General features: G+C 60.7%; 57 protein-coding genes (2 of these 57 only partly in view). 32 read left to right on the top strand and 25 right to left on the bottom strand.

What is annotated here, in order from left to right; all coding sequences use genetic code 11:
* From rpsD to ACSSVY_RS07045, 7 genes are all read right to left on the bottom strand, one after another.
* Window positions 1-613 carry the 5' portion of a 30S ribosomal protein S4 gene (gene rpsD / locus ACSSVY_RS07015; protein WP_009817659.1) on the bottom strand. 8 nt of this gene lie to the left of the window's left edge, so the window shows 613 of its 621 coding nt (coding positions 1-613); it begins with the start codon at window positions 611-613; the stop codon falls past the left edge of the window.
* Window positions 614-817: 204 nt separating this feature from the next.
* Window positions 818-1,882 carry a Hint domain-containing protein gene (locus tag ACSSVY_RS07020; RefSeq protein ID WP_454268696.1) on the bottom strand — a complete coding sequence of 355 codons (1,065 nt, stop codon included), beginning with the start codon at window positions 1,880-1,882 and terminating at the stop codon, window positions 818-820.
* 102 nt (window positions 1,883-1,984) lie between these two features.
* On the bottom strand, window positions 1,985-2,914 hold the full coding sequence (locus ACSSVY_RS07025) for a lipid A-modifier LpxR family protein (RefSeq protein ID WP_454268697.1): 930 nt from the start codon (window positions 2,912-2,914) through the stop codon (window positions 1,985-1,987).
* Window positions 2,915-3,033: 119 nt separating this feature from the next.
* The gene (locus ACSSVY_RS07030) at window positions 3,034-3,618 is read right to left on the bottom strand and encodes a GNAT family N-acetyltransferase (protein ID WP_454268698.1); all 585 of its coding nucleotides are present in this window, start codon (window positions 3,616-3,618) and stop codon (window positions 3,034-3,036) included.
* Complete coding sequence (locus ACSSVY_RS07035) at window positions 3,615-4,010, bottom strand: ketosteroid isomerase-related protein (protein WP_454268699.1); 396 nt, start codon at window positions 4,008-4,010, stop codon at window positions 3,615-3,617. The genes ACSSVY_RS07030 and ACSSVY_RS07035 overlap by 4 nt, the downstream gene beginning before the upstream one ends.
* Complete coding sequence (locus tag ACSSVY_RS07040; RefSeq protein ID WP_454268700.1) at window positions 4,007-4,468, bottom strand: arsenate-mycothiol transferase ArsC; 462 nt, start codon at window positions 4,466-4,468, stop codon at window positions 4,007-4,009. Before ACSSVY_RS07040 ends, ACSSVY_RS07035 begins: the two co-directional genes overlap by 4 nt.
* Window positions 4,469-4,471: 3 nt before the next feature.
* Window positions 4,472-4,951: a UPF0262 family protein gene (locus tag ACSSVY_RS07045; RefSeq protein ID WP_454268701.1), complete on the bottom strand. Its 480-nt coding sequence runs from the start codon at window positions 4,949-4,951 to the stop codon at window positions 4,472-4,474.
* A gap of 273 nt (window positions 4,952-5,224) precedes the next feature.
* On the opposite strand from ACSSVY_RS07045, the gene ACSSVY_RS07050 reads away from it, so the two are divergent.
* From ACSSVY_RS07050 to ACSSVY_RS07065, 4 genes are read left to right on the top strand one after another with little or no spacing between them, the layout of a single operon-like run.
* Window positions 5,225-5,884, top strand: a complete 660-nt coding sequence (locus tag ACSSVY_RS07050) for an ABC transporter ATP-binding protein (protein ID WP_454268702.1) — start codon at window positions 5,225-5,227, stop codon at window positions 5,882-5,884.
* Window positions 5,862-7,514 (top strand): capsule biosynthesis protein, encoded by a 1,653-nt coding sequence (locus ACSSVY_RS07055; protein ID WP_454268703.1) that lies wholly within the window; start codon window positions 5,862-5,864, stop codon window positions 7,512-7,514. The genes ACSSVY_RS07050 and ACSSVY_RS07055 overlap by 23 nt, the downstream gene beginning before the upstream one ends.
* 1 nt (window position 7,515) lies before the next feature.
* On the top strand, window positions 7,516-8,349 hold the full coding sequence (kdsA, locus tag ACSSVY_RS07060; protein WP_454268704.1) for a 3-deoxy-8-phosphooctulonate synthase: 834 nt from the start codon (window positions 7,516-7,518) through the stop codon (window positions 8,347-8,349).
* 16 nt (window positions 8,350-8,365) lie between these two features.
* A complete protein-coding gene (locus tag ACSSVY_RS07065; protein ID WP_454268705.1) occupies window positions 8,366-9,862 on the top strand; it encodes a phosphomannomutase/phosphoglucomutase in 1,497 nt (498 codons plus the stop codon).
* 126 nt (window positions 9,863-9,988) lie between these two features.
* Here ACSSVY_RS07065 and ACSSVY_RS07070 read toward each other — a convergent pair whose 3' ends face one another.
* The 6 genes from ACSSVY_RS07070 to ACSSVY_RS07095 form a co-directional block, all read right to left on the bottom strand.
* Window positions 9,989-12,001 carry a M3 family metallopeptidase gene (locus tag ACSSVY_RS07070; protein WP_454268706.1) on the bottom strand — a complete coding sequence of 671 codons (2,013 nt, stop codon included), beginning with the start codon at window positions 11,999-12,001 and terminating at the stop codon, window positions 9,989-9,991.
* Complete coding sequence (locus tag ACSSVY_RS07075) at window positions 11,979-13,049, bottom strand: HesA/MoeB/ThiF family protein (protein ID WP_454268707.1); 1,071 nt, start codon at window positions 13,047-13,049, stop codon at window positions 11,979-11,981. The genes ACSSVY_RS07070 and ACSSVY_RS07075 overlap by 23 nt, the downstream gene beginning before the upstream one ends.
* Window positions 13,049-13,504 carry a dUTP diphosphatase gene (dut, locus tag ACSSVY_RS07080; RefSeq protein WP_454268708.1) on the bottom strand — a complete coding sequence of 152 codons (456 nt, stop codon included), beginning with the start codon at window positions 13,502-13,504 and terminating at the stop codon, window positions 13,049-13,051. Before dut ends, ACSSVY_RS07075 begins: the two co-directional genes overlap by 1 nt.
* Window positions 13,505-13,540: 36 nt before the next feature.
* The gene (gene coaBC, locus ACSSVY_RS07085; protein WP_454268709.1) at window positions 13,541-14,734 is read right to left on the bottom strand and encodes a bifunctional phosphopantothenoylcysteine decarboxylase/phosphopantothenate--cysteine ligase CoaBC; all 1,194 of its coding nucleotides are present in this window, start codon (window positions 14,732-14,734) and stop codon (window positions 13,541-13,543) included.
* Window positions 14,735-14,801: 67 nt separating this feature from the next.
* Window positions 14,802-15,572, bottom strand: coding sequence for a ChaN family lipoprotein (locus ACSSVY_RS07090; protein ID WP_454268710.1), 771 nt, complete (start codon window positions 15,570-15,572; stop codon window positions 14,802-14,804).
* On the bottom strand, window positions 15,569-16,447 hold the full coding sequence (locus tag ACSSVY_RS07095; protein WP_083781534.1) for an RNA polymerase factor sigma-32: 879 nt from the start codon (window positions 16,445-16,447) through the stop codon (window positions 15,569-15,571). Before ACSSVY_RS07095 ends, ACSSVY_RS07090 begins: the two co-directional genes overlap by 4 nt.
* A gap of 106 nt (window positions 16,448-16,553) precedes the next feature.
* On the opposite strand from ACSSVY_RS07095, the gene cobU reads away from it, so the two are divergent.
* The 3 genes from cobU to ACSSVY_RS07110 are packed head-to-tail and all read left to right on the top strand — an operon-like array spanning window position 16,554 to window position 18,590.
* Window positions 16,554-17,081: a bifunctional adenosylcobinamide kinase/adenosylcobinamide-phosphate guanylyltransferase gene (cobU, locus tag ACSSVY_RS07100; RefSeq protein WP_454268711.1), complete on the top strand. Its 528-nt coding sequence runs from the start codon at window positions 16,554-16,556 to the stop codon at window positions 17,079-17,081.
* Window positions 17,078-17,650, top strand: coding sequence for a histidine phosphatase family protein (locus ACSSVY_RS07105; protein ID WP_454268712.1), 573 nt, complete (start codon window positions 17,078-17,080; stop codon window positions 17,648-17,650). The genes cobU and ACSSVY_RS07105 overlap by 4 nt, the downstream gene beginning before the upstream one ends.
* A gap of 58 nt (window positions 17,651-17,708) precedes the next feature.
* Complete coding sequence (locus ACSSVY_RS07110) at window positions 17,709-18,590, top strand: glutathione S-transferase (protein WP_454268713.1); 882 nt, start codon at window positions 17,709-17,711, stop codon at window positions 18,588-18,590.
* A 1-nt stretch (window position 18,591) separates the two neighbouring features.
* Here ACSSVY_RS07110 and ACSSVY_RS07115 read toward each other — a convergent pair whose 3' ends face one another.
* Window positions 18,592-19,593, bottom strand: coding sequence for a DUF2125 domain-containing protein (locus ACSSVY_RS07115; RefSeq protein ID WP_454268714.1), 1,002 nt, complete (start codon window positions 19,591-19,593; stop codon window positions 18,592-18,594).
* Between the two features lie 72 nt (window positions 19,594-19,665).
* Between ACSSVY_RS07115 and ACSSVY_RS07120 the strand changes: the two genes are divergently transcribed.
* The 3 genes from ACSSVY_RS07120 to ACSSVY_RS07130 all read left to right on the top strand — a co-directional run bounded on the left by ACSSVY_RS07120 (window position 19,666) and on the right by ACSSVY_RS07130 (window position 23,247).
* A complete protein-coding gene (locus tag ACSSVY_RS07120; protein ID WP_454268715.1) occupies window positions 19,666-20,190 on the top strand; it encodes a gamma-glutamylcyclotransferase in 525 nt (174 codons plus the stop codon).
* A gap of 67 nt (window positions 20,191-20,257) precedes the next feature.
* Entirely contained in the window at window positions 20,258-21,487 is a 1,230-nt protein-coding gene (locus tag ACSSVY_RS07125; RefSeq protein ID WP_454268716.1) for a biopolymer transporter ExbB, read from the top strand.
* Between the two features lie 2 nt (window positions 21,488-21,489).
* The gene (locus ACSSVY_RS07130; RefSeq protein ID WP_454268717.1) at window positions 21,490-23,247 is read left to right on the top strand and encodes a peptidoglycan -binding protein; all 1,758 of its coding nucleotides are present in this window, start codon (window positions 21,490-21,492) and stop codon (window positions 23,245-23,247) included.
* 18 nt (window positions 23,248-23,265) lie between these two features.
* Here the strand turns inward: ACSSVY_RS07130 and ACSSVY_RS07135 are convergent, their stop codons facing one another.
* The 3 genes from ACSSVY_RS07135 to gloB all read right to left on the bottom strand — a co-directional run bounded on the left by ACSSVY_RS07135 (window position 23,266) and on the right by gloB (window position 27,498).
* The gene (locus ACSSVY_RS07135) at window positions 23,266-24,243 is read right to left on the bottom strand and encodes a M23 family metallopeptidase (RefSeq protein WP_454268718.1); all 978 of its coding nucleotides are present in this window, start codon (window positions 24,241-24,243) and stop codon (window positions 23,266-23,268) included.
* Window positions 24,240-26,576, bottom strand: a complete 2,337-nt coding sequence (gene clpA / locus ACSSVY_RS07140; RefSeq protein ID WP_454268719.1) for an ATP-dependent Clp protease ATP-binding subunit ClpA — start codon at window positions 26,574-26,576, stop codon at window positions 24,240-24,242. Before clpA ends, ACSSVY_RS07135 begins: the two co-directional genes overlap by 4 nt.
* A 154-nt stretch (window positions 26,577-26,730) precedes the next feature.
* Entirely contained in the window at window positions 26,731-27,498 is a 768-nt protein-coding gene (gloB, locus tag ACSSVY_RS07145) for a hydroxyacylglutathione hydrolase (RefSeq protein ID WP_454268720.1), read from the bottom strand.
* 63 nt (window positions 27,499-27,561) lie between these two features.
* Between gloB and ACSSVY_RS07150 the strand changes: the two genes are divergently transcribed.
* Window positions 27,562-28,302, top strand: a complete 741-nt coding sequence (locus ACSSVY_RS07150) for a methyltransferase domain-containing protein (protein ID WP_454268721.1) — start codon at window positions 27,562-27,564, stop codon at window positions 28,300-28,302.
* A 68-nt stretch (window positions 28,303-28,370) separates the two neighbouring features.
* Here ACSSVY_RS07150 and ACSSVY_RS07155 read toward each other — a convergent pair whose 3' ends face one another.
* Window positions 28,371-28,793, bottom strand: coding sequence for an Rrf2 family transcriptional regulator (locus ACSSVY_RS07155; RefSeq protein ID WP_454268722.1), 423 nt, complete (start codon window positions 28,791-28,793; stop codon window positions 28,371-28,373).
* Between the two features lie 116 nt (window positions 28,794-28,909).
* Between ACSSVY_RS07155 and ACSSVY_RS07160 the strand changes: the two genes are divergently transcribed.
* The 10 genes from ACSSVY_RS07160 to tsaA all read left to right on the top strand — a co-directional run bounded on the left by ACSSVY_RS07160 (window position 28,910) and on the right by tsaA (window position 37,775).
* The gene (locus ACSSVY_RS07160) at window positions 28,910-29,605 is read left to right on the top strand and encodes a 5-formyltetrahydrofolate cyclo-ligase (protein ID WP_454268723.1); all 696 of its coding nucleotides are present in this window, start codon (window positions 28,910-28,912) and stop codon (window positions 29,603-29,605) included.
* Window positions 29,602-30,816, top strand: a complete 1,215-nt coding sequence (locus ACSSVY_RS07165) for an NnrS family protein (protein ID WP_454268724.1) — start codon at window positions 29,602-29,604, stop codon at window positions 30,814-30,816. Before ACSSVY_RS07160 ends, ACSSVY_RS07165 begins: the two co-directional genes overlap by 4 nt.
* Window positions 30,816-31,478 (top strand): NnrU family protein, encoded by a 663-nt coding sequence (locus tag ACSSVY_RS07170; protein ID WP_454268725.1) that lies wholly within the window; start codon window positions 30,816-30,818, stop codon window positions 31,476-31,478. Before ACSSVY_RS07165 ends, ACSSVY_RS07170 begins: the two co-directional genes overlap by 1 nt.
* Window positions 31,479-31,864: 386 nt before the next feature.
* Window positions 31,865-32,431, top strand: coding sequence for a F0F1 ATP synthase subunit delta (locus ACSSVY_RS07175; protein ID WP_454268726.1), 567 nt, complete (start codon window positions 31,865-31,867; stop codon window positions 32,429-32,431).
* Window positions 32,432-33,970: a F0F1 ATP synthase subunit alpha gene (atpA, locus tag ACSSVY_RS07180; RefSeq protein WP_454268727.1), complete on the top strand. Its 1,539-nt coding sequence runs from the start codon at window positions 32,432-32,434 to the stop codon at window positions 33,968-33,970.
* 15 nt (window positions 33,971-33,985) lie between these two features.
* Entirely contained in the window at window positions 33,986-34,864 is an 879-nt protein-coding gene (locus ACSSVY_RS07185; RefSeq protein WP_454268728.1) for a F0F1 ATP synthase subunit gamma, read from the top strand.
* 18 nt (window positions 34,865-34,882) lie between these two features.
* A complete protein-coding gene (atpD, locus tag ACSSVY_RS07190; RefSeq protein ID WP_454268729.1) occupies window positions 34,883-36,307 on the top strand; it encodes a F0F1 ATP synthase subunit beta in 1,425 nt (474 codons plus the stop codon).
* Window positions 36,308-36,373: 66 nt separating this feature from the next.
* Window positions 36,374-36,799, top strand: a complete 426-nt coding sequence (locus ACSSVY_RS07195) for a F0F1 ATP synthase subunit epsilon (RefSeq protein WP_454268730.1) — start codon at window positions 36,374-36,376, stop codon at window positions 36,797-36,799.
* Between the two features lie 114 nt (window positions 36,800-36,913).
* Window positions 36,914-37,267 carry an H-type lectin domain-containing protein gene (locus ACSSVY_RS07200; RefSeq protein ID WP_454268731.1) on the top strand — a complete coding sequence of 118 codons (354 nt, stop codon included), beginning with the start codon at window positions 36,914-36,916 and terminating at the stop codon, window positions 37,265-37,267.
* Between the two features lie 25 nt (window positions 37,268-37,292).
* Window positions 37,293-37,775 carry a tRNA (N6-threonylcarbamoyladenosine(37)-N6)-methyltransferase TrmO gene (gene tsaA, locus ACSSVY_RS07205; protein ID WP_454268732.1) on the top strand — a complete coding sequence of 161 codons (483 nt, stop codon included), beginning with the start codon at window positions 37,293-37,295 and terminating at the stop codon, window positions 37,773-37,775.
* 138 nt (window positions 37,776-37,913) lie between these two features.
* On the opposite strand, the gene ACSSVY_RS07210 is transcribed toward tsaA, so the two are convergent.
* Entirely contained in the window at window positions 37,914-38,837 is a 924-nt protein-coding gene (locus tag ACSSVY_RS07210) for a fatty acid desaturase (protein ID WP_454268940.1), read from the bottom strand.
* Between the two features lie 135 nt (window positions 38,838-38,972).
* Here ACSSVY_RS07210 and ACSSVY_RS07215 point away from each other — a divergent pair, with 135 nt between their 5' ends.
* Window positions 38,973-39,836 carry a helix-turn-helix domain-containing protein gene (locus ACSSVY_RS07215; RefSeq protein WP_454268733.1) on the top strand — a complete coding sequence of 288 codons (864 nt, stop codon included), beginning with the start codon at window positions 38,973-38,975 and terminating at the stop codon, window positions 39,834-39,836.
* Between the two features lie 94 nt (window positions 39,837-39,930).
* Here ACSSVY_RS07215 and ACSSVY_RS07220 read toward each other — a convergent pair whose 3' ends face one another.
* Window positions 39,931-40,974 carry an aldo/keto reductase gene (locus tag ACSSVY_RS07220; protein WP_454268734.1) on the bottom strand — a complete coding sequence of 348 codons (1,044 nt, stop codon included), beginning with the start codon at window positions 40,972-40,974 and terminating at the stop codon, window positions 39,931-39,933.
* 351 nt (window positions 40,975-41,325) lie between these two features.
* Between ACSSVY_RS07220 and ACSSVY_RS07225 the strand changes: the two genes are divergently transcribed.
* Window positions 41,326-41,937, top strand: a complete 612-nt coding sequence (locus ACSSVY_RS07225; RefSeq protein WP_454268735.1) for a hypothetical protein — start codon at window positions 41,326-41,328, stop codon at window positions 41,935-41,937.
* A gap of 356 nt (window positions 41,938-42,293) precedes the next feature.
* Here the strand turns inward: ACSSVY_RS07225 and ACSSVY_RS07230 are convergent, their stop codons facing one another.
* From ACSSVY_RS07230 to ACSSVY_RS07245, 4 genes are read right to left on the bottom strand one after another with little or no spacing between them, the layout of a single operon-like run.
* Window positions 42,294-42,821 (bottom strand): DUF6505 family protein, encoded by a 528-nt coding sequence (locus ACSSVY_RS07230; protein WP_454268736.1) that lies wholly within the window; start codon window positions 42,819-42,821, stop codon window positions 42,294-42,296.
* Window positions 42,818-43,525, bottom strand: coding sequence for a DUF4444 domain-containing protein (locus ACSSVY_RS07235; protein WP_454268737.1), 708 nt, complete (start codon window positions 43,523-43,525; stop codon window positions 42,818-42,820). Before ACSSVY_RS07235 ends, ACSSVY_RS07230 begins: the two co-directional genes overlap by 4 nt.
* Complete coding sequence (gene apbC / locus ACSSVY_RS07240; RefSeq protein ID WP_454268738.1) at window positions 43,522-44,586, bottom strand: iron-sulfur cluster carrier protein ApbC; 1,065 nt, start codon at window positions 44,584-44,586, stop codon at window positions 43,522-43,524. Before apbC ends, ACSSVY_RS07235 begins: the two co-directional genes overlap by 4 nt.
* A 1-nt stretch (window position 44,587) precedes the next feature.
* Entirely contained in the window at window positions 44,588-44,782 is a 195-nt protein-coding gene (locus ACSSVY_RS07245; protein ID WP_009817707.1) for a DUF6494 family protein, read from the bottom strand.
* Window positions 44,783-44,845: 63 nt separating this feature from the next.
* On the opposite strand from ACSSVY_RS07245, the gene ACSSVY_RS07250 reads away from it, so the two are divergent.
* Window positions 44,846-45,625 (top strand): hypothetical protein, encoded by a 780-nt coding sequence (locus ACSSVY_RS07250; RefSeq protein ID WP_454268739.1) that lies wholly within the window; start codon window positions 44,846-44,848, stop codon window positions 45,623-45,625.
* On the opposite strand, the gene ACSSVY_RS07255 is transcribed toward ACSSVY_RS07250, so the two are convergent.
* Window positions 45,619-47,574, bottom strand: coding sequence for a 4Fe-4S binding protein (locus tag ACSSVY_RS07255; protein WP_454268740.1), 1,956 nt, complete (start codon window positions 47,572-47,574; stop codon window positions 45,619-45,621). The genes ACSSVY_RS07250 and ACSSVY_RS07255 overlap by 7 nt on opposite strands.
* 387 nt (window positions 47,575-47,961) lie before the next feature.
* Between ACSSVY_RS07255 and ACSSVY_RS07260 the strand changes: the two genes are divergently transcribed.
* From ACSSVY_RS07260 to ACSSVY_RS07295, 8 genes are all read left to right on the top strand, one after another.
* Window positions 47,962-48,516 carry a DUF3305 domain-containing protein gene (locus ACSSVY_RS07260; RefSeq protein WP_454268741.1) on the top strand — a complete coding sequence of 185 codons (555 nt, stop codon included), beginning with the start codon at window positions 47,962-47,964 and terminating at the stop codon, window positions 48,514-48,516.
* Window positions 48,513-49,124, top strand: a complete 612-nt coding sequence (locus tag ACSSVY_RS07265) for a DUF3306 domain-containing protein (protein WP_454268742.1) — start codon at window positions 48,513-48,515, stop codon at window positions 49,122-49,124. The genes ACSSVY_RS07260 and ACSSVY_RS07265 overlap by 4 nt, the downstream gene beginning before the upstream one ends.
* Complete coding sequence (locus ACSSVY_RS07270) at window positions 49,121-49,750, top strand: TorD/DmsD family molecular chaperone (protein ID WP_454268743.1); 630 nt, start codon at window positions 49,121-49,123, stop codon at window positions 49,748-49,750. Before ACSSVY_RS07265 ends, ACSSVY_RS07270 begins: the two co-directional genes overlap by 4 nt.
* Before the next feature lie 54 nt (window positions 49,751-49,804).
* Window positions 49,805-49,996, top strand: a complete 192-nt coding sequence (locus ACSSVY_RS07275; RefSeq protein WP_454268744.1) for a ubiquinol-cytochrome c reductase iron-sulfur subunit N-terminal domain-containing protein — start codon at window positions 49,805-49,807, stop codon at window positions 49,994-49,996.
* A gap of 104 nt (window positions 49,997-50,100) precedes the next feature.
* Window positions 50,101-53,070, top strand: a complete 2,970-nt coding sequence (locus ACSSVY_RS07280; protein WP_454268745.1) for a formate dehydrogenase subunit alpha — start codon at window positions 50,101-50,103, stop codon at window positions 53,068-53,070.
* Between the two features lie 12 nt (window positions 53,071-53,082).
* Entirely contained in the window at window positions 53,083-53,679 is a 597-nt protein-coding gene (gene fdh3B / locus ACSSVY_RS07285) for a formate dehydrogenase FDH3 subunit beta (RefSeq protein WP_008279844.1), read from the top strand.
* 131 nt (window positions 53,680-53,810) lie between these two features.
* Window positions 53,811-55,022, top strand: coding sequence for a formate dehydrogenase subunit gamma (locus ACSSVY_RS07290; protein WP_454268746.1), 1,212 nt, complete (start codon window positions 53,811-53,813; stop codon window positions 55,020-55,022).
* A 2-nt stretch (window positions 55,023-55,024) separates the two neighbouring features.
* A protein-coding gene (locus tag ACSSVY_RS07295; RefSeq protein WP_454268747.1) for a c-type cytochrome crosses the window boundary here: on the top strand, window positions 55,025-55,313 show its beginning. 1,022 nt of this gene lie beyond the right edge of the window; the window shows 289 of its 1,311 coding nt (coding positions 1-289); the start codon lies at window positions 55,025-55,027; its stop codon lies beyond the right edge, outside the window.

Consider the following 55,313-nt stretch of genomic DNA (forward strand, 5'->3'; position numbering starts at 1 on the left):
GCGCGTAGAATTCGATCACGAGGTTCGGTTCCATTATCACAGGATAGGGCACATCCGACAGGCCGGGCTGACGGACAAAGGTGGCCTTCATCTTCGAATGATCCGCGTCAATGTAATCGGGTACGTCCCGCTCGGCCAATTGCACGGCCTCGAGAAGAACTGCGATCTGCTTGGAACGGTCCCGCACTTCGATCACGTCACCCTCTTTGACACGGTAAGAGGGGATGTTCACGCGGTTGCCGTTCACGGTCACATGGCCATGGTTCACGAACTGACGGGCGGCGAACATGGTCGCCACGAACTTGGCGCGGTAAACGACCGCGTCCAACCGGCGCTCCAACAGACCGATCAACGTCTCGCCGGTATCACCCTTGATACGCTCGGCTTCGGCAAAGATGCGGCGGAATTGCTTTTCGGTCAAATCGCCGTAATAGCCCTTCAGCTTCTGCTTGGCGCGCAGCTGCAGACCAAAGTCAGAGACTTTGCCCTTGCGGCGCTGACCATGCTGGCCGGGGCCATATTCACGACGGTTGACGGGGGATTTCGGACGGCCCCAGATGTTTTCACCCATCCGGCGGTCAATTTTGTACTTGGCAGACGTGCGTTTTGTCACGGCTGATCTCCTTCATATATAGCGAAGGGCGTTGTCCTCTGCGTCCCGGCACGTTCCGGTCGGCCGACAGGCTTCCTCTTGCGAGGTCCACCAACACCAATGAAGCCGCGCTTATACAGGCTGCGGGCGCACTGTCAACCACCCGTCCGTGCCGTCATCTGGCCCGCATTGTGTCTGGGGCGTTCCCGATACGTCTCCCGCTTCTCAGGCGGCCTCATGCGCAAGTATCGCGGCCTCTGATCCATTCAGGCACCGTCGGGCAAAGCCGCCGTAGAGATTCGGCTCATATTCCAGATTGGGGTTGATCGCCAAGAGCCGCGCCCGGTCTGCATCGTCAAGTGTCGAAAGCGCCGCGCTTGCCGGATGAAAGCTCTCGGTTTCGACGCCATTCGCCCAGATGATCTGATGGTGCGGCAAGAGCAGGTGGATATAGGTCACCTCGCGTGATCCCAGATCGACGGTCACCGTGTCATTATTGACCAGATCACGTGCCATCACCAAAACCTCGGGCGTATTGAAGAGCGCGCGCGCGACGTCGCCCCGCACCAGCATTCGGTGCTCCGGGCTGACCAGCAGTTCCGCATCGGGACGCCCCATGCCAAGCGCGCCGGCTCGCAGCCGTATAGGTCTGAGGCGCGGCATCGCAAACAGGCGCGCGCCTGTCATCCGGCGACTGCCGATCCATTGGATCTGTTCGGCCCCGTTGTCGCGGGTCTGCACATGGTCGCCCTCGCGCAATTCCTCAACCAGACGCGGGCCTTCCGGGGTCTCGATCCGCGTGCCGGGGGTGAAACAGATAACGCCGCCAGAGGCCGGTCCGGTCGAGGCCCCGCGCATCCCCTCAAGCGAGTGATGCACGACCCACATTTCCCGATCGCGCGGCGGAATATCATCGTGGAACATCAACAAGGGCGGCGCCCCGATGCCTACTTCGATGATCGTCACGGTATAGCTGCGCGTGCCATCGGTGATGACAAAGCCCAGATCCATCAGCGGCTCGTCCATGTCCCATTGGCCCAAGTCGCGTGTGTTGCTCAACGCGGCGCCCACCAGGCGCCGCACCATCCGTGCCGCACGTTTGCGGTTCACGGTTTCCCCTTCCGCCATATCAAGCCGCAACAGCTCGTTCGGCCCATCGACACGCACCGCATCGCCCCGCCAAGACCACGTGTGTCCCACCGAAAGCGACTGCACTGGCGCAGCCGATACCCCATCCAATTCCGTTTGCGACCAGGAAATGACGAACGTGCCTCTAAAGCCCGTCCCCATAACTCTGACTGCCTGCCTCTTCGTTTCTTTTTTTTATCGCTTTTTATTGTCGTAAAGGTAGCAAAGGCGAATCAGTCTGAAAAGCCCTTGATTGTATTTTTGTCAGAACCGCAGCTTGAACTGCACAGCGCCCAGAAATTGCCCCTCGCGCTGCTCGTCGAATTCCTCGCTCAGCCATGTCAGACCGTAAAAGAGCGCAGCCCCGTTGCGGTTCTCCCAATGCAGGCCTGCCCGCACACGGGTGCGGTCCTCGGTCAATGTGACACCGCTGCGCGCAGGCAGGTAATCGCTGTCGTCGACATAGGCGATATCCGCCCCCAAAAGGAATGCCGTGCCCGCCTGTTCGGCCCGCACCACCCGGTAGCGATGGCCCGTGACCGCGTCGCGCACCAGCAATTCGCCCTGACCGATGCCACCGAATGTGATGTCCGCCCCCGCCCGGATCAGATCCTCGACCCCCAGCCGCGCTTCGGCAAAGGGCCGCAGGCGCGCAAAACCCAGCTCAAACTCACGGCTCGCTTCGAACACACCCGAGGGTCGGATCGCATCATCGATCTGGTTGCGCTTCACTTGTCGGCTGACGTCGCGCCCGCCTACAAACCCGTGTAAAAAGTCTTGGAAGTCATCGAGCTGTGTTTGTGATCCGGTCACGATCAGATCAGCCCCAAGCGCATAATCCACCTGCCGTTTCTGGAAATGCGTATGCAGACCAAAGCCGAGCGCGCCCACATAGGGCCGATCCAGCGGGGCGGGGCGGCTCAGGTTTTCGGGTGCGATGATCTCGCCGTGAAACCGGAATTCGAGCAATTGCCCAAACCGCTCCGGGGCGTGTCCCTGCCAATCAGGCCCCCAGACCCGGCTTGACGTGATTGACCCTGTGCGCCAGCGATCATCCGTGTCCCCCAGAACGTCGTTGGTAAACAAGAGACCGTAGCCCAGTCTATGACGTCCTTCGGACTGCGCCAAGGCGGCCGTGGTCACGCCGATCAGGCCCAGTATCGCCGAGAGGGCGATGGCGAAAATGCGTGTCATTTGTCACGTTCCCCATGGTGCGCCCCCCGGCAATGTCTGCTTAACAAACCCTCAGACAAATTGACCAGCGAAACTTTAGCATTCCGCGAAACCGTGGCGCAAATCCCATGGTAGGCCGTTCAGAGCGCACGCATCCAGACTTGCAGGTCATGCGCGCTCTCCTCCGCTGCCCCAATCTCGGTCCAGTCAAATGAGGCCACAGCACCGTCAAGGGGCGCATAGCCGCGCTTGCGCCAGAACCCATCTAGCGGCTGATAGCCCTCGGGTCGCGCCGGGTGATCCTTGGGGCGCACCACCGAACAAAAGGCGGCAAAGTCGCGGTTCAGCGCCCGCGCCTGCGCCTCGCGCAGATCGAAAAAGCGATGCCCAATGCCGCGCCCACGATAGGCGGGCAAGAGAACGCTCTCAGCGCAATAGAAAATCCGCTCCAATGCGATCCCACTCTCGGCAAAGGCCGCGCCGAAATCGCCCGCATGATCCTCCATCGGTGTGCCGGTCGCGGCCCCAATCAGGTCATCGCCGTCATAGGCCCCCACCAGAATGGCATCCGCGCTCTCGCGGTAAACCTGAAGATACCGCTCCTCATAGGCGGCATCGCCCTCGTAGAGATAGGGATAGGCGCGAAAGACCGCGATCCGGAGACGCGCCACATCGGGCAGGGCGCGTGCCAGCGCCACCCCCGTCAGCCGCTCGACACGGATCATGCAGAGACCTGTTTCACCCAATCCGCAAGGTTGTAATAGGTCACGACGCGCGTGATCAACCCATCCTTGAGCGTAAAGAACGATCCGGCGGGCAGGACATAGGTCTGCCCCTTCGCCTCTGGCAGCCCCTCATCCGTTTCCAGATAGGTGCCATTGACCACAAATTCCGCCGCCGCGCGCGTGCCGCCTTCGGCGTCAAAGATCACCATATCGGTCAATTCTTCGCGGTAGCTTCGGCTCATGTGATCGCAAAAGGCGCGGAACAGGTCTTTACCCTCGCGGACCTGTCCCTCGTTCACATGATGGCGCACATCGTCGCTCAGGCAGGCCAGCATGCCGGGGGTATCGCCCCGGTTGAAGGCATCGAAATAGGCTTTGACGGTCTCGTTCATAAATCCTCCCGGGGTGGTCCCCAACGGTCCTGCAAATGCCCGATGATCTGATCCCGGGTCTGACGATAGGCATCCAACCGCGCCTCGCGGGTCTGCGCAAGGCCGGTGGGGTCCATGATCGGCCAGTAAACGACATCGAGGTGAAAAAACCGTGTCAGTTCCAGCGCTCGCCGCTGGCTCGCCGGGCTCAGCGCCACGATCAGATCAAAAGACGACAGATCATCTCCCCAGTCTTCCATCTCGTCAAAGCTGCGGCTGCGGTGACGTTCCAGTTCGACACCCATCTCGCGACAAACCGCGATGCTAAAGCCGTCGATCTCCATGTCATTCTTGACGCCGACGGACTGGACATAGGTGTCAGCGCCGTAAAACTTCTTCATGATCCCCTCAGCCATCGGCGAGCGAACCGCATTGTGATCGCAACAGAACAGCACCGACTGCGGCAGTGGCTGCGGCATGCATCAGCCCCCGAAATGCAGCACGCAAATCAGCGTGAAGAGACGCCGCGCGGTGTCATTGTCGATCTCGGCCTTGCCCTCCAGCCGCTCGGCCAGCACCCGCGCCCCCTCGTTGTGAATGCCGCGCCGTGCCATATCAATAGTCTCGATCTGAGAGGGCGGCATATTCTTGACCGCATCGAAATAGCTCTCGCAGATGGCCCAGTAATCCTTCACCACCTGCCGGAACGGGCTCAGTGACAGATGAAATTCTGCCGCGGGTTGATCGGATTCGGTGCGGATGTCGAACACCAGCCGCTTCTCGCGGATCGCCAATCCGACGCGATAAGGGCCATCGGGAACCACCCGGTCGTCACGATTGGGCAGCGAGAAACTGTTTTCCTCGATGAGATCGTACATCGCCACCTTGCGCTCCTGCTCGATCTCGGGCGTGGGCGGGGGCAGGTTGGCATCATCCAACTCGATATGGCATATCCGGCTCATTGTTTTACTCGTGCTGCATCTTTTACCCGTCCCTAGCGCAGCGCGGCCTTTTGGGCAATCACCGCGGCCTTTTGCGGGACGCTTCTGCGCGTCGCGTCACCTGCCCGCCACGCTTGCCGGGAAATCGCCACGATTTCTGGTCAAATGATCACAATATCGCCTTGTTGCATTGGCATATTGTCCCCAAATCGGCAATAATATCAAAAAGCAGGCTAAGCCGACCTTAAGAGTGTCCCGTTATAATCGGGAAAGCAGGTATACCGAGGCGATTGAATGCTCGAGTTCGAGAATGTCAGCAAGTCCTTTTGGACAGGCACACAGCGCAAGGTCATTCTTGATCAGGTGTCGTTTCGGGTTGAACTTGGGCATAGCCTGGGCATCCTCGCGCCCAATGGTACCGGCAAGACGACCTTGATCAACATGATGGCCGGATTGGAAAAACCGGATGAGGGCGTGATCCGGCGCGGGTGCCGCATCTCCTTTCCGCTGGGATTCATGGGGGGGGTGATGAACCGCCTCTCGGCGCTGGACAACTCCCGTTATATCGCACGCCTCTACGGGCTTGATCCCGACTATATTGAATCCTATTGCCGCTGGCTCTGCGGATTGGGCGAATATTTCGACCAGCCGCTCGGCACCTACTCCTCGGGTATGCGTGCCCGCTTCAGCTTTGCGCTGATGCTGGCGCTTGATTTTGACATGTATCTGATTGATGAGGGGATGCCGGGCTCTACTGATGTAGAGTTCAACCGAAAGGCGGGCGATATTCTCAAAGAACGGCTACGCACCACCACCGTGATCATCGTGTCGCATGATCCAAAGGTGTTGGAAAAATTCGCCCGCTCGGCGGCTGTGCTGATGGGCGGCAAACTTTATATGTTCGACTCCTTGGAAGAGGCAAAAGAGCTTTATGATTACGAAACCCAAGGCTAGAAAATTCCGCATCCGCCGTAGCCCGGCGCCGCTAGCGCCGCGCGTGGCCACAAGCTCCGACGCGCAGTTGGCCCATGCGGCACCGCACGCCGTCGCGGCTGCCACGGCCGAGCCTCTTCCCCTCCAGGCGGGGCAGATCGCCTCGGCGCGCGAAACCTCGACCAGCCAGAATATCGACGATATCCGGCGCGAAGGGCTGACGGGGCGCGAATTGCGAATGGCCCGGCGACTGGCGCAGAAATACGGACTCGCCCCCACGTCGGATTTCGACGCCGTGCGCCTCTTGCGGGCGCGGGGCATCGACCCATTTCAGCGCGCCAATATCCTTGAACTGGTGGCCAGTGACGGCGGCACCCCGCCGCCGCCGCCCAACGCCCCCGGCGCGGCCCCCGCCTCGCCCTCCAATGGCCGCGTGCAACTGCCGCAGACCGTGCCCGCAGGACGCCAGACGCTGCCCTCCACCGACGTCAACCCCGCCGACCGCCGTGCTCAGGAAATCATGGCCATCCAACGCGACATTGGTCGCCGCCGCCGTCGCAAACTGATCCTGCTGTTCTCGCGGCTCGCGGCCTTCGTCCTGCTGCCGACCATCTTGGTGAGCTATTATTTCTATGCCATCGCCACTCCGATGTATGCCACCAAATCCGCCTTCCTCATTCTCTCGGCGGATGGTGGTGGCGCCAGTGGTGGCGGTCTTGGCGGTCTCATTCCCAGCCAATTCGCCACTGGTCAGGACGCCATCGCGACGCAGGAATACCTTGAGTCCAAGGATGCGATGCTGCGCCTCGACGAGGAACTCGGCTTTCTCGCGCATTTCAGTCAGCCTTGGATCGACCCGCTACAACGGCTCGACCCCGACGCCAGCCACGAGGTCGCCTACAAACTCTACCGCAAATACGTCAAACTGGGCTACGACCCCACCGAAGGCGTGATCCGGATGGAGGTTTCTACCGCCGATCCCGCCGTCAGCGCTAAATTCTCGGAGCGGCTGATCAAATATGCCGAGGAACGCGTCGATGACCTTAGCCGAGAGAAACGGCAGGATGCCGTCAGCACCGCCGCCGACAGCCTCGATCAGGCCAAGATCGAACGCCGCGCCGCCCAACAGATGCTGGTGACCCTGCAAGAGGACAGTATTCTTGACCCCGAGGGTGAGATTGCCAGCATCCGCAACCTGATCGGCACCGTTGAGTTGCAGCTTCAGGAAAAGGAACTGGCTCTCAACATCCAGATGAACAACGCACGCCCCAACGGCGCCCGAGTTGAGGCGTTGCAAAGCGAAATCATGATCCTCAGCGCCGAACTCGACAAGCAAAAGCGCCGCCTGACAGACGCCACGGCTGGCGAAAGCTCGCTCGCGTCCAAGACCGCTGCCATCCAGATGGCGCAAGCCGACCTCGCCACAGCCGATCTCGTGCTGCAATCCGCACTCGAGGCAAAACGCCAGTCCGAGATCGAGGCCAACAAGCAAGTGCGCTATCTCACCGTCAGCGTGCGCCCGCTCGCTTCGCAGGATTCCTCCTATCCGCGCGCCTTTGAGAATACGATACTGGCCTTCCTGATCTTTTCTGGTATCTACCTGCTCATCTCGCTTACAGCGTCCATTCTGCGTGAACAGGTGTCTTCCTGATATGAAACATATCGACCTCAACGGGTGGGCCATCGGCAATGACCGCCCCCTGACCTTCATCGCCGGGCCTTGCCAGCTCGAATCCGCCGATCACGCCCAGATGATCGCAGGCACCCTGCAAGAGGCCTGCGCCGCCTATGGCGCGGGGCTGATCTTCAAGGGCAGCTTTGACAAGGCCAACCGCACCTCGCTCTCGGGCAAGCGCGGTCTGGGGATCGACGAGGGGCTCAAGGTGCTGCAATCGGTCAAGGATACACTTGGCTTGCCCGTGCTCACCGATATCCACACCGCCGATCAATGCGCGCCGGTGGCCGAGGTGGTCGATGTGCTGCAAATCCCCGCCTTTCTCTGCCGCCAGACTGACCTTCTGATCGCAGCCGGTGAAACCGGCGCGGTGATAAACGTCAAGAAGGGTCAGTTTCTCGCCCCTTGGGACATGCCCAATGTCATCTCCAAGATCGAGAGCACCGGCAACACCCGCATCATGCTGACCGAACGCGGCACCTCCTTTGGCTACAACACCCTTGTTGCCGATATGCGCAGCCTGCCGCAGATGGCCGCCACCGGCTATCCGGTGGTCATGGACGCCACCCATTCCGTGCAACAGCCCGGCGGGCGCGGCGGTAGCAGCGGTGGGCAGCGTGAATTCGCCCCCGTCATGGCGCGCGCTGCGGTCTCCCTTGGGGTTGCTTCGGTCTTCATCGAAACGCATGAAGACCCCGACAACGCCCCCTCGGACGGCCCCAACATGATCCCGCTCACGCAGATGTCGGCCCTCATCGACACGCTGATGCAGTTTGACCGTCTGGCCAAGGCCAATCCGATCCACCTCTGACCGACAAAGAGCTTTCATGACCAAACCCCTGCCGACCGTCACCCCCAACACTTGGGAATTTCTGCGCGACCCGATGATCGCGCCCACGGGGTTCCGCGAATACGACGCCCGGTGGAAATATCCCGATCAGATCAATCTGCCGGGCATCACCGCCTTGGGTCTTGGTCTGGGCACGCAAATGCACGCGCGCGGCATCCCGCCTGTGATTGCGGTCGGCAATGATTATCGTGACTATTCGTTGTCGATCAAGAATGCCCTCATGCTGGGCCTCATGCAGGCGGGTATCACCGTCAAGGACATTGGCCCCTGCCTCTCTCCCATGGCGTATTTCGCACAGTTCCACCTTGACGTGCCTGCCGTCGCCATGGTCACGGCCTCGCACAATCCGAACGGCTGGACCGGGGTCAAGATGGGCTTTGAGCGCCCGCTCACCCACGGCCCCGATGAGATGGCGGAACTGCGCGACATCGTGCTTGAGGGCAGGGGCCAGCCTCGCTCCGGTGGCGCCTACGACTTCGTCCCCGGCGTGCGCGAGGCCTATCTCGATGATCTCGTCGGCGATTTCCGCATGACCCGCAAACTCCGCGTCGTCTGCGCCACCGGCAATGGCACCGCGTCGGCCTTCGCGCCCGAATTGTTCGAGCGGCTCGGCGTCGAGGTGGTCCCCTCGCATAACACGCTCGACTACACCTTCCCGCATTACAACCCAAATCCCGAAGCCATGGAAATGCTGCATGACATGGCCGAAACCGTGCGCGCCACAGGCGCCGATTTCGCGCTTGGCTTTGACGGCGACGGCGACCGCTGCGGCGTTGTCGATGACGAGGGCGAGGAGATCTTTGCCGACAAGGTGGGCGTCATCATGGCGCGCGACCTCTCCAAGATTTACCCCAACGCCACCTTCGTCGCTGATGTGAAATCGACCGGCCTCTTTGCCTCTGACCCTGAACTGATCAAAAACGGCGTGACCGCTGATTACTGGAAAACCGGCCACTCCCACATGAAACGCCGGGTCAAGGAATTGGGCGCGCTCGCAGGCTTCGAGAAATCGGGGCATTACTTCCTCGCCGAACCCATCGGGCGCGGTTACGACTGCGGCATGCGCGTCGCGGTCGAGATTTGCAAATTGATGGACCGCAATCCCGATATGTCGATGTCCGACCTGCGACGCGCGCTGCCCGTGACCTATGCGACCCCCACCATGTCGCCCTATTGCGCCGATACCGAGAAATACGCCGTGCTCGAGCGCATCGTCGCCAAACTCGTCGCGCGCCACGCCGCAGGCGAACCCCTCGCCGGGCGCGCGATCAAAGAGGTCGTGACCGTCAATGGTGCCCGCGTCATTCTCGACAACGGCTCTTGGGGCCTCGTGCGCGCCTCGTCGAACACTCCCAACCTCGTCGTCGTCTGCGAGAGCAGCGCAAGCGACGCCGAAATGCGCGCCATCTTCGCAGATCTCGATGCGGTCATCCGCACCGAACCGGGCGTTGGCGATTACGATCAGACGATCTGAACTGCACTACATCTAGTATGAACGACCTCGGGCGAGTCCCGGATTAAATCTGGAACGGGGGCCGCGCCCCCCTCCCCTCCAAACTTGTGTATAAAATCCGTGTACGTATTGCACATCCTGTACACATCAGACCGCCAATCCACGCCCCTTCAGAAGCGCCTCAACCCCCGGCATCCGGCCTCGGAATTGCAAGTATAGCGTTTCGGCATCTTCCGACCCGCCGCGCGAAAGAATGTGCGATTCCAAGGCCTTGGCCCGCTCCGCATCAAATGCCCCGCCAGCTTCCTCAAAACTGGCAAAGGCATCTGAATCCATCACCTCGGACCACATATAGCTGTAATAGCCGCTGGAATACCCATCCCCAGAAAACACATGCGCGAAATGTGGGCTGGCATGGCGCATGGTAATAGCCCTCGGCATGCCGAGATTATCCAATACTTCCAACTGCTTGGCCATGATGTCCTTGGGTGCTTCGCCTTCGTGGAACGCCAGATCGACGAGGGCAGAGGCCACATATTCCACCGTCTGAAACCCCTGATCGAAATTCGCGGCCTTCAGCAATTTCTCCAGCAATTCCCGTGGCATAGCCTCACCTGTCGTGACATGGGTGGCATAACGCTCCAGCACCTCGGGCACTTCCAGCCAATGCTCATAGAGCTGCGAAGGCAGTTCAACAAAGTCCCGCGCCACGGAAGTCCCTGAAATGCTTTCATAATTCACGTCAGATAGCATCTGGTGCAGGGCATGTCCAAACTCGTGAAAGAGCGTGCGCGCATCGTCATAACTCAGCAGCGCCGGATCGCCCTTGGCAAAATTGCAGACGTTGATCACCACCGGCCCCTGAACCTTTGGCCGCTTCGCCTGACCCCGCATAGCCGAGCACCAAGCCCCCGATCTCTTGGAGCCGCGTGCGAAATAATCCCCAATAAAAACAGCGACATGCGCGCCATCGCGCGTCACTTCCCAGGCCCGGCAATCAGGGTGGTAGAGCGGCATATCGAGGGGGTGAAACTCCAATCCAAACAGTCGGTTGGCACAGCCAAACGCCGCCGCGATCATCGCCTCCAGCGACAAATAGGGTTTCAGGGCCGTTTCATCCAGATCATGCTCCGCCTGCCGCCGCTTCTCTGCATAGTAACGCCAATCCCACGGCTCCAATTCTCCATTGATTCCATCGACTTGCATCATTTCCGTCAGCCGTGACGCATCCCGTTCCGCCTGCGCCTTGGCCGGCTCCCAGACTGCCATTAAGAGGTCGCGCACCGCCTCCGGCGTCTTGGCCATCTCGGTTTCGAGTTTGTAAGCGGCAAAGCTCTGATACCCCAGCAACGCCGCCCGCTCCGCGCGCAGGCGCAAAATCTCGGCGGCTACCTCGCGATTGTCGGTCTCACCGCCCATGGCCCCACGCGAAACCCATGATTTATATGCCTTTTTTCGCAAATCGCGACGGGGCGAGAATTGCAGGAACGGCACGATCAACGACCGCGAGAGGGTGATCACGGGCCGCTCCAGCCCCTTCTCGCGCCCCGCCGCGCGGGCGGTATCGACCAGAAAATCAGGCAACCCCTCCAAATCAGCCTCGGCCAGTTCCATATGCCACCCGGCCTCATCCGCCAGCAGGTTCTGCGTGAACGCCGTTCCCAATTCCGCCAACCGCGCCATGATCTCGCGCATCCGCGCCTCTTCCGCCCCGGTCAGAGCCGCGCCAGAGCGGCGGAACCCCCGGTGCGTCAACATCAATAGACGCGCCTCTTCCGGTGTCAGACCAAGCGTATCGCGCGCTGCCCACAGGGTTTCGATCCGCGAAAAAAGCGTTTTGTTTCCATAGAGTTCCGAAGAATATGCCGCCAGTTTAGGCGCAAATTCGCGCTGCAATTCCTGCCGCTTTGGATTGCTGTCCGCACCTGCAAGCGTGTAGAAAACCGACAGCACCTGGTCCAACCCTTTGCCCGAGGCCTCCAGGGCCTCGACCGTGTTGGCAAAGGTGGGCTGTTCCGGATTATCCGCAATCGCCGCAACTTCGGCGCGCGCTTGGGCAAGTGCTGCCTCGAACGCAGGCGCGAAATCCGCGTCCTTGATGGCGTCAAACGGGGCAAGGGCGAACGGTGTGTCCCACTCAGCCAGCAACATGTTGGTCATCACTCTCTCCTTTTCCCCCACATATAGGGCAATCTGCGCGTGGGCTCAGCCCGATCTTGCGGCTTTCGCCATAGAGCGCGTCATAGATCAGCATCTCGCCGCGCAGGGGCTGTCCCGCGCCGGTGATGAGTTTCACCGCTTCCGCCGCCATCATCGCACCGACCACGCCGGGCAGGGGCCCCAGAACGCCAGCTTCGGCGCAAGAGGGTGCAAGGCCCGCGGCAGGCGCTTGCGGAAAAATGCACTGATAGCAGGGGGTGCCATGGGCCGGATCAAACACGCTCACCTGCCCTTCCCATTGCGATAAAGCGCCGGAAATCAACGGTTTGCCTTGAGCGACGGAGGTGGCATTTGAAAGATAGCGTGTCTCGAAATTATCGGTGCCATCTAGGATCAGATCATAGTCGGCGAAGAGGTCGGTTGCGACCTCGGGCGTCAACCGCCTTTGATAGGGATGTACCACGACATGCGGATTTTGCGCCCGCATCGCCGCCATGGCCGATTGCACTTTGGGGAGACCGATATCGGCATCGCGGTGAATCACCTGTCGCTGCAGGTTGGAATTTTCAACGGTATCATCGTCGATCACCCCTATCGTCCCCACGCCCGCCGCCGCCAGATAAAGCAGCACCGGAGAGCCAAGACCACCCGCGCCAATCACCAGAACACGCGCCTCTTTCAGGGCTTTCTGTCCCGGTCCGCCGATCTCGCGCATGATGATATGACGGGCATAGCGGTTGAGCTCTGCTTGGGAAAACAAAGGCTTATGAGATGCAACTGTAACTGCCTCACGCTCAGAGCGAGCCCGTAAGCGGGTCAGTCCTGCGCGGTAAACCAGCACGATCACCGCCGCGCCGCCGACCATCAGCCAGAGCGCCGGGCTCTCGCCCGTGGCCATGCGGAGCGGATGGCCCTCCGGCAGGACCAAGTGCGTCAGCACCACCGCCGCCCAAAGGCCCGTGATCATCCCCCACCGCAGTCGCCGGGGCGTGCCCAAGGCCGCGCCAATGCTCCAGAGCACTGCCGCCATGACCAGCACCAGCAGCATCAGCCAATCCCCGTAGAGCCAAACCCACCCGCGCCGCGCGTGGTCTCGTCCAGCGTCTCGGCGAGAGCGAACCGCGCCTGCGCAACCGGCGCCACCACCATCTGCGCGATCCGCATTCCATGCGTGATTTCAAAGTCTTCGGTCCCGGCATTCATCACGATTACGCCCAAGGGTCCACGATAATCGCTGTCGATGGTGCCGGGGCTGTTGGGAAGGGTAATGCCGTGTTTCAGGGCGAGGCCAGAGCGCGGGCGCACCTGCACCTCATATCCCATCGGCACCGCCAGCCGCAGCCCCGTGGGCACAAGAACCCGCGCGCCCGGTGCCAGCATGACGCGGCCGCGATCTGGAAAGTTCGCGCGCAGATCGGCCCCGGCCGCGCCAGCGGTTTCATAGACGGGCAGGCCAAGGGCGCGGTCCGCCCCTTCCTCCCATTGAATCGCGACGGTCAGCATGCGCCCCTCTTCGTCATGTTGAAAATACGCATGATTTCAACTCAGCGCCGTGGCGATCCGTGCGGCCAGTTGCGCGGCCACCTGATCCTTGCCCATGCGCGGCCACTCCTCGGCGCCGTCTGCGGTGATCAGCGTGACGGCATTCTCGGTGCCGCCCATGATACCGGTCGCAGGGCGTACGTCATTGGCGATGATCCAGTCACAGCCCTTGCGCGCGCGCTTGGCGGTCGCGTTCGCGAGCACGTCATCGGTTTCGGCGGCAAAGCCTACGACAAGTTTGGGCCGACCAGACGTCATGCTTGCGACAGTCGCCAATATGTCGGGGTTCTCGGCAAAGGTTAATTGAGGCAGACCGTCCTTTGTTTTCTTGAGCTTTTGGCTACTTGCACTTGTGACATGCCAATCCGCCACGGCGGCGGCGCAGATTGCGACATCAACCGGCAGGACACTTTTGACCGCCTCCAGCATCTCGTGCGCAGTCTCGACGCGGATCACTTGCACCCCGTCGGGCGGCGGCACGGTGGCGGGGCCGGTGACAAAGACCACCTCAGCCCCAAGCGCGGCGAATGCGCGGGCAATCGCCGTACCCTGCGCGCCCGACGAGCGGTTGGCAATGTAGCGTACCGGATCAATGGGTTCGTGAGTTGGGCCGGAGGTCACCAGAATTCGGCGGCCCGTCAAAGGTCCTTCGGACAGCATTGTCCCGATCGCTGCCATGATTTCGGGTACTTCTGCCATGCGTCCGGGGCCATGCTCACCACAGGCCATATCGCCGTTATTGGGGCCAACAAAGGCTATACCGTCACCGTGTAGCAGAGCGACATTGCGCTGTGTGGCCGCGTGTTGCCACATCCGCACATTCATGGCAGGCGCGATTAAAACAGGCGTGTCGGTGGCCAAAAGCAGGGTGGAGGCCAGATCACTGGCGTGGCCATGTGCCATCTTGGCAATCAGATCGGCGGTTGCCGGAGCAACAACGATCAGGTCGGCCGAACGGCTGAGTTCGATATGCCCCATCTCTGCTTCGTCCGTTAGGTCGAAAAGATCTGAGAACACTTTACGCCCCGCGAGCGCCGACACGGACAGCGGTGTGACAAATTCAGCGCCCGCGCGGGTCAGCACCGGCGTTACCATGGCCCCACGCTCTCGCAGGCGTCGTATAAGCTCGAGCGCCTTATAGGCTGCGATTCCGCCTCCGATGATCAGAAGAATGCGTTTTGAGCTTAGCATTGGCGCTTCCTATGAGATGCGCCCTGACACTAGGCTGCGGGCTGGTGCCGCGCAAGGGTGCGAGACGCTACTGAAATTCCGCACACGGATCGGGTCGCTCGACGGCCGCTGACGATATGATCTCGTCAAAGCCGCCCTCAAGGTCTGCGTTGTCTTCGGTCTGGCCCACGACCCATACTTCTAGATCGGGGGCGACATGTGCTAAATAAGCGGGCACTCCCCAATCGCGGCGGGCATGGCCGTTGCCGGTGATCACTGCCACTGGCCCTCCAGTTTCCTCGATAGCCTGCACTATCGCCCGCGCCAGAACCGCGTCGCGCAGGCGTTGGATGGCCACCATTCCCGGCAAGAGGTTCGCTGGCAGGGCATTGCAATGGGCTTCTTTTTGCATCGCTTCGCGGATTGCTTGCTGATCTTCTGGTAAATCGCGATCAAGGCCGTAGCGTGTGGCATCCTCGCCGAAAACTTCTGAAAGCCCGTCTGTGAGAACCGCGCGAGACGCGTCACGCGTCACTTGTGCACCGAAAACCCTTGCATCAGGGGCGGCGCTAAAAATCGGGTAATACATTGAAAAATCGGGCCATCCACTGGCCTCCCACTGTAACAAATTTTCCAATCGAGCTTTGTCACCCACAAGGTCCGGCGTAACCAATGCAGCTTTGTCCTTGGTCAGCATTTCATAGACCATTGCCCTTGGCTTCAGGTCACTTACACGCTGAGTCTGCACGGCATGGTGCGCCGCGTTGTCATGCACCTCGCCAAGGATCAACACATCTTGGGCCGCTGCGGAAAACGCGACGGTCACGACAGATAGCAAAACAAGCAAACGCAGGATCATGCGAGCAGGTTTTGCACTTCTCCCCCATGCTTTTCAAGATGCTTGCGCATTTTCTGAAAGGCAGCTGCTTCAAGCTGCCGCACGCGCTCCTTGCTGAGGTTCAGCTCTTCGCCGAGGCTTTCAAGAGTGCGCGGATCGTCTCGGAGTTTGCGTTCACGCACGATGAAACGTTCGCGTTCGTTGAGGCGGGCTAAGGCATCAGCCAGCCAGTCGCGCAAAGCATGCATGTCGTGATGGCGCTCGACGATCTCGTCGCCGCGCGCGCCCTCGTCCTCAAGCGTGTCAATCCATTCGCGACCCTCGTCCTCTGCCGATTGTGTGGCATTAAGCGAAAAGTCCGAGCCTGAAAGGCGCCCCTCCATCATTTCGACATCGCGCAAAGGAACACCTACCTCATGCGCAATCATCTCGCGCAGTTGGTATCCGTCAAGCTGCTGCCCATTGGCCATTGCCTCACGTTCGAGGCGCGCTTGCACGCGCCGCATGTTGAAAAACAACGACTTTTGGCTAGATGTTGAGCCTGTTCGAACCATCGACCAGTTGCGCATAACATAGTCCTGAATGCTGGCCTTGATCCACCATACAGCATAGGTGGAAAACCGCACACCACGATCAGGATCAAACTTATCTGCAGCCTTCATGAGGCCTAACCCAGCCTCTTGAATGAGGTCATTCATCGGCGCCCCGTAGCGCCGGAATTTCGAAGCCATCGAAATTGCCAGCCGCATGTAAGCATTGATCAAACGATGCAGAGCTTCCTCATCGCGTTGGTCGCGCCAAGCATAAGCGAGTGCGAGTTCTGTTTCCGCATCCAGCATTTCTGCCTTCATGGCAGTGCGGGACATGGACCTTTGCTGCGGTGCGTCGAGTGGCATCGGATTTCCCCCTTATCGGCGGCGTGACTTCGTTGCGCCCTTTTTCCTCTTATCGCAAAGTGCTACGCACCATGGACGTCGCCGGATCAAAAAAGGAGAGGCCCATTTGTCTGACCTGCCAAGACTGAGCCTCGTTCTGGGCGGGGCTGCCTCAGGCAAATCGAGCTTTGCGGAGCGCCTCGTAACCAACTCAGGCAGACCGCGCATTTACCTCGCCACGGCGCAAGCCTTCGACGATGAGATGCGGGCAAAACTTGTGCGGCACCGTGAAATCCGGGGCCCGGACTGGCGCACCTGTGAGGCTCCGTTTGATCTGGCTCCCGTGCTCGCGCAAGCAAGCGCTCAGGAGGTGGTGTTGCTTGATTGTATCACGATGTGGCTCAGCAATCACCTGCTTGCGGATCACGATCTCGATGATGCCCAATCTACGCTGTTTTCCGCTCTCAATGCCTGTGCTGCGCCAGTGGTTATGGTTTCAAACGAAGTCGGGTTGTCAGTCGTGCCCGAGAACGCTCTTGCCCGGCGGTTTCGAGACGCGCAGGGGCGGCTCAATCAGGAATTGGCTGCACGGTCGGATTTTGTGGTCAATGTCGTCGCTGGTCTGCCTTTGTTTCTTAAGGGCAATTTGCCGTGAGCCGGTTCTTCTGGGTGCGCCACGGTCCGACGCATGCGAAGTCTATGGTCGGTTGGTCGGATATCCCAGCTGATTTAAGCGATGAGGCGCGACTGGCGCGACTTGCGGACCACCTGCCGGTCGACGCGTTGCTGATCTCATCGGACCTTAGCAGAGCTCGCGCCACCGCAGACGCCATCATAGGCGCGCGCGAGCGTTTACCAGATAACCGGGACCTGCGCGAAATTCATTTTGGTGCGTGGGAGATGCAAGACTTTGAAGCTGTCCCGGACCAGAAACTATTGCGCGCATTCTGGGAAATGCCCGGTGATATTCGCCCGCCCGGTGGCGAAAGCTGGCACGAGATAACGCTTCGTGTCGCCCTAGCGACCAACCGCCTGCGCAGTACGTATCCGGGACGAGACATCGTTTTAGTGGCCCATATGGGCGTAATCCTCACCCAAGTGCAGGCGGCGCTAGGAATATCAGCCTACGAGGCATTTGCGCACAGGATCGACAACCTGTCCGTCACCGAACTTCATTGGGCAGGACAGGGTTGGAAAATGCAGGCGATAAATCACCTTCCGTGATGCAAACTCCAACAAAAACTTGCTAGTCGGGTGCCCGTTCTGGCGCTAACATTCAGCAATGACATATGAACTTATCCTCGGCGATTACGGCTACTCTTCTTGGTCGCTGCGTGGCTGGCTCTTGCTCCACCGCTTTGGCTTGCCATACCGGGTGCGCATCCTCGATTTTAACGCCGATTATAGCGTGGCTGAGCAAATGGCCGATCTTGCCCCGGCCCGAACAGTGCCCACGTTGATCACGCCCGAGGCGGCGGTTGTCTCTGACAGTCTAGCGATGGCCGAAGAACTGGCCACCCGTCACCCCGAGGCGGGAATATGGCCCAGCGAGCCACGCGCACGCGCCACAGCGCGTACGCTCGCTGCTGAGATGCATTCGGGATTTGGCGCATTGCGGGGCGATTGCCCGATGAACCTGCGCACGGCCTATACTGGTGTGGTGCCGTCTGAGGCTGTTTTGAGTGATCTTGCTCGGATCGAGACCCTGTGGATGCATGCGCGTGCCACTTGCGCACCCGATGGCCCGTGGCTCTGTGGTGCGTATAGTGCGGCAGATGCTTTCTTTGCGCCGGTCGCCGCGCGGATCGCGGGCTATGATCTGCCCGTATCAGAGGTCGCGCGCGCTTATGTTGCAGCCCACCTCAATGATTTGGCTTTTCGTCGCTGGCGGGCCATGGGTCTTGTGCGCGGTGCGACCCTTTCGCGCTATGCCAAACCTTATGCCGCTGTGGCTTGGCCCGGTCCGATCCCGCGGCCGGCCCGCGCCGTTGAGAGCGGTACCCCCGAGAACGCCCTCTGTCCCTATTCGGGCGAAGCGGTCACGGACTTGATGGAAAGCGAGGGTCGGATTTTCGGATTCTGCAATCCATTCTGCCGAGACAAAACGGTCTCCGACCCGGATGCATGGCCCGCTTTTACCGCTCTGCGTGACGATGCCCCGTAAGCTATCTTAGACGGAGCACGGGTGCCGGACCGATGGGGATTGGCCCCAGAAAGATGCGCCCGTTGCGAAAGGTCAGTGGCACATCGAGCGTATTGGGGTTTCCTGACATTTGCGCCATCAGTGACAGCCCACTGTCCAACGTCCCCAGCATCGACTCGGGTATCACCCCCGTTTGCGCGGCGATTTGCAGCATTTCCCGCCAGTTGCGCGCCTTGAGCGTGATTTCTCCTTCTGGCAAGCCTTCGGGTGTAACGGTTACGTCACCGGCTGCTTGGAGATGCAATTGTCCCCATTTGGCATCTGCCAATCGCAGATTGATCGCGGTCGGCTGCGGGCGGGCTTGCTCGATCGCGCTGCGGTCCCAGAGTTTGTCAAAACTTACCGTCAAATCGGCGTGCAATCCGGAAATCTGCGTGGGCAGACGGCCCTGAGGGTCAAGTTGGGCACGCCATGGTGGCGACAGGGTCAATCCCTCGGCAGTCAGGCCAAGGCGGTACTCTGTCTCCATCTGGCGCTCTGCGGCGAGTGTGAGCGAGGTCAGTGCGGTGTTCTCATCCTGCCGCTCCAACGGTGTAATCTGCAGATACTCGGCGGTCAGTGTGGCGCGCTCTGGGGCGAGCCGCGTATCGGGCGCGATGCGGAGGCTGGCACGCATATCGCGGCTTTCGATGCGGAATTTTTCTTGCGGCGTGGAAATCAGTTGGCTGTTTGGCCATACGGCAATCACATGGTTTGGCTGGTAGCTAAGTGCGAGAATTTGAAAGAAGTCGGCCTCCCACGCCAATCCAGTTTCTGGATCGGCCAGCACCAGATCACTAAAGCCGGTGTCAAAGCGATTGGGAAATCCCTGAACCGTGATGTCCGAGGTTTCGGCCACCCATCCTTCTGCGCGCCGCAAATCGAACCATGTCTCAAACCCACGATTCAATCCGCTTTGCCCGAGGAACCAATATCCGGACCAACCCAATGCGGCGATCACGATCATGGCAAGCAGAAATCTCATGGTGCGCGCCCCTTTCATGCCCTTTGAGAGGTGTTTATAGGGGGTTGTGGGCGAGGAACAGGGGCAAAGGCTATGTGGGTATTCGGCTACGGGTCACTGGTGTGGAATCCCGGTTTCGAGGCCAAGGAACGGGTGATCGCACGCCTTCCGGATTATCATCGCAGTTTTTGTATGCGTAGTATCCACCATAGGGGCACAGAAGATGTTCCCGGTCTGGTTCTCGCGTTGGACGCATATCCCGGGGCTCTTTGCCAAGGGGTCGCGCTACGTGCCGACGCGGCGCAAGCTGATGACGTTCTGAGCTATCTGCGCGAACGCGAGTTGATATCTTCTGCCTATCTCGAGCGACTGCTGAAAATAGACCTTGCCGATGGTCGACGGGTGGAGGCGGTGACTTATGTGATTGATCCCGATCATGTGCAATACTGTGGCGGTCTTGATCTCGAAGAACAGGCTGCGATCATAGCGCGCGCCGTAGGTGGGCGCGGCCCGAACACCGAATATCTCTACAACACGGCTGACCATCTCGGACAGCTTGGCATTCACGACAAGGAACTGGACTGGCTGGTGCGGCGGGTGCGCCATATCTGTGGATAAATCCTTGGCTTAGCTGACCAAGCCGCGTAGGGTTGGCCCAAGAAATCCAAGTGTCGGGAGCGTCCAGATGGACCAGCCGGACCGTGAGGTCGAGCCGCAGTTTTCATATCCCTATCGCCAGATCATTCTGATGTTGGTGGTTCTTGGGCTGACCGCGTTTGGGGCGTTTCTCGCCTTGCCAAGCGTACTGCCGGTTTTTCAGGCCAATCTTTGGCTGAACGGATTTATTTTCTTTGTTTTCATCATCGGAGTGATCGCCACCTTCTGGCAGGTCCTTCAATTGATCGGATCTGCCCGCTGGATTGAGGGCTTTGCCGGACAAGTTCCGGGCCACGAGATGACCCAACCCCCTTCGATGTTGGCACCTTTGGCAACACTGCTGCGATCACGCGGAAAGCGGATGCAGATTGCGTCGACCTCAGCGCGCTCAATTCTTGATTCAGTGGCTCAGCGGATCGACGAAGCGCGTGAAATCACACGCTATATTGTCAGCCTATTGATTTTCTTGGGACTTTTGGGAACCTTTTATGGACTGGCCACGACGGTGCCGGCGGTCGTTGACACGATCCGAAGCCTTGCCCCGCAAGAAGGCGAAGAGGGGATCGAAGTCTTCAGCCGGCTGATGTCCGGGCTCGAAGCGCAGTTGGGCGGCATGGGCGTAGCGTTTTCGTCCTCATTGCTTGGGCTTGCGGGCTCCTTGGTGGTGGGTCTTCTGGAGCTTTTTGCCGGTCACGGCCAGAACCGATTTTATCGTGAGCTAGAAGAATGGATGTCTACGATCACGCGTGTGGGCTTTGCCACAGGTGATGGAGAGGGTGGCGGTGAGCAGGGGGCTGTCGCGCATGTACTCGATCACATGGCCGATCAGATGGACGCGCTCCAGGCCATGCTTGGTCAGTCGGACATGAGCCGCGCCATGGTCGATCAGAAACTAGGCGTGCTGGCGGATTCAATTGAGCGGTTGACCCATCGGATGAGCGACCAGAACCCCGTGCAAGTTGCATTGATGCGGCTCGCTGAAGGGCAGGAACGGCTGATCACGGCACTCGAGAGCCGCGAAGCTCCCCAAACTGAAGGGCTCGATGCGGAGAGCCGCATGCGGCTGCGTTCGATTGATGTGCAGATGCTGCGCATTCTCGAGGAAATCAGCGCCGGTCGACAGGAAACCATGACGGAATTGCGCACCGATTTGGCAGCGCTGACGCGGGTGATGGGACAGACGCGCCCGCCAGTGGCTCCTCGCACCGTGCGACAGGTTATGCCGCGCTCTGATCCGGACGGCAGTGAGGAGGGCTGATCATGGCGCTCTCTCGGCGGACCGGTTCACGGTTTCAGGCCTCAATCTGGCCCGGGTTTGTTGATGCGATGACCGGGCTCTTGCTGGTCTTAATGTTTGTGCTCACCATTTTCATGATGGTGCAGTTTGTGTTGCGCGAAGAAATTAGTGGACAGGCAACCCGGCTTGACTCGCTTTCCTCAGAAGTGGCCGCGCTATCGCGTGCGCTCGGACTCGAACAAGATCGCAGCGCAAGCCTGCAGGATCGCGTTGGCGCATTGACCGCAACTTTGAGTGACGCGCGCACCCGTGAGGCCGAACAAACCGCCTTGATCGACAGCCTGCGCGCCCAAAGTGACGCTCAGGCCGAGGCGCTGAGTGCCGCGCAGGGAAGGATTACCAGCTTTGAGGAACAGGTCGCAGGGCTTTTGTCAGAACGTGACACGGCGCAAGGGCGTATCGCGGATCTAGAAGAGGCGCGCGCTGCGCTGCTCAGTGAGCAGGAGCAGTTGCAACTTGCCTTGGCAGGGCTGCGTAGCGAGGTGGACGCACAGGCTGAAGCCGCCCGCCTTGCAGCGGCGCGACGCGAAGCGCTTGAAGCACTCGCGGCGGACCTGCGTCAGCGCAATGCCGAGGCGAGCGAGGCACAGGCAGCCTTGTCCGAGCAAGTGACAAACCTCGAGCGGCAATTGAGCCAAGAGGAGCAGGCCCGGTTGGCAGAGGCGGCCGCTGCTGAGGCGCTGCGCGGCCGGTTGGCGGATGCGGACGCCGAGCTGACATCTATGACACTCGCGCTGGAAGAGCAGCGCAAGCGGGCTGAGGAAACGCTGACACTTCTCGCCGCGACCAAGGATGCGCGTGACGATCTTGATCGTCGATTGGCGCAGGCCCTGACGGAGAACACTCAGTTGGGTGCTGCTGTTCTCGACGCAGAAGAGACCCGTCAGCAATTGGTGGCGGCTCTTGCTGCGCAGCGTGCTGCGGAGGCGCGCACCGAGGCTCAGATGACAGAGGCGGAGCAACGGGCTGCACTTTTGGCTGAGGCGCGCACGCGCCTTGCAGAAGAACAAGCGGCGGCCAGCGAAGCTCAAAAGCAGCAAGCGCTGCTCAATCAGCAGGTGGCTGCTTTGCGCCAACAGCTCTCTGGCCTTCAGGCTTTACTTGATGCCTCAGAGGAGCGTGAGGCTGAAGCTGAGGTTCAGTTGCAGTCGCTTGGCAATGAGTTGAATACGGCCTTGGCCCGCGTTGCGGCCGAAGAACGGCGTCGGCGCATTGCAGAAGAGGAACGCGCTCGTCTGTTGGAGGCGGAGAAAGAGGATCTGGAGAAGTATCGCTCAGAATTCTTTGGCCGTTTGCGGGATGTACTAGGTCAACAGCAGGGTGTTCAGATCGTCGGTGATCGGTTCGTCTTTTCGTCTGAGGTGCTCTTTGCTCCCGGCGAGGCGGAGTTGTCGCTCGCGGGAGAGGGCGAAATTGCCAAAGTGGCAGGCATCCTGCGCAATGTGATCGGGGATATTCCTGAGGGGATCGACTGGGTGCTCCAAGTTGATGGTCATACGGATGACGTGCCGATTGTAGAAGGCGCGCGATTTGCTGACAACTGGGCGCTCAGTCAGGCACGGGCTCTTTCCGTCGTGCGCTATCTCACGGGCGTCTTGGGATTTCCTGCTGAGCGCCTCTCGGCAAATGGCTACGGCGAATTCCAACCCGTCAATCCCGAGGACACGGCTGCGGCGCGGGCGCAGAACAGGCGTATTGAGCTCAAGCTGACCACGCGGTGATCGCCAATCTGTTCAGGGTCAACGGGTGACAGTGATATCCGCGTGACGCACGGCCAACACGGTATCCCCTCGGGTCAGACGTACGTAACCTCTGTACGCTCCGTCCGGCCATCCTCCGTCAGGGGACTTGCGGCCAAAGGCACGAAAGAGTTGTGCTTGGGGATTCTCAAGGATGACATCATGGCTGAAAATCTCACCTTCCGGCCCTTGGGCGGTGAGCGTTAGTTGGTCGCCTGGTTGGGCGTAAAAAACGTGACCATAGAGCACGAGCGGCTGATCTGATTGAGCGGTTCTGGCACGGGCTGATCCTGTTTGAACTGCATCAAACTCTGGCACCGAAGTGGAAAACCCGGCTGTAAATAAGCCGGAGGGATCGTAGGGTAGTGCGGTGTCCCACATGCTCTCATCCGGCGTGGCCCCGCAGGTATTCCGATTGTCCGGATTGAACGGATCGACGATTTGACCATCCTTGAGAACGCCCAGATGCACGTGCGGGGCATTGGTGAGCCCACTCAGTCCTACCTGACCTAGACTATCGCCTGCCGCAACGCGGTCCCCCTTTTGGACGGTCAGAGACGCTTGCTTCATATGGCAGTAGAGCGTCTGCCATCCGTCCCCGTGATCAATCCGCACGGCGTTGCCGCATTCCTGTCCCTTGATCGTCTCTCGGGTTTGTGCGGTCACGGGCGTGTCGGCCATGCCATCGCGGGTGGCGACCACGATGCCGGGGGCAGCGGCCAAGACATAAACCCCGGTGGCCATGGCGTCGAACGACAGAAGCATGAAATCAATACCACGGTGGTCATCGCGGCTTTTGATGCCACAGGTATAATCGCGTTGACCGGGGCCGGGATCAGTGTCGACATAATCCTCGATATAGCAGGTCTGCCCCAGCACACAGTCAAGCGGCAATCTCAGATCAGGTTGGTCAGCGGCGGCCCCTGTGGCCGCCGCGATCAGAAGTGGTGCAAGTGTCCTTACGACCCGTGCACTCATTCGGCTGTCAAGAGAGGCGGCTTCTTCTTGCCGGTCAGGCGTCGTGTGACTGGACCCTCGACCATCAGGTCGATCTTGTCATCCTTTACACCAACTTTGACAACGCCGCCTTTCAAGAGTTTGCCAAATAGCAACTCCTCGGCCAACGGTTTCTTGATGTGCTCCTGAATCACGCGGCCCAATGGGCGCGCGCCCATCTTTTCGTCATACCCTCGGTCGGCGAGCCATTCAGCGGCAGGTTCGGTCAGCTCTATAGTCACGTCACGATCCATAAGTTGCGCCTCAAGTTGCAACACGAATTTTTCGACGACCTTGAGAATGACTGACTTCGGCAGCGGCCCAAACGAGATCACGGCGTCCAGACGATTGCGGAATTCAGGCGTGAAAGTCCGCTCGATGGCAGCGGTATCCTCGCCCTCCCGGCGGTCGCGACCAAAGCCTATGGCGGATTTTGCCTGCTCCGCTGCCCCGGCGTTCGACGTCATGATCAGGACGACATTGCGGAAATCCACTTTGCGACCATTGTGATCGGTCAGTGTTCCATGGTCCATCACCTGCAACAAGATGTTGAATACGTCGGGATGCGCCTTCTCGATCTCGTCGAGCAACAGTACGCAATGCGGGTGTTGATCGACACCATCGGTCAAAAGACCGCCTTGGTCGAACCCAACATAGCCCGGCGGCGCGCCAATCAGGCGCGAAACTGCATGCTTCTCCATGTATTCCGACATGTCGAACCGCAAGAGTTCAACCCCGAGGGTATCGGCCAATTGTTTGGCGACCTCAGTCTTGCCCACGCCAGTCGGGCCGGCAAAGAGATAGTTGCCGATCGGCTTTTCCGGCTCGCGCAATCCAGCGCGGGCCAGTTTGATCGCCGAACTGAGCGTCTCGATTGCGGCATCTTGACCAAACACCACCCGCTTGAGAGAGGCTTCAAGATCCTTGAGCACCTCGGCGTCGTTCTTTGAGACGTTCTTGGGCGGGATGCGGGCGATTTTCGCAACGACTTCTTCGATTTCCTTGACGCCAATGCTCTTGCGTCGCTTGGAGGCTGCCAACAAATGCTGGGCCGCACCCGCTTCGTCGATCACGTCAATCGCCTTGTCAGGGAGTTTGCGGTCGTTGATGTAGCGCGCCGAAAGATCAACAGCAGAGCGGATAGCGTCATTGGTGTACTTTACGCTGTGGTGATCCTCAAAATAGGGCTTGAGGCCCTTGAGAATTTTTACCGCGTCTTCGACGGTTGGCTCAGCCACGTCAATTTTCTGGAAGCGCCGTGCAAGCGCGCGGTCCTTCTCGAAATGCTGCCGGAATTCTTTGTATGTCGTCGATCCCATGCAGCGCAGTTTGCCGCCTTGCAGCGCGGGTTTCAGCAGGTTCGAAGCATCCATTGCCCCACCTGACGTGGCACCTGCACCGATTACCGTGTGGATCTCGTCAATAAAGAGCACCGCGTCGGGATGTTTCTCCAGTTCGGTGACCACCGCCTTGAGGCGTTCTTCAAAATCGCCGCGATAGCGCGTGCCTGCCAAAAGCGCGCCCATATCGAGAGAATAGATCGTCGTGCGTGACAGCACGCGGGGCGTTTCACCCATGACGATCTTGTGGGCCAGACCTTCGGCGATGGCGGTTTTTCCCACACCGGGATCGCCCACCAAGAGCGGGTTGTTCTTTCGGCGGCGGCAAAGCACCTGAATACAGCGCTCAACCTCTGCATCGCGTCCGATCAGGGGGTCGATATCACCTTTCCGCGCCTTCTCGTTGAGATCGACGCAGTATTTTGCGAGCGCGGAGTCGCCTGCCTCGACTGCGTCTGTCTCGGTCGATTTGGTCCCACTGTCTTCGTCGTGGTTGGTGGCTCCGGTGACTGGCCGCGATTCTCCATAGGCGGGGTCCTTGGCCACGCCATGTGCGATGAAATTTACCGCATCGTAGCGCGTCATGTCCTGTTCCTGAAGGAAATACGCCGCGTTCGACTCGCGCTCTGCGAAAATAGCGACAAGCACATTTGCGCCGGTCACCTCAGTGCGGCCTGACGATTGCACATGGATTGCAGCGCGCTGGATGACGCGCTGGAATGCGGCGGTGGGCACCGCCTCTGATCCGTCGATATCGGTTACAAGATTGGCCAGATCGTCGTCGATGAATTCCACCAGTGTGGTGCGCAAGTCCTCGGTGTTGACGCTGCATGCCTTCATCACGCGTGCAGCGTCAGGTTCGTCTACGAGGGCGAGCAAGAGGTGTTCCAGTGTGGCAAATTCGTGCTGGCGTGCGTTGGCGAGGGCCAATGCCGCATGGATTGCCTGTTCTAGCGTGTTCGAGAATGAAGGCACGGTCGTGCTCCTTCTGATCTTGGCCGGGGCGGGCTGCCCACAAACCTTGGCCTCATAGTCTTAAAGTTTGGTCGATAACGGCCAGTCTTCAAGGATTTTTTCGTCAAACTGGGTCACATTTCGTGATACCAGCGTTGTTTTCATCACGCGTGCGTCAAAAGCGGTCCTTGCGCGCACGAATTTCGGCAAATACATCGACCGGAGCGGACCCGGTCATGCCGAGTTGTGCCTGTATTCCTGCGTCACCGGCACGCAGAAACGGGTTGGTGGCCAGTTCGTCAGCCAGTATTGAGGGGACAGTGGGCCGACCGGCGGCGCGGGCAGCGCTGATCTCTATGGACCTTGATATAAGAGCCGCGTTGTCCGGGTCAACGGTCCGTGCGAATTTCGCGTTGCTTTCTGTGTATTCATGTCCGGAGCAGATCGTGGTCTGAGGCGGTAGGGATGAAATTTTCCCAAGGCTTTCAAACATTTGTGCCATTGTTCCTTCAAAGACACGGCCACAGCCCATCGCCATGAGGCTATCGGCGGTAAAGACCACGGCGCTTTGTGGGAAATGAAACGCCAGATGGCCGACTGTGTGGCCGGACACATCCATGACGACGCCTGTCTCGGAACCGATCCCAATCTGGTCGCCGTCGCTCACGGTGCGGTCGAGTGGGGGCAGGCGGTGGGCGTCGGCGGCAGCCCCAATCACCGATGCGGAGTGACGCGCAAGCAGCGCGCCGAGGCCCTGGATATGGTCGGCATGGTGGTGGGTGAGCAGCACCAATGAGGCGCTCCAGCCTTGTTTATCAAGGGCTTGGAGGATCGGCTCGGCCTCTGGCACGTCGATCACCGCCGTAACCCCGGTGGCCGGATCATGCGCGATATAGGCATAGTTGTCAGCCAGGCAGGGGACAGTAAGGATTTGCAAAACCATGGTATTTTCCCAATTGCCAGTTAGTGTTAGGGTCGAGAGTGACTGATCTTTGGCCGGGCTGCAATGCATCTGGATGTACAGGACCTGCGAAATTTTTATTACCGAAGCACATTGGGGCGGGCGGTCCAGAAAACCGTGCGCGCACAGGTTGCAGAGTTTTGGCCTGAGGCGCAGGGGCAGACGGTCGTCGGCTATGGATTCGCCGTTCCGTTCCTGCGTCCCTACCTTGCCGATGCGCGTCGTGTGATCGGATTAATGCCTGCACCTCAAGGGGTTATCGGGTGGCCTCAGGGGTTGCCGAATATTTCTGTGCTCTGCGAAGAGACATTCTGGCCTCTGGAAACTGGGCATGTCGACAAGCTCTTGGTGGTACATGGGCTGGAGACGTCGGAGCAGCCGGGTGCGGTGCTGGAGGAGTGCTGGCGCGTGCTTGGGCCGGGAGGATCGGCTCTTTTCATCGTGCCGAACCGGGCCGGGCTATGGTCGCGCTCTGACCGCACGCCCTTTGGATTCGGGCGCCCCTACAGTCAGACACAGTTAGAAAGCCAATTGAAATCACACAATTTTTTGCCGGAACGCCATGCTACGACGCTCTATCAGCCGCCCTCAGAACGCCCTTTTTGGCGGAAGACGGCGGGCATGTGGGAGCGGATGGGTGCCAAGCTCTCCGTCGTCGCGGCGGGTGGTGTGTTGATGGTCGAGGCCACAAAACGGGTGCAGGCGCCGAGCGGGCCGGGGCTGCGCGATACAGTGCGCAAACCGCTTAGCGTGCTGCGCCCGCAACCCGAGGCCAAGCCGGTCTGACTGTGTACAGGGCGTACAATTTGTACGCGCGTTTTGTACTCAAGCGCCGTGCCGATTCCGACATCGCGTCAGCCCGTGCGTTCCGGTGTCGGATCGAGCGCGATATCGGCCAAGGTGCTGCGGTCGAGATCGTCGAGAAAGGCGCGCTCTGCTGACCTCAATCGCGCCTTGAGCCGACAGCGGCCGTCGAGAGAGCAGTCCCCCGCCTCTGGTCCGAAACAGGCGACGAGTGCCTGACCGGATTCGAGATGGCGGATCACATCCCCCAACCGGATCTCTTCAGGGGGGCGGGCGAGGAGTGCACCGCCGCCGCCGCCGCGCCGGGTGTCGATCAGCCCGGCCTGTGACAGGCGCTGCATGATCTTGGCGAGGTGGTGGCGTGAGAGGTCGAACTCGGTCGCCAACTCGGCGCTGGAAAAGGCGCGATCGGGGGCGCTGGCCATGCGCATCAACATCCGCAGGCCGAAATCGGTAAAGGAGGTAAGGCGCATGGTCGCTGGGTCTCCGGATAAATCGGTATTTACAATACCTATTAACAGGGTTAGACCGAATTGCAAAGCGGGATTGGTGCTTGGTGCCTCTACCGCGTTACAGAAAGGACTGTCCGATGTCCGATACGCGCAAACCGCTCGGCTATGCCTCGCCGCCCTGCATGGCGCAGGAGGTGGACCCGGCCTATTTCGATCCCCTCGCGACCGACCCCGAGCAGGCGCGCGATGTGGCGCGGTGGCGCAAGGCTGTGCGCGGGCGCCTGAGAGGGCTGCGCGCTGCGCTGAGTATGGCGGATCGCCAAGAGATCGGGCGGGCTCTGTCAGAGCACCTGCGCGCGGTGCTGCAAGAGAAATTCAACGGAGCGCGGGGCAAGGTTCTGTCCTGCTACTGGCCGATCAAAGGTGAGCCGGATTTGCGCGACCTGATGGTGGAGTGGCATGCGGGCGGCGTCCTGATTGCGCTGCCGATTGTCGAAGTGAAGGCCGCCCCGCTGGTGTTTCGACGGTGGACGCCCGAGACACAGATGGTGCGGGGGGATTGGAACATTCCGGTGCCGCCCCCTGAGGCGGAGCGGGTGATCCCCGACATTACCCTCGCGCCGATGATCGGCTGGACCGAGGACTGTTACAGGTTGGGCTATGGCGGTGGCTATTTCGACCGGACCTTGGCGGCGCTCGACCCGCGCCCGGTGAGTATCGGAATCGCGCTGGGTTCGGCGCTGATCGAGACAATCTATCCGCAGCCGCATGATATTCCGCTCGACATGGTCGTGACGGACACGGGCCTATGGGCCGAAAGGAACGCGAGATGACGAGCACGGCAGAGCAGATGCGGGGCTGGCGAGGGCCGGCACTTCTGAGTTTCGGGTTCCGGCCGTTTTTTCTGGGCGCAGGGATATGGGCCGCTTTGATCATGGTGCTGTGGGTGCCGATGCTGGTCGGGGTGATCAGTTTGCCCACGGCGTTCGATCCGGTGAGTTGGCACGCGCATGAGTTTCTGTTTGGCTATCTGGTCGCGGTGATCGCGGGATTCATGCTGACGGCTGTGCCGAACTGGACCGGGCGTTTACCCATCGTGGGCTGGCCGCTGGGGGGATTGGCGGCGCTGTGGCTCTTGGGGCGTTTGGCCGTGATGGTTTCTGGTGGGCTGCCGCCTCTTGCGGTGGCGCTGATGGATCTGGCGATGCCGGTGGTTCTGGCAGCGGTCATGCTGCGCGAGATCGTGGCTGGCAAGAACTGGCGCAATCTGATGGTTGTCGCAATGCTGGCGGTTCTGACGTTCGGCAATGCGCTGTTTCATTGGGAAGCGGCGCAGGGCGCGTATGCGGCGCAGGGCTATGGGCTGCGTCTTGGGCTGGCGGCGGTTGTGATGATGATTGCGGTGATCGGGGGGCGCATTGTCCCCTCTTTCACGCGCAACTGGCTGGCGCGGCGGGGGCCGGGGCGATTGCCCGTGCCGCCGATGCAGCGGTTCGACAAGCTGGCGCTCTTGGCGCTGCTGGGCGCGCTGCTGTCATGGGTCTTGCTGCCGGTGGACGATGGCACGGGGGCTGCGCTGATCGTGGTGGGAATCTTGCACGCGGCAAGGTTGGCGCGCTGGGCGGGGGATCGTACCGGGGCGGAGCCGCTCGTCTGGGTGTTGCATCTGGGGTATGCGTTTGTGCCGCTTGGTGCCGTGTTGATCGGGCTGGAGATTTTGTGGCCCGGTCTGATCGGGATAGCAGCGGCGCAACATCTGTGGATGGCGGGGGCGGCGGGGTTGATGACGCTGGCGGTCATGACACGGGCGACGCTGGGTCATACAGGGCGCGCGCTGACGGCAGGTTTGGGCACGGTGGTGATTTACCTTGCGCTGGTGGTCTCCGTGCTGGCGCGGTTGGCGGCGGGGCTGTGGCCTGCGGAGGCGAGTGCATTGCACGCGCTGGCGGGGATCGCGTGGATCGGGGCGTTTGGCGGGTTTGCGGTGCTTTACGGGCCGCTGATGCTGCGGCAAAAACCGGCAAAGACAATTCCGGGGGCCTGATGGGCTGGGCGGAGTTCATCGCGGCCTTTGGCGTCTTCTTCCTGAGCCATTCGATCCCGGTGCGCCCAAAGGTCAAGGCATGGCTGGTGGCGCGGGTCGGGCAGCGGGGATTTACCCTTGGCTATTCACTGTTGTCGCTGGCGGTTCTGGCCTGGGTCATCGGGGCAGCGGGGCGCGCGCCCTTTGTGCCGCTCTGGAGCTGGGCGGCGTGGCAGGGGTATGTGACAGTATCCCTGATGCTGGTCGTCTGCGTGATCCTTGGGTTGGCGATAGCGCGGCCCAATCCGTTTTCCTTTGGCGGCGCGAATAATGCGCGGTTTGATCCGGCGCGGCCCGGTATCGTGCGGGTGACGCGGCATCCGATGCTCCTCGCGCTGGCGCTCTGGGCAGTGGGGCATATGGTGCCGAATGGTGATCTGGCGCATGTGATCCTCTTTGGATGTTTCGCGGGCTTTGCCGGGATGGGTGGGGCGTTGATCGACCGGCGCAAGCGGCGGGCGATGGGGGCGGAGTGGGTGCGGTTGGACCACGCACGGCGGCAGGCGGGACCGGTGCCGCAAAGCTGGCCGGCGGCGGTGCTGCGGAGCGCGCTGGGATGCGTGCTCTACGCGCTGGTTCTTGGCGCGCATCCTTCTTTATTCGGTGTCTCGCCGCTGGGGTGAGGGCTGGCGATTGAGAGGGTCCGCGCCTGCGCCGGGGGGCAGGCGACCGGCCTTTATAATAAGGTGCGGCGGATCTGCGAATCCATGATAGCGTTAACGCTTGGCGATGCTTTGGGCAGGGGCTGCGTGAGGGGAATCGGCAATTGGTAGTAAAAAGTGAAGTTTTTTGAAGATTAAAAAGCGCGCAATAGGTCGCACTTGGGTTAAGTCTTTGAAATCGAATTGTATTCTTTAGTATACAATAGTTTTCAAGCGGCTTGCCCGCTTGGTAAGGCTCTGCTACACCGCAGCCGAATTTGGGTGTTTCGCAAGTCTCACCCTATGCCAACGCCCCCGGATGTGACCCTGCGTCACGGCTGACCAACCGGGGCCAGATTATCGGAAGGGTGGACGTGTCCGAACCAGCTTCGATCTCTACTGGCATTGCCGCGCGCTATGCCACTGCGATATTCGAGCTTGTGAGAGAGGCCAAATCAGTGGCCAAACTCGAAAGCAATCTCAATGATCTGGCACAGGCGCTGACCGACAGCGACGATCTGCGTGCAATGATCTCTTCTCCGGTGCTGAGCCGTGATGTGCAGGGGGCGGCGATGTCCGCCGTGGCAGCCAAAATGAAGCTGCTGCCCGAGTTGCAGAATGGTATGGCGCTGATGGCGCAAAAACGGCGTTTGTTCGTGCTGCCGCAACTGATTGCGCAGCTCAACGCCATGATCGCCGAGGACAAGGGCGAAGTGAGCGCCGATGTCATCAGCGCCAAGGCGCTGACCAAGGCACAAGCGGACAAGCTGGCCAAGACGCTGAAAGACCGCGTCGGCAAGGATGTCAAAATCAATGCGACCGTTGATGAAAGCCTCATCGGCGGTCTAGTCGTCAAGATGGGCTCGAAGATGATCGACACGTCGATCCGCTCCAAGCTCGATTCCCTGCAGAATTCAATGAAAGAGGTCGGATAAATGGGTATCCAAGCAGCAGAGATTTCTGCGATCCTGAAGGACCAGATCAAGAACTTTGGCCAAGATGCCGAAGTTGCCGAGATCGGCCGGGTTCTCTCGGTGGGTGACGGGATCGCACGGGTTCACGGGCTGGACAATGTTCAGGCCGGTGAGCTTGTCGAGTTTCCGGGCTCGATCATGGGCATGGCGCTGAACCTCGAGAGCGACAACGTCGGCGTCGTGATCTTTGGTTCCGACCGTGACATCAAGGAAGGCGACACCGTCAAGCGCACCAAGTCCATCGTGGACGTGCCGATTGGCGACGAGCTGTTGGGCCGCGTTGTGGACGGTCTGGGCAATCCGCTGGACGGCAAGGGCCCGATCAAGACCAAGACCCGCGGTCTGGCCGATGTGAAGGCCCCCGGCATCATCCCGCGTAAATCGGTGCATGAGCCGATGGCGACCGGACTCAAGTCCGTGGACGCGATGATCCCGATTGGTCGCGGTCAGCGCGAGCTGATCATTGGTGACCGTCAGACCGGCAAGACCGCGGTGGCGCTCGACGCGATCCTGAACCAGAAGATCTATAACGAGGCCGCAGGCGACGACGAGAGCAAGAAGCTCTATTGCGTCTATGTTGCTATCGGTCAGAAGCGCTCGACCGTGGCGCAGCTGGTGAAGAAGCTCGAAGAGAGCGGCGCGATCAAATATTCGATCGTTGTGGCCGCCACCGCGTCGGACCCCGCGCCGATGCAGTTCCTCGCCCCCTATTCCGCGACCGCGATGGCCGAGCATTTCCGCGACAATGGCCGTCATGCGCTGATCGTTTATGATGATCTCTCGAAGCAGGCTGTGGCCTATCGCCAGATGTCGCTGCTTCTGCGTCGTCCGCCCGGTCGTGAAGCCTATCCGGGGGACGTGTTCTATCTCCACTCCCGCCTGCTGGAGCGGTCGGCCAAGCTGAACGAGGCCAATGGCTCGGGCTCGCTCACCGCGCTGCCGATCATTGAGACCCAAGGTGGCGACGTGTCGGCGTTTATTCCGACCAACGTGATCTCGATCACCGACGGTCAGATCTTCCTTGAGACGGAACTCTTTTATCAGGGTGTCCGCCCGGCCGTGAACACCGGTCTGTCGGTGTCTCGTGTGGGCTCGAGCGCGCAGACCAATGCGATGAAATCTGTCGCGGGTCCGGTAAAACTGGAACTGGCGCAGTATCGTGAGATGGCGGCGTTTGCCCAGTTCGGCTCTGACCTAGACGCGGCGACGCAGCAGCTCTTGAACCGTGGTGCGCGTCTGACCGAGCTGATGAAGCAGGCGCAGTATTCGCCGCTGACCAATGCCGAGATCGTCTGTGTGATCTATGCTGGCACCAAGGGCTATCTGGACAAGATTCCGGTGAAGCAAGTGGGCCCGTATGAGCAAGGTCTGCTCAAGCACCTGCGCGGCAAGCATGCCGAGTTGCTGGCGTACATCACCAAGGAAGACCCCAAGATCAAGGGTGAAGCCGAGGACCGTATCAAAGCTGCGCTGGACGAATTCGCCGCTGACTTCGCATAAGGGGGAGATAAGGCAATGCCGAATCTCAAGGACCTGAAAAACAGGATCGCGTCGGTCAAATCGACCCGCAAGATCACCAAAGCCATGCAGATGGTTGCCGCGGCGAAACTTCGCCGCGCGCAGGATGCTGCCGAGCAGGCCCGCCCTTATACCGAACGCTTCAACGCGGTCATGGGCAAGCTGGCGGCCTCTGTGGGCGATGCCGCCAATGCGCCGCGTCTGCTGGCAGGCACGGGTGAGGACAAAGTGCATCTCTTGGTGGTGATGACCGCCGAGCGGGGCCTTTGCGGTGGCTTCAACGCCAATATCGCCAAGCTCGCAAAGCTGCATGCCGCTGATTTGCTCGCCAAGGGCAAGACCGTCAAAATCGTGACCGTGGGCAAAAAGGGCCGCGACGCGATGCGGCGGGACTATGGCCAGTATTCGGTGGGTCACATTGATCTGAGCGAGGTCAAGCGCGTGGGTTATGCCGATGCGCAAGCGATCGCAGCCGATGTTCTGGGTCGCTTTGATGCGGGCGATTTCGATGTCGCCAAGATCTTCTTCTCGCGCTTTGAGAATGTTGTCAGCCAGATCCCAACCATGCAGCAGGTGATCCCGTTCGACGTCACCGAGTTGGAGCAAGCGGTCGATACCGACAGCTATTACGACTATGAACCCGACGAGCAGGCGATCCTGGCGGATCTCTTGCCGCGTGGGGTTGCGACCGCGATCTTTGCGGCGCTGTTGGAGAACGGGGCCTCGGAGCAGGGCGCGCGGATGTCCGCGATGGACAATGCAACGCGCAACGCGGGGGATATGATCGACAGATTGACGATCGAATACAACCGCTCGCGCCAGGCCGTGATCACCAACGAGCTTATTGAAATCATTTCCGGCGCGGAAGCGCTGTAAGAGAACCGGAGACGAAACATGGCAAATGCAAAAGGCAAGGTGACACAGGTCATTGGCGCCGTTGTGGACGTTCACTTTGACGGCGATCTGCCAGCCATTTTGAACGCGCTGCAGACCGACAACCACGGCAAGAAGCTGATCCTCGAAGTGGCGCAGCATCTGGGTGAAAACACCGTGCGCACCATCGCGATGGACGCGACCGAAGGTCTGGTGCGGGGACAACCCGTCAGCGACACCGGCGCGCCGATTTCGGTGCCGGTTGGCAACGCGACGCTGGGCCGTATCCTGAACGTCATCGGCGAGCCAGTGGACGAGGGCGCGCCGATCAAGGCCACGGAATACCGTTCGATCCACCAGCCTGCGCCGGAGTTTTCCGAGCAGTCGACCGCGTCCGAAATCCTCGTGACGGGGATCAAGGTTGTGGACCTGCTGGCCCCCTATGCCAAGGGCGGCAAGATCGGTCTCTTTGGTGGTGCCGGTGTGGGCAAGACGGTTCTCATCATGGAACTGATCAACAACATCGCCAAGGTGCACTCGGGCTATTCCGTGTTTGCCGGTGTGGGCGAGCGGACCCGTGAGGGCAACGACCTCTATCACGAGATGATCGAATCCAACGTGATCAAGCCCGACAATCTGGAAGAGAGCCAAGTGGCCCTTGTTTACGGTCAGATGAACGAGCCTCCGGGAGCACGTGCGCGTGTGGCGCTGACCGGCCTTACGCTGGCCGAGCAGTTCCGCGATCAGTCGGGGTCGGACGTTCTGTTCTTTGTCGACAACATCTTCCGCTTTACGCAGGCGGGGTCCGAGGTGTCGGCGCTGTTGGGTCGTATTCCGTCCGCTGTGGGCTATCAGCCGACGCTGGCCACCGACATGGGCGCCATGCAGGAGCGCATCACCTCGACCAAATCCGGTTCGATCACGTCCATTCAGGCCGTTTACGTGCCTGCGGATGACCTTACCGACCCGGCACCTGCCACGACGTTCGCCCACCTCGACGCCACGACCGTTCTCAGCCGTGCGATTTCCGAGCTTGGCATTTATCCCGCTGTGGACCCGCTCGACTCGAACTCGCGTCTGATGGACCCGCAGATCGTGGGCGAAGAGCATTATCAGGTTGCGCGTGACGTGCAGGGGATTTTGCAGCGCTACAAATCGCTTCAGGATATCATCGCCATTCTGGGCATGGACGAACTGTCGGAAGAGGACAAGCTGACCGTGGCACGTGCCCGGAAAATCCAGCGTTTCCTCAGCCAGCCGTTCGACGTGGCCAAGGTCTTCACCGGCTCTGATGGGGTTCAGGTGCCGCTGGAAGAGACGATCAAATCGTTCAAGGCCGTGGTCGCGGGCGAGTATGATCACCTGCCCGAAGGTGCCTTTTACATGGTGGGTGGCATTGCCGACGTGCTCGCCAAAGCCGAACGCATGGCTGCTGACGCGGCCTGATCAACGTCTGTCATGGCCTGTGCGGGGTAATCCCCGTGCAGGCGTGACACCATGAGGGAGGCCGCAATGGCTGACACAGTGCAATTCGATCTGGTGAGTCCCGAGCGGCTCTTGGCCTCGGTCGCTGCCCATGAGGTGAGCATACCTGGGGCCGAGGGTGATCTGACCGCCATGGCCGATCATGCCCCGCTCATCACCACCCTGCGTCCCGGCATTGTGCGGGTTTCAGGGCCGTCGGGCGAAAAGGAATATGTCGTCACGGGTGGTTTTGCCGAGATCAACGGCACGAGCGTTTCGGTGCTGGCAGAGCAGGCCGTGGCGCGGGAAGATATGACCAAAGAAGCCTATCAGACCATGGTCAATGCGGCCACCGACAAGCTGGCGCATGCACAGGACAAATATGTCAATGAGCCGGGTCCGGTCGATGAGGCCGCGAAGCTCTTGGCAGATATGGTGGCGATGGGCGACCATATCGGTCTGTCGTCCAACTGAGACAGGACGGCGTTCAGGATTTAAAGGGGCCGTGTCGCGGCCCTTTTTTTGTTTTTATTTCTTTTTTCCGCCTAAAATACTTAATACTCAGGTCCGAGGTTCGGAAGGCGTGCCATGAAATTTCTGATCAATCAAGCTATTGGGATCGAGCAAGGGGATGATGTCCTGTTCTCGGATTATGCCGATGGTGGTGAAATGTGGACCGGATCAGGCGAGCGTGAGCGGCGCAAGAAGATCGGGTTCGAGACGCCGTTCAAGTCCGAGCCTGCGGTGCATGTCGCGCTCTCGCTTTGGGATATGGACAGCGCCACCAATGCCCGTGCCGATGTGATGGCGGAAAAGATCACGACCAAGGGGTTTGACGTGGTGTTTCGGACCTGGTCGGACACCCGTGTCGCGCGGGTGCGTGTACGGTGGATGGCGATTGGCGAAGTGTTCCACGAGGACGATTGGCAAGACGTCTACTGACGGTGGCAGACTCAGGAGGGGCGGGATGGACACACGATTGCGCGCGGGAGAGCGGGTGACGGGAACACCCGAGAGCACCGACGCCACACTCTATTTCATTGGCCGCATTCATACGCCCTGGACAGAGCGTCACGACTGCCCGCGACAGGGGCGGTTGGATGGGCCGGAGTGTCGGATCGAGGTTTTTGCGCCGTGGGTCGCGGCGCTGGAGGGTATTGAGACCTATCAACATCTCGAAATCCTATATTGGCTGGACCGGTCGCGACGTGATCTGGTGCGGCAGAATCCCATGGGGGATGGCGCACGCTATTTCGGAACCTTTGCGCTGCGGTCGCCGCAGCGGCCCAATCCCATTGGCACGTCACAGGTGCGCCTGATCGGGGTCGAGGGGCCGGTGTTGGTCGTGAGGGGGCTGGATTGTCTGGATGGCACGCCATTGCTGGATGTCAAACCGGACCGTTGCGAGTTTACCCCCAAGGCCCCGGCCAAGGCAGCGGACGGGGGCTAGGCGTCAGGTGGCGTGAGGCACTCTGAGGGGGCAGGAGGGGCCTGTTGCTGACATTGGTCCCGCGCGGCGCCCTTCGGGCTTGAGTCCGCGCGTAAGCGCTTGGGACCAACGTCCCCTTCTTGCCAAAACCTGCCGCCTCTACTGACCGGGTCGGAGCGGGTGCGGCACCGGGTCTTTGGCGCGCCAGAAATGTGCGCGGAAGATTTGGGCGTAGGAGCGATAGACATAGCCATCGTTGCGCCGCAGGTAGTGGTCGCGCCGTGCGGCATAGAGGGCGGGGAGGCGATACCATGGCACCTCTGGGTGCATGTGATGCACGACATGCAGGTTGTTGTTGAGAAAGAGCCAGGCGAGCGGGCCGCGATCCTCGATCACCACGGTGCGGCCACTGGCGCGCTCATGGGCGCGGTGCTCCAGAAATGTGCGGATTTTCAGCACGGCCAGTCCGAGCCAGACGGCCAGCAGATAGGCCCAGACTGGCATCGGCGCAAAGCTGAGCCAAACAAGCACCAGCGCCACCGCCGGGATGTGCCAGAGCCATGCGTGGAGCACGGCACGGTTGCCGAGCTTGATGGCCTGCCAGTCGGTACGCAGGAAAATGACCTGCGCCACGAGGGGTCCGATGAGCATGCGCCCGGCCAGCGTGTTGTTGATCCGCAGGACCGCCCGCACCCCGAGCGGCAGGCGCGCCCAGACGGTGGGGTCTAGGTAGTTCGCCTCTGGGTCGTCATAGGGGTCGGTCAGATATTCCTCGCGGTGATGTGCAAGATGGGTGTCGCGGAAGCGGACGTAGGGGATCAGCAAGCAGAGGCAGGGAAAGACCAGCGCTTCATTGAGGCGCCGGGACCGGAACGGATGGCCATGCAAGGCCTCGTGGCACAGCGAAGAATGGAGGGCGATGGCAAGGCTGGTCAGAACGATCCCCAAGGGCAACCAGAGCGCAGAGGCCGCCGTGGTGCCGATCGCCCATACAGCATAGCAAAGCACCAGAAGCGCCAGAGTCGGCCATTCCACGCCCGCCCTGTCCTGAGCCGTGGCGTGATTTTGGGAGACCCCGGTCATGGGACGGCTGTCCGACTGCAATTGCATGGTTGCTCCTGATGCGTGGCATGATGCGGCGACAGTCGTTTCGATTGCGTTGCGACACCAGTTTGGAAATGGTTAACATTTCTCCGCAACTGTGATAATAATCACCATATGATAAAAAAAATCGACAAACGTTTGCGAGCCACACTGTTTCGCACCCGGTTGGCCGAGGCGATGCGCCTGCGGCAGAGCAACCAAAGCGCCTTGGCGCGCAGCATCGGTGTGGATCGCTCGACTGTGTCGCAACTGCTCAAGGAGGAAACGGGTCGGCTGCCCAATGCGCAGGTTGTGGGCGAATGTGCCTCGGCGCTTGGGGTCTCGGCCGATTGGCTCTTGGGGTTGACGGACCGGCCTGAGACGGCTGCTGATATGCTGGCCAATACGCTATCGCTGACCGAGGCACCGCGCGCCTTGGTCGATGAACAGATTTTTGCCTGGCACAAGGAGGCGGCGGGTTACAAGATCCGCCATGTCCCTGCCGCGTTGCCGGACATGCTGAAAACGCGCGCCATGCTGGAGTGGGAATATGAGCCGCATCTCGGGCGCTCGACCGATCAGGCGATTGGTGCGTCCGAGGATCGCATGGCGTGGATGCGGGCGGCGCAATCGGACTATGAGATCGCCCTGCCGCTCTTTGAGATCGAGAGTTTCGCACGCGGAGAAGGGTATTACCGTGGTTTGCCCGCCGCCATCCGCCGCGCGCAACTGGATCACCTGATCACTGTCACAACGCAGCTCTATCCCAGTCTGCGGCTCTATCTGTTTGATGCGCGTCGCGTCTATTCGGCCCCCGTGACAATTCTCGGCCCGCTTCTGGCAGTTCTCTATATCGGGCGGAATTACATGGTGTTTCGTGATCGGGAAAGAGTGCAGGCCATGACGCTGCATTTCGACAGTCTGGTGCGCGAAGCGTCGATCACGGCGCGGGCCTTGCCGGACCATTTGCGCGGATTGCGGGATGGGACCGTGAGTTAGGGCATGGCGTAACGCTGACATTGGCCCCAAGCGCTCCGCGCGGCGTCCTTCGGGCTTGCGCCCACGCTTGGGAGATTGCGGCCAACACCCGCGCTCAATAGGGCATCGGATGCGCCTTGTGGGAGGCGTCGAGATCGGTCAGCGCCTCTTGGCTGAGCGTAATCTCCGCCGCGCCAAGGGCAAGATCGAGTTGGGCCATGTTTGTTGCGCCAAAAATGGCGGAGCAGAGGAAAGGCCGCGTGAGGCACCATGCGAGCGCCATTTGCACGGGGTCGAGCCCGTGTTTCTGCGCGACCGCGTGACAGGCTGTGACCGCCCCGAAGGCACGCGGGGTCTTGCGCCCGCCCAGATCGCCGTTGATCGCCATGCGCGAGCCGTTGGGCAGGGCGCCATTCTGGTATTTGCCACTGAGCAGCCCCGCCGCGAGGGGGGAGAAGGCCAAGAGGCCCACATCCTCATTGACGCTGAGTTCGGCCAAGTCCGTGTCGTAGAGGCGGCACATGAGCGAGTATTCGTTCTGGAGGGACGCCGCGCGCGGGCCGTGCCCCGCCTCGGCCAGCCGGAGCCATTGCGCCATGCCCCAGGCGCTCTCGTTCGAGAGGCCGAAGGCGCGAATGGTGCCGCGCGCGACCTCGCGTTGCAGGGCCTCCAGCGTTTCCTCCATATGGGCGATTGTCTCGTCGCGGTTCTGGGTTGAGGGGTCAAAGGCCCAGTTCTGGCGGAACATATAGCTGCCCCGGTTGGGCCAGTGGAATTGGTAGAGGTCGATGGTGTCGGTCTTGAGGCGGCGCAGCGAGCCTTCGATGGCCTTCGGGATGGACCCCGCCGTGATCGGCGCACCGTCGCGGGCGTGTTTGAAGCCCTTGCCGGAATGTTTGGTGGCAAGGATCACGTCATCGCGCCGCCCGGAGGCTTTGATCCAGTCGCCGATGATCTCCTCGGTGCGGCCGGTGGTTTCCGCGCTGATGGGGGTGGTGGGATACATCTCGGCGGTGTCGATGAAGTTCACGCCGCGCTCCAGCGCGCGGTCGATCTGGGCATGGCCCTCTGCCGGGGTGTTCTGAGAGCCCCATGTCATCGAGCCAAGGCAAAGCGCGCTCACCTCGATCCCGGTCCGGCCCAAGGGTCTTTTTTGCATGGTGTCTCCTAGGGTTTGGGTTTTGGGATGGGATACGGGAGGAGGGGGGTGGAGGGAAGGGGGGATGGTGTCTTGCGGATCGACTGACGTTATGCGCGGGTAGTGGAGTTTGTAGAGTTTGTCCCGTATCCCGACCGCAGACCTTCGTGCTATGAGCAGCGAATGCGAGGTGCGAGCCCAGATATCCGGTGTTCCACGACACAACAGATCACAGATCTTTGCGATTATCAAAAACCGTCAGGTATGCTGACAAGTTGAGTTACTTATAACAGCCAGCGATTGTACCATCGGTTGCATTCATAAGTTAATCTTGCTAGCAATTGATGATGGCGAGTTTTATGAGTTAGATCTATGGTTACAAGTCTGAAATCACTCTTTTTAAACGTAGAGCGTGCTGTATCGTTTATGTCGTCTGTAGCGGCAACCGGAGGGCTTTGCTTAGGCATATACGCGTTTTTGTACCCTGCCGAAGTTGCAAAAGATTTTGCTAATTTCCAGAATCTATTAGAAGATGCCCGGGATGATTTGTCACGCATAGCCTCTTCTTCGGAAGGAATTGAAGAGAGCACTAGAGGTACAAAAATCAACACCGACAAGTTAGCAGACGCCATTCCAAGCTGGGTGGTTTTCGATGGCGTACCCTATGCCGATGCCAGCATGTCACACATTATGGGTTTGCGACTTAAGATGGGTCTAAGCAATCCTTCGCCTTACCCTATAACCCTGAAAATTAAGGCTTCAGCGGATGGTGAAAATGTAATCGATACTACCGAAATATTAATGCCATATGAGTTGACGTTGGTAACAGGTTTGCTCGAAGAAACGCCCAAAACCTTCACAATCTGCCTTTACGGTGAATCGGCAGCATTCGGAGAGCTAAGGCTGCGCGAGCGTCGCACATATGTAGGCAGCACTCTCACTGTCGCATCGCAATCATTTGATCCGATTGAGGGATGCGACTAACATTGCGTCTAAGCGATCTTAATTGTGTCCTTTAAGCTCATTCCCAAGAGGGGAATATTAGGAGGGCAAAGAGGTGACATTTGAACGGCCCCAGTGAAAATTCACATCGTACCGCAAACTATCAGTTGACAACCATCGCGTTGAAATGCGGATGACACCAATTCGAGCTAAGGGATGTGGGTCCGCTCAGGGTCAGACAGCGGTCGTTTCATACGTACGAGCCGATGGCAAGCAAGGCTGGCTAGCGTCATAACAGATGGCTCCGACCCTTGAGCGCATTTCCAAGTTGGTGGACATTGTGGCTATGCTCCCGCGCGACCTCAAACCCGTAACCCAATTAGCTTCATTAACGTGCCTCAGTGGTTGTGCCCGTGCCCATGACCATGGTCGTGATCGTGCCCGTGGTCGTCATCCAGGCTGCCGTGGAGGGCGAATTGTTCTAAGCCAGCGTCTTGGGCTTCGATCACGCTAAAGGTTTCGCGCACGCCCGCCTCTGTCAGTTCGCGGATCACGGTGAGGAGGGTGTTGGGGGTGTGATCTTCGCAGAGGTCGGCCATTTGTGCCACTTCCTCGCGCGCCACAGGCAATGCTGCGGCGAGGTCCGGCGCGCCGTAGATGTCGACGAAATGTTGGGCCAGCGCCTGCGTCAGGGTGGCAATCTCGACCTCTTCCACTTGGGTCACGGCGACAAAGGTCACGCGGCCAAAGGTTTCGACCCCGAGCCAGCCGTTGGAAAACGCCTGTCGGGATTTGCCGGTGAGATCAGCCTCGGACCAGTTGGAAAACTCGAATCCGCCCGAGATGCACCATTCGCCGGTGCGCGCGGGGCTGTGGTAGACGCGCTGATCGCTCTCGTCGAAATGGATGGCGCGGGCGAGTTTCATGGCTGGGTCTCCAACAAAGCGGTGAGCGGAATGAGATGGGTGGTGTCGCCCTCGCGCAAGAGCATGCCAAAGCGGTCGTCCACGCCCTGAAACGTGCCGGTGTGGCCGCTTTGCGTGACCTCTTCGCCTATGCGCCAGGCAAGGCCGCGCCATTCGGCATGGAGCGCGCGGGGGCCTGCGTCCTCCCATGTGTTGATCCAGACGAGGCTATGGCGCGCCCAGGCTTCGAGCAATTCGACCGGGTCCATCTCGGCGCAGCCCTCATCATAGAGCGATGTCTGGTCGGGTTGGTCGCCGGGGTGTTCCGCGATTTGCATCAGCGGCAGGTCGAGGCCGATCACCAGCCAGTCGGGTTCCACCTCGGGGTCGGTGCCGCTTGCGGCCACGCGCAGCCGCCCACATGAGGCGCCGTTGAGGCGTATGGCACCGGACCATTCGAGATGTACGGCCACCTCGGGTGGGGCGAGCGCGCCAAAGGCATTCTGAAAGCCGACGCCGCAGGTGGGCAGCATCACCATCGCCTCGGCCAGCGGCACCTCGGGCGCGAGAACGATGGCGGCCATCAGGTGATTGGCGGTGACGTTATGCACGATGAGGCCCGCGTCGCAGCCCTCAGATGCCAGATCGCAGGCCACATCAAAAGGGTGGGTCGCGCCGGTGACGGCGCGCCCTGACATCAGGGGAGGAAAGCTGGGCGTGGTCATGCCAGCCCTGCGTTGATGAGGTGGCGGGCCACCTCGCGGAAGGCCTGCGCCTGTGGGCTGTCGGGTTTCGAGACCACGATGGGCGCGCCGCCATCCGAGGCCACGCGAATGTCGAGATGCAGGGGAATTTCCGCCAAGAGCGGCACGCCCAGTTTCTCGGCCTCGGCCCGCACACCGCCGTGGCCAAAGACATGCTCTTCGTGGCCGCAGTTGGTGCAGATATGCGTGCTCATGTTCTCGATCATGCCCAGGACCGGCACATGGAGCTGGTTGAACATGTCGATCCCCTTGCGGGCATCCAAGAGCGCCACATCCTGCGGGGTGGAGACGATGATCGCGCCATCCACCTGCGCCTTTTGCGCCAGCGTCATCTGCACATCGCCGGTGCCGGGCGGCAGGTCTACCAAGAGCACATCGAGCGCGCCCCATTGCACTTGCATCAGCATCTGTTGCAATGCGCCCATCAGCATCGGGCCGCGCCAGACCACCGCCTGACCTTCGTTGGTCATGAGGCCGATGGACATCATCGTCACGCCGTGGTTGCGCATCGGCAGGATGGTCTTGCCGTCGGGGCTGGCGGGGCGGCCCGAGACGCCCAGCATGCGCGGCTGGCTGGGGCCGTAGACATCGGCATCCAAGAGGCCCACGCGCCGCCCCTCGGCGGCCAGCGCGCAGGCGAGATTGGCCGCGACGGTGGATTTGCCCACGCCCCCCTTTCCGCTCGCAATGGCGATCAGGTGGTTGACGCCGGGGACTTTCTCCGGGCCTTTCGGTTCTGCCTTGCGGCTGGGTTTGAGATCGGGCGGAGCCTTGGTCGAGTGGCCGGTGAGCACGGCCGAGACAGACTCTGCCCCCGCGAGCGCCTTGACCGCCGCTTCGGCGGCGTCGCGCACCGGGGTATAGGCCTGCGCCTTGGCCGGGTCGATTTCCAGCACGAACCGCACGATGCCGCCCTCGACGGTCAGGGCGCGCATGACGCCCGCCGACACGATGTCCGATCCGCTGACCGGGTCGGTTATGGTTTTGAGCGCCTCAAGGACGCTCTCCCTCGTCAATGCCACGTCAGTCCTGCCCTTTGATCTTGCCGGTCACGGTATGTTCGATGTCGAGTCCATCGACGGTCAGAACCATTTTGGCGGTGAATTCCTGACCAGCGGTGGCGCCTTTCTTGCGCAGCCCATCTTCGATGGCCTGTTGCGAGGTGACGCCCACCTGTTTGAGGAATTTGCGCATCGACATGTTGAAATCGTCGCTCATCGGTTTCTCCCTTTGTTATTCAGAACGCTTGACGCCGATATAGGCGGTTTTCTAGGCTTGGGTATGCGCCTGTTGATGGATCTCTGCAATCGCCTGACGCGGATCGCGATGTTGTGGCTCGCGGTGGTGGTCTGGCTCTTGCCCGGTGTGGTGCGGGCCGATGACAAGCGCTTTCGCCTGAGCGCGCCGGTGGCCTTGGCCCAGAGTGGGCTGCTGGAGCATATCATTCCACGCTTTGCACTCAAGACCGGGGTGCGGGTCGAGGTTGTCGAAGCGGGGGCCGAGGCCGAGATCACGTTTGGGATGAAGACGGGCCGCCCGGTGTTCGAAGGGGCGGGGGCGATGTGGCGCATGGCGATTGAGGGCGCGCATCCCGGGGCCGCAAAGTTCGCGGATTGGCTGACGTCTGAGATCGGGCAGCGCACGGTGACAAGCTATGAGGTTGCGGGCGTTGCGCCCTTTAGCCTGCCGGAGATCTTTGAAGAGGCAGAGGTTGCGCAGAGTTTTGACGGGGATGCTGCGGTGGGAAAGCAGGCCTCGCTGCTCCTCTGCGGGCGCTGTCATGTCGTGGCCCCCGAGAACCGCATGAGCGCCATCGGTTCCACCCCGTCGTTTGCCGTGTTGCGGACTTTTGCCGATTGGGATGCGCGGTTCCAGAGCTTTTACGCGCTGAAGCCCCACCCCGCCTTTACTCAAATGGCCGGTGTAACCCAGCCCTTTGAACAGCATCTGCCCTCGCCGATTTCGCCCATCGAGGTCACGCTCGAGGAGTTGGAGGCGATCATCGCCTATGTGGCAGGGATAGCCCCCGCCGATCTGGGCGCGCCGATCCAAGTTCAGTGATCCTTGCGGTCTTTGAGGTAATCTTCGGTGCGGCGCACGCGCGGGCGCTCGCCCATGGCAAAGGGGTTGTTGGCGGAGTTGAACTGCGCGTTGATGCGGCATCCCTCGCACATCTGGATCATGCGCGCGGCATCCGAGGTGGCGAACATGGCGTGCTTGCCCGCGAGTTTCTCGGTGATGCGGTTTATGGTCGCCTTGGAGCCAAAGAGCGTGCCGCATTCGACGCAGGCAAATGGCTCTTCCTCGTTCAGCACGACTTGGGTGAGGGCGCTATCGTCAAGGTTCATGCGCGGTTCCAGCGTGATCGCCTTTTCGGGGCAGATCGTAGCGCAGATGCCGCATTGCAGGCAGGCATCCTCTTGAAAGCGCAGTTGCGGTTTGTCCTCATTGTCCATCAGCGCGCCCGAGGGGCAGAGTGAGACGCAGGAGAGGCAGAGCGTGCAGGCGTCGGTATTGACCAGCACCGCACCGTAAGGGGCGGCGGCGGGCAAAGTCAGGGTGCCGCCTGACGGGTTGAGGGATTTGGCGGCAAGGCGGGCCACCTGACGGCGGCTGCCCATGGGCAGGACCGGGCTGGCGAGGGGGGCGGGTGGCGTGGCACCATAGAGCGCATCGCAGAGCGCGTCGGGGTCGGTGAGGTCAAGAAGGTGGACGCATCCCGCCCCTGACATGGCCTGTGCCAACGGCACCTCTTGGTCGAGCGCGTCGCGTTCGGTGGTGGGGGCGAGCAGGATCGCCACATCGGCAAAACCCGAGGCGAGGGCCGCAAGGATTTCGGCATGGCCAAAGCCCGCGAGCGCCGACACCTCCAACGGGATCACATCGGCGGGCAACCCGCGCCCGTGGCGGGCGGCAAGGCGGATCATCTCGGTGCCGTGGGTGGCATCATGGACAAGCAGGCGCGGGGCGGTGCCGCCTGCGCGACGAAAGGCCTGCGCCAGAGTCTGAATGCGGCGAAAGGTCATGTCGGGCGGCGGTGCGTCATAGGTGATGGCCCCCGAGGGGCAGCGCGCGGCGCAGGCCCCGCAGCCCGCGCAGATCATCGGATCAATGCTGACGTGATCGCCGTCCGGCGTGATGGCCCCGGTTGGGCAGATATCAAGGCATTTGCTGCACCCGGTCTGTTCGGCGCGAGAATGGGCGCAGATCAGCGGTTCGAGCGCGACATAGAGCGGCTTTTCGAAGGTACCGATCATCTGGGCGGCCTGAAACACCACGTCCGAGACCGCATGCAGGCTGCCGGGATCGGCGCGCAGGTAGCCGTCGCGCTTTTCCGGGGCGGGAAAGAGGGGCGTGCCGCCGCGCAGGTCAAGGAGCACGTCGCATTGCGTCTGGCCGCCGTCACGCGGCGCGGTCCAACGCAGCGCGCCGCGCCCGCCGGGATTGACCTGTTGCAACGCGTCGATGCGCAGGTCAAACTGTCCCAGCGTGCCGTGCGCCTGCGTGATCCGGCCCCGGATGGTGTCGAAATCACGCGCCTCGGGCGGGTCTATGTCGTCGGTCAAGAGCACCGTCACGCCCAAAAGCGGTGCCAGTTTTTCCGCAGCGGGCAACACAACGTCAGACGCCCCGATGATAAGGCATAGACCCTCGGATAGGACATCAAGGGTCTTTTCCGGGGGGACGGGCAGGCTGGCTTCGGCCAGCAGCGCGGCCATTTTGGGTAGTTTCGGGGCCGGATCATCGGACCAGCCGGCCCTGTCGCGCAGGTCGAGGAAGGCGGGGGTCTCTACCTCCAGATCAAGGGCCAGCTCCTCAAAGATGCGGCGTTCCTGAGCGCAGCAAATAATAGCGTCGCTGGAGGTCATCGCCTTGGTCGCGGACTCGATTTCATCGGTGCAAAGCGCACTATGCAGCCGCGAACAGGTCAGACCTGTTGCCGTGGCGAGACCCTCGGGGTCAAGCGTCTGAGTGGCGGAACAATCGCACAAAATCAGGTGTTTAGGCATGTTTACCCCGGTGTTTGGCACGTCTGGGAAGCGGACCTGCGCGGTCTCGTTGCGCAGAGAGTAGGCATGATTCGAAGCGCCCGTAAACCGCAATTCGGATCGCGTAAGCGCGGCGAGGAGGACAAGAGGACCCCGATTTAATCCTGATTGATTCTGTTTGTTTTCAACATCTTGCCATGCGGCAGTGCAGCATGGAAAAGGGCAAAGTGGACAATCTGTCCCTAATGGATCGTAGCGCTGGGTGAGGTGGTCCAAAATGTCCGGATCGGACTTTATGTGGACTGTCGCACACAAAAATAGCTTTGCGCGGTCAGATAACTGGACCAATCTCGGGATTACGCAGCAAGGGGATGGCACGACAGCGTGACCCACAGCCACGACAAACAGATGATGGTGCCACTTGGTGTCGTCATGCGCAGAACGCCCGGTGTGACCCGTTGGGCGGCTTGGGCGTGGCGTGCTGTCGCGGTTCTGCCGGGGGCATCACCAGCCGACTGGCGCGAATTGCGGCGCGACGGTGACATGGTGGAGTATCACGCTGGAACCGTCATGCTCGATCTTCATCACACGCAGACAGAGGCCTATCTGAATGCCCTTGCCGCGCAGGTGCCATCGGTTTTTGTGATGTTGCGCAACCGTGCGGGGGCTGATCCTGCCTCTGCGCCCTTTGACGTGGTTCTGGTGACCGCCTCGCCATTCGAGGCGCAGGACTATGCGGATAATGGCGAAGATATCGTCGAAAAGGTGCCCATGCCCGAGGGGCTGGTGGCGCTGGTCCGCGACTTTATCGAGGCGCATCACGAGGAAGAAGTGTTCAAGAAGCGCCGCCGTGACAAACTGGGCGAAGGTCCGGCGCAGGATGGAATTGGCGATGCGCGCATCGTGCAGCCGCGCGATGTTTTTGCCACGCCCGAGCGCATGCGCCGGGGGAGGCTGAATTGAGCCGGGGGTTGGATTTCTGGTCCCGCCGCAAGGCGCAGGTTGAAGCCGAGGCGCGCGAAGAGGCGCGGGCTGCGGACGTTGAGTATCTGGCCGCGCGTGAGGTCGAGCTGGCGGAGAAGACGGACGAGGAGCTCTGTGAGGAGCTGGGATTGCCTGACCCCGATACGCTGAAATTGGGCGATGATTTTCGCGCCTTCATGGGCAAGGCGGTGCCGGAGCGGTTGCGTCGACGGGCGCTGCGGCGGTTGTGGGTCAGCAATCCGGTGTTGGCCAATATCGACGGATTGGTCGATTATGCCGAAGATTACACCGATAGCGCCATGGTGGTGCCGGATATGAAGACCGCCTATCAGGTGGGCAAGGGCATGTTGGCGCATATCGAGGAAATGGCCCGGCAGGCCGAGGCGTTGGCCAATCCGCCGGTCGCGGAGGAGGAGGTGGCCGAGGTCGAGTTCGAAGTGGACGTGGAGGAGCCGGAGGCCGAGGTGGCGCTAGCAGAGGTGGCACCTGACGTTGCGGACGCGGCTGAAGAGACATCTGACCCCGTAGCCGCGCCGCGCCGCAGGATGCGGTTTCAATTCGAAAATCAGACCGGAGTACCCGCATGACCCAACATGAGGCGATCATGACCCAAGAGACCGTGATGCCGGAGATTGCCGCAGAAGACCGTTTGCGTGCCGATCTCTACGATTATCTGGCCGCCATTCTGGCGCGGTCACCGGGACAGGAGATGTTGACCAAGACCGCCGGATTGAGCGGCGATGCCACCCCGATGGGCGAGGCTGTATCGGCGCTGGCGCGGGTGGCCAAGGTCAGCACGCCAGCAGGTGTCGAGCGCGAATTCAATGCGCTCTTCATCGGCTTGGGCCGGGGTGAGTTGCTGCCCTATGCGAGCTATTACCTGACGGGCTTTCTCAATGAAAAGCCGCTTGCCGGATTGCGCCGCGACATGGCCGCGCGCGGCATGACACGGGCGCAGAATGTCTATGAGCCGGAGGACAATATCGCCTCCTTGATGGAGATGATGGCGGGCCTCATTCGGGGGCGGTTTGGCAAGCCTGCGACGCTCAGCGATCAGCAGGCGTTCTTTGGCAAGCATATCGGCCCCTGGGCCGGGCATTTTTTCACGGATTTGGAGGCGGCGACCCATTCGGTTCTCTATGCTTCGGTCGGCGCGGTCGGTCGGGTGTTCATGGAGATCGAGGCGCAAGGCTTTCGGATGAGCGGGGCGTAAGCCCGTGACGCAACCGGCGGAGCGATCCGCCACAATGAGGGGAGGGAGACCTTTATGACCCGGAAAACCGAGGCTGGCAGCAGCCGCCGTGATTTCCTCAAACTGGCTGCCACTGGCGCACCCGCAGTCGCGGTTGCAACCGTAGTGACGGCGGGCACGGCAGAGGCCGCAGAGCCTGATCTGACATCCAACGAGATGCAGGACACCGCGCATACCCGCGCCTATTTCGAGAGCGCCCGTTTCTAGAATCGGACGAAATCACACGCCGCTGACGACTGGTTGAACGATGCCCGACTGTCAGAGGAAACCGCAGTACCCAGCCCAAGAGGGCCTAGGGAGGAGATAGAAACATGCTGAGGAAAAAGACCAACGGGGTTGCACGACGCCCCCAGCGGACCAGTATCCTGTCTGAGGTCGCCGGGTCGTCCGTCGATCGTCGCGCGTTCCTGCGCGGTAGTGGTCTGGCCATTGGTGGCCTGGCCGCGCTTGGTGCCATGGGGGGCACGGTCACCCGCGCCAACGCACAGAGCGCCGCGAATGAGGCGGTGAAGACGGTGAAATCCGTCTGTACCCATTGCTCGGTCGGCTGCACGGTCGTTGCCGAAGTGCAGAATGGCGTCTGGACGGGACAAGAGCCCGGCTGGGACAGCCCGTTCAATCTGGGCGCGCATTGCGCCAAGGGCGCCGCGGTGCGCGAGCACGCGCATGGCGAGCGCCGCCTCAAATACCCGATGAAAAAAGAAGGCGGAGAGTGGAAGCGCATCAGCTGGGAGCAGGCGATCAACGAGATCGGCGACGGCATGATGAAGATCCGCGAAGAGAGCGGCCCGGATTCCGTCTATTGGCTGGGGTCAGCCAAGCACAATAACGAGCAAGCCTATCTCTTCCGCAAGTTCGCCGCCTATTGGGGCACGAACAACGTCGACCATCAGGCGCGGATCTGTCACTCGACCACGGTTGCGGGCGTTGCGAATACATGGGGCTACGGCGCCATGACCAACAGCTACAACGACATCCACAATTCCAAAGCCATCTTTATCATTGGCGGCAACCCGGCAGAGGCGCATCCTGTCAGCCTGCTGCATGTGCTGAAGGCCAAGGAGCAGAACAACGCGCCGCTCATCGTTTGTGATCCGCGCTTTACCCGCACGGCGGCGCATGCCGATGAATATGTGCGCATGCGTCCCGGTTCTGATGTTGCGCTGATCTGGGGTATCCTGTGGCACATCTTCGAGAATGGCTGGGAGGACAAGGAATTCATCCGCACCCGTGTCTGGGGGATGGATCAGATCAAGGATGAGGTGAAGAAGTGGACGCCCGAAGAGGTCGAGCGTGTCACGGACGTGCCGGGCAGCCAATTGCGTCGTGTAGCGCGGACGCTGGCCAACAACCGCCCTGGCACCGTGATCTGGTGCATGGGGGGCACGCAGCACACCACCGGCAACAACAACACCCGCGCCTATTGCGTCCTGCAACTTGCCCTTGGCAACATGGGGGTCGCGGGTGGCGGCACCAATATTTTCCGCGGCCATGACAATGTGCAAGGCGCGACCGATCTGGGCGTTCTGGCGGACACGCTGCCCGGCTATTATGGTCTGGCGGAAGGGTCCTGGGCCCATTGGGCGCGGGTTTGGGACGAAGATCTTGACTGGTTGAAAGGCCGGTTCTCGGATGCCTCGTTTGGCGAAACCAAGATGATGAACCTCAACGGCATCACGGTTTCCCGCTGGATCGACGGTGTTCTTGAAGACAAGGAGAATATGGACCAGCCCAACAACGTGCGGGCCATGGTTCTCTGGGGTCATGCGCCCAACAGCCAGACACGCGGCAAGGAAATGAAAACCGCGATGGAAAAGCTGGACATGCTGGTCGTGGTCGACCCGTTCCCGACGGTCAGTGCCGTCATGAACGACCGCACCGACGGTGTGTATCTGCTGCCTGCGACGACACAATTCGAGACGCGCGGCTCTGTCACCGCCTCGAACCGGTCGTTGCAATGGCGCGAGCAGGTGATGGCTCCGCTGTTCGAGTCCAAGGTTGACCACGAGATCCTTGCGCTCTTTGCCAAGAAGTTCGGCTTTGATGACAAGATGTTCCGCAATATCGCGATGGATGACACCGGTGAGCCCAATGTCGAGGACATCACCCGCGAGTTCAATCGCGGCATGTGGACGATTGGCTATACAGGGCAAAGCCCTGAGCGGCTCAAGCTGCATATGGCGAACCAGCACACCTTTGACCGCACCACGTTGCGCGCCAAGGGCGGTCCGGCCGATGGCGATTACTACGGTCTGCCATGGCCCTGCTGGGGCACGGCAGAGATGAACCATCCGGGCACGGCAAATCTCTATGATATGTCGTTGCCGGTCTCTCAGGGCGGTTTGACCTTCCGGGCTCGGTTTGGGGTGGAATACGAAGGGGACAATCTCCTGGCTGAGGGTGTCTATTCGGCTGGGTCGGAGATTCAGGATGGTTATCCGGAATTCACCATGCAGATGCTGATGGATCTGGGTTGGGATGGCGATCTGACCGCGCAGGAGCGGGGTACGATTGACTGGGTGGCCGGTTTCCGTGACACGCGGCCAGGGACCGAGGAAGTCGGCGAAACCAGCCAGCAGGGCGAGTTGCCCTCGGATTACGCGGCAAAAGTTGGTGGCGTGAACTGGAAGACCGACCTCTCGGGCGGGATTCAGCGGGTGGCGATTGCGCATGAATGCGCGCCCTTTGGCAATGCCAAGGCGCGGGCCGTCGTGTGGACGTTCCCCGATCCGGTGCCGCTGCATCGCGAACCGCTCTACACGAGCCGTCGTGATCTGGTTGCCGATTACCCGACCTATGAGGACCGCAAGTTCTGGCGTCTGCCGACCATGTATGCCTCGATCCAGCAAAAGGACTTCTCGCAAGAGTATCCGATCATCCTCACCTCTGGCCGTCTGGTCGAGTATGAGGGCGGCGGGGACGAGACCCGATCCAACCCGTGGCTGGCCGAATTGCAGCAAGACATGTTCGTCGAGATCAACCCGCGTGATGCCAATAATATCGGTGTGCGGGATGGTGCGCAGGTCTGGGTCGAAGGCGCTGAAGGTGCCAAGGTCAAGGTCATGGCGATGGTGACAGAGCGGGTGGCAGAAGGCGTCGTCTTTATGCCGTTCCACTTTGGCGGTCATTTCGAGGGCAAGGATCTTCGGGAGAATTACCCCGCCGGGTCCGATCCCTATGTCTTGGGCGAAAGCACCAACACCGCCCAGACCTATGGCTACGACTCGGTCACGCAGATGCAGGAGACCAAGTGTACTCTCTGCAAGATCATGCCAGCGTAAGGAGACAGAGACATGGCAAGAGCAAAGTTTCTATGCGACGCCGAACGCTGCATTGAGTGCAACGCCTGCGTCACGGCCTGCAAGAACGAGCACGAGGTGCCGTGGGGGATCAACCGCCGCAAGGTGGTGACGATCAACGACGGCAGTCCCGGTGAACGTTCGATCTCGGTGGCCTGCATGCACTGTTCGGATGCGCCCTGTATGGCGGTCTGTCCGGTGGATTGCTTCTACCAGAACGAGGAGGGCATCGTGCTGCACTCCAAGGATCTGTGTATCGGCTGCGGCTACTGCTTCTATGCGTGCCCATTCGGTGCGCCGCAATTCCCGCAGGCGGGCAATTTCGGCAGCCGGGGCAAGATGGACAAATGCACCTTCTGCGCCGGTGGTCCGGAAGAGAACCACTCGGAGGCCGAGTTCCAGAAGTATGGGCGCAACCGGATCGCCGAGGGCAAGTTGCCCATCTGCGCCGAGATGTGCTCGACCAAGGCGCTGTTGGCAGGGGATGGCGACGTCGTGTCGGCCATCTACCGCGAGCGCGTCGTGGCCCGTGGCTTCGGCTCGGGTGCTTGGGGCTGGGGCTCTGCTTACGGTCAGCAGAGCGGCGGCTGACCGCGCTGATGCCGGTGCCGGAGGTCGACAAGACCTTTGGCGCCGGCCCGAACACAATCGGAAACTTCAAAAGCTTCCGATCCGATTTCTTGTGAAGAAATCGGATGAATCAGACTTAGATCGAGGACATCATGCGCGCATTTCTCAGCTTGGCTTTGTGTTTTCTGCTCGCACTGCCCGCCATGGCGCAGGACACGCCAACGACCACTGTGCCTGACCGGTCCGTCACCGGCGGCGCCCAAACGCTGGACGATATTCTGGCCCGGCAGCGCGGCGAGAAGGTCGACGACAGTTTCCGCCGTGACGCCACCGGCAACCCGGATGACGCGGCGGGGATGGCGGGGCAGTTGGGCACCTTGGGCGGGTCTTCGGATGCCGACGTGTGGCGCGCGCTGCGCTATGGGCTTGATGACGTCAAGGTCTCAACTGGCGGGCCAGAGGCGCGGGTGCTCATTCAGGACGGCGGCATGAACTGGCTGCAATTTCGCAAGGGGCCGCTGGCGACCTATGGCGCATGGTTGCTGGGAGGCACGGTGGTGCTCTTGGCGCTGTTCTACCTCATTCGGGGCAGAATCCGCATTGACGGTGAAAAGACCGGACGGACTGTGACGCGCTTTCAGGCGGTTGAGCGGTTTGGCCATTGGCTGATGGCGGGCTCTTTTATCGTGCTGGCGATCACCGGGCTGGTCGTGCTCTTTGGCCGTATGGTGGTCATTCCGCTGTTGGGGCACGAGGCGTTCTCGACCATCGCGATCGGGTCAAAATGGGTGCATAACAACATCTCATGGGCGTTTATGATTGGCCTCGTGATGGTGTTCTTCATGTGGGTTCTGCACAACATTCCCAACCGGACGGACCTGAAATGGCTGGCCGTGGGCGGCGGGATTTTCAGCAAGGGTGTGCATCCGCCCGCCAAGAAGTTCAATGCCGGTCAGAAAATGATCTTTTGGGCGGTAATCGTGTTTGGCGCGTCGATTTCGGCCTCTGGCCTGTCGCTGCTCTTTCCGTTCGAATTGCCGATGTTCGCCAAGACCTTTGCCTTTCTCAATCAGACGGGATTGCCGCAGGCGGTGGGTTATGGCGACTTGCCGGTGATGCTGGCGCCGCATGAGGAAATGCAGCTGGCGACGCTCTGGCACAGCATCATGGCCTTTGTGCTGACCGCGATTATCCTCGCGCATATCTATATTGGCTCTGTCGGCATGGAGGGTGCTTATGATGCCATGGGCTCGGGCGAGGTCGAGGAGCAATGGGCGCGTGAGCATCATGGGTTGTGGCTCAAGGAATTGCAGGAAAAGGGCGAAGCGCCGGTTCACGGCAAGGCCACGACACCTGCGGAGTAGCCATGCGTGCGTGCGCCCTTGGTCTCTGGTTCTGGGCGCTGGCGGGGACAAGCCCGCTGGCGGCTGAGGAGTTTACCACGCTCAAAGGGCATGGCGGGCCTGTCATGGGGCTAGCAATCATGCCCGAGAGCGGGCAGGTGATTTCTGCCAGTTTCGACAATTCCGTGGGGCTGTGGCAGGGGCGCACGCCCCGCTGGTTGGAGGGCCATGCGGCAGCGGTGGTGACGGTCGAGGCGCTGGAGGCCGGGCGGCTGGTGTCCGGCGGCGATGATTTCGCGGTGATCGTATGGG

The organism is Roseovarius sp. MBR-51, assembly GCF_053628575.1.

Excerpts from the sequence above, each read along its gene's own strand:
- atpA (WP_454268727.1), top strand. The coding sequence starts at position 32,432 with ATGGGTATCCAAGCAGCAGAGATTTCTGCGATCCTGAAGGACCAGATC.
- ACSSVY_RS07280 (WP_454268745.1), top strand. The coding sequence starts at position 50,101 with ATGCTGAGGAAAAAGACCAACGGGGTTGCACGACGCCCCCAGCGGACC.
- ACSSVY_RS07070 (WP_454268706.1), bottom strand. The coding sequence starts at position 12,001 with ATGACCAACATGTTGCTGGCTGAGTGGGACACACCGTTCGCCCTTGCC.
- ACSSVY_RS07090 (WP_454268710.1), bottom strand. The coding sequence starts at position 15,572 with ATGATCCTGCGTTTGCTTGTTTTGCTATCTGTCGTGACCGTCGCGTTT.
- ACSSVY_RS07065 (WP_454268705.1), top strand. The coding sequence starts at position 8,366 with ATGACCAAACCCCTGCCGACCGTCACCCCCAACACTTGGGAATTTCTG.
- dut (WP_454268708.1), bottom strand. The coding sequence starts at position 13,504 with ATGCTGACCGTCGCGATTCAATGGGAGGAAGGGGCGGACCGCGCCCTT.
- kdsA (WP_454268704.1), top strand. The coding sequence starts at position 7,516 with ATGAAACATATCGACCTCAACGGGTGGGCCATCGGCAATGACCGCCCC.
- ACSSVY_RS07125 (WP_454268716.1), top strand. The coding sequence starts at position 20,258 with ATGGACCAGCCGGACCGTGAGGTCGAGCCGCAGTTTTCATATCCCTAT.
- ACSSVY_RS07220 (WP_454268734.1), bottom strand. The coding sequence starts at position 40,974 with ATGCAAAAAAGACCCTTGGGCCGGACCGGGATCGAGGTGAGCGCGCTT.
- ACSSVY_RS07195 (WP_454268730.1), top strand. The coding sequence starts at position 36,374 with ATGGCTGACACAGTGCAATTCGATCTGGTGAGTCCCGAGCGGCTCTTG.
- ACSSVY_RS07050 (WP_454268702.1), top strand. The coding sequence starts at position 5,225 with ATGCTCGAGTTCGAGAATGTCAGCAAGTCCTTTTGGACAGGCACACAG.
- ACSSVY_RS07170 (WP_454268725.1), top strand. The coding sequence starts at position 30,816 with ATGGGCTGGGCGGAGTTCATCGCGGCCTTTGGCGTCTTCTTCCTGAGC.
- ACSSVY_RS07210 (WP_454268940.1), bottom strand. The coding sequence starts at position 38,837 with ATGACCGGGGTCTCCCAAAATCACGCCACGGCTCAGGACAGGGCGGGC.
- ACSSVY_RS07270 (WP_454268743.1), top strand. The coding sequence starts at position 49,121 with ATGACCCAACATGAGGCGATCATGACCCAAGAGACCGTGATGCCGGAG.
- ACSSVY_RS07055 (WP_454268703.1), top strand. The coding sequence starts at position 5,862 with ATGATTACGAAACCCAAGGCTAGAAAATTCCGCATCCGCCGTAGCCCG.
- ACSSVY_RS07020 (WP_454268696.1), bottom strand. The coding sequence starts at position 1,882 with ATGGGGACGGGCTTTAGAGGCACGTTCGTCATTTCCTGGTCGCAAACG.
- ACSSVY_RS07215 (WP_454268733.1), top strand. The coding sequence starts at position 38,973 with ATGATAAAAAAAATCGACAAACGTTTGCGAGCCACACTGTTTCGCACC.
- ACSSVY_RS07120 (WP_454268715.1), top strand. The coding sequence starts at position 19,666 with ATGTGGGTATTCGGCTACGGGTCACTGGTGTGGAATCCCGGTTTCGAG.
- ACSSVY_RS07185 (WP_454268728.1), top strand. The coding sequence starts at position 33,986 with ATGCCGAATCTCAAGGACCTGAAAAACAGGATCGCGTCGGTCAAATCG.
- ACSSVY_RS07150 (WP_454268721.1), top strand. The coding sequence starts at position 27,562 with ATGCATCTGGATGTACAGGACCTGCGAAATTTTTATTACCGAAGCACA.
- ACSSVY_RS07110 (WP_454268713.1), top strand. The coding sequence starts at position 17,709 with ATGACATATGAACTTATCCTCGGCGATTACGGCTACTCTTCTTGGTCG.
- ACSSVY_RS07245 (WP_009817707.1), bottom strand. The coding sequence starts at position 44,782 with ATGAGCGACGATTTCAACATGTCGATGCGCAAATTCCTCAAACAGGTG.
- ACSSVY_RS07030 (WP_454268698.1), bottom strand. The coding sequence starts at position 3,618 with ATGATCCGTGTCGAGCGGCTGACGGGGGTGGCGCTGGCACGCGCCCTG.
- ACSSVY_RS07035 (WP_454268699.1), bottom strand. The coding sequence starts at position 4,010 with ATGAACGAGACCGTCAAAGCCTATTTCGATGCCTTCAACCGGGGCGAT.
- ACSSVY_RS07255 (WP_454268740.1), bottom strand. The coding sequence starts at position 47,574 with ATGCCTAAACACCTGATTTTGTGCGATTGTTCCGCCACTCAGACGCTT.
- ACSSVY_RS07225 (WP_454268735.1), top strand. The coding sequence starts at position 41,326 with ATGGTTACAAGTCTGAAATCACTCTTTTTAAACGTAGAGCGTGCTGTA.
- ACSSVY_RS07040 (WP_454268700.1), bottom strand. The coding sequence starts at position 4,468 with ATGCCGCAGCCACTGCCGCAGTCGGTGCTGTTCTGTTGCGATCACAAT.
- ACSSVY_RS07275 (WP_454268744.1), top strand. The coding sequence starts at position 49,805 with ATGACCCGGAAAACCGAGGCTGGCAGCAGCCGCCGTGATTTCCTCAAA.
- tsaA (WP_454268732.1), top strand. The coding sequence starts at position 37,293 with ATGGACACACGATTGCGCGCGGGAGAGCGGGTGACGGGAACACCCGAG.
- ACSSVY_RS07135 (WP_454268718.1), bottom strand. The coding sequence starts at position 24,243 with ATGAGTGCACGGGTCGTAAGGACACTTGCACCACTTCTGATCGCGGCG.
- ACSSVY_RS07230 (WP_454268736.1), bottom strand. The coding sequence starts at position 42,821 with ATGAAACTCGCCCGCGCCATCCATTTCGACGAGAGCGATCAGCGCGTC.
- ACSSVY_RS07235 (WP_454268737.1), bottom strand. The coding sequence starts at position 43,525 with ATGACCACGCCCAGCTTTCCTCCCCTGATGTCAGGGCGCGCCGTCACC.
- ACSSVY_RS07160 (WP_454268723.1), top strand. The coding sequence starts at position 28,910 with ATGTCCGATACGCGCAAACCGCTCGGCTATGCCTCGCCGCCCTGCATG.
- ACSSVY_RS07095 (WP_083781534.1), bottom strand. The coding sequence starts at position 16,447 with ATGCCACTCGACGCACCGCAGCAAAGGTCCATGTCCCGCACTGCCATG.
- ACSSVY_RS07045 (WP_454268701.1), bottom strand. The coding sequence starts at position 4,951 with ATGAGCCGGATATGCCATATCGAGTTGGATGATGCCAACCTGCCCCCG.
- ACSSVY_RS07130 (WP_454268717.1), top strand. The coding sequence starts at position 21,490 with ATGGCGCTCTCTCGGCGGACCGGTTCACGGTTTCAGGCCTCAATCTGG.
- ACSSVY_RS07250 (WP_454268739.1), top strand. The coding sequence starts at position 44,846 with ATGCGCCTGTTGATGGATCTCTGCAATCGCCTGACGCGGATCGCGATG.
- ACSSVY_RS07115 (WP_454268714.1), bottom strand. The coding sequence starts at position 19,593 with ATGAGATTTCTGCTTGCCATGATCGTGATCGCCGCATTGGGTTGGTCC.
- atpD (WP_454268729.1), top strand. The coding sequence starts at position 34,883 with ATGGCAAATGCAAAAGGCAAGGTGACACAGGTCATTGGCGCCGTTGTG.
- ACSSVY_RS07075 (WP_454268707.1), bottom strand. The coding sequence starts at position 13,049 with ATGCTGCTGGTGCTGGTCATGGCGGCAGTGCTCTGGAGCATTGGCGCG.
- ACSSVY_RS07290 (WP_454268746.1), top strand. The coding sequence starts at position 53,811 with ATGCGCGCATTTCTCAGCTTGGCTTTGTGTTTTCTGCTCGCACTGCCC.
- ACSSVY_RS07025 (WP_454268697.1), bottom strand. The coding sequence starts at position 2,914 with ATGACACGCATTTTCGCCATCGCCCTCTCGGCGATACTGGGCCTGATC.
- ACSSVY_RS07155 (WP_454268722.1), bottom strand. The coding sequence starts at position 28,793 with ATGCGCCTTACCTCCTTTACCGATTTCGGCCTGCGGATGTTGATGCGC.
- ACSSVY_RS07165 (WP_454268724.1), top strand. The coding sequence starts at position 29,602 with ATGACGAGCACGGCAGAGCAGATGCGGGGCTGGCGAGGGCCGGCACTT.
- coaBC (WP_454268709.1), bottom strand. The coding sequence starts at position 14,734 with ATGCTAAGCTCAAAACGCATTCTTCTGATCATCGGAGGCGGAATCGCA.
- gloB (WP_454268720.1), bottom strand. The coding sequence starts at position 27,498 with ATGGTTTTGCAAATCCTTACTGTCCCCTGCCTGGCTGACAACTATGCC.
- ACSSVY_RS07260 (WP_454268741.1), top strand. The coding sequence starts at position 47,962 with ATGATGGTGCCACTTGGTGTCGTCATGCGCAGAACGCCCGGTGTGACC.
- ACSSVY_RS07200 (WP_454268731.1), top strand. The coding sequence starts at position 36,914 with ATGAAATTTCTGATCAATCAAGCTATTGGGATCGAGCAAGGGGATGAT.
- fdh3B (WP_008279844.1), top strand. The coding sequence starts at position 53,083 with ATGGCAAGAGCAAAGTTTCTATGCGACGCCGAACGCTGCATTGAGTGC.